Source organism: [Mycoplasma] falconis, assembly GCF_006385795.1.
GTDB classification, from domain to species: domain Bacteria; phylum Bacillota_I; class Bacilli_A; order Mycoplasmatales; family Metamycoplasmataceae; genus Metamycoplasma; species Metamycoplasma falconis.
Genome location: NZ_VFSS01000003.1, coordinates 1 through 57,671 on the forward strand (window position 1 = coordinate 1; position 57,671 = coordinate 57,671).

The following is a 57,671-nucleotide window of genomic DNA, read 5'->3' on the forward strand; positions in this document are numbered from 1 at the left end:
ACTAACTAATGTTCCGCACCCTCATCTCTTAGCGGAGCTTTAAAGGCTCCTTTCACAACGGAACCATGCGGTTCCATGCGTATCCGGCATTAGCAAATGTTTCCATTTGGTATTCCAATCTAAGAGGCAGATTAAGCACGTGTTACTCACCCATTCGCCGCTAGGTTCCCGAGGGAACCCCGCTCGACATGCATGTATTAGGCACACAGCCAGCGTTCATCCTGAGCCAGGATCAAACTCTTAAATAAAGTTGATTGGTTTTGTTATATTGTAATTATTAAAATTGACGTTATGGTATTCGTATCCAGTTTTCAAAGAACTATTTTTAGTGTCCCATCAGGGCACTTTTAGTATTATACATACTTTTAATTTTTTATTTGAAAAATTTTAGATTTTTTAAAATATTTATTTTTTCTAAAAAGTTTAAATAAAAAACGCCGTTTAAGGACGTTTATTATTATACACAATATTAATTAATACTAATAATTTTTACTTTATATTTTGTAGGAGCATCCACTTCGCAAATAGCATCAAGTTTTTGACCCATAATCGCTTTAGCTAATGGAGAAGCGTTTGAAACCTTATTATTAAAAGGATCGGCATCAAGTGAACCAACGATGGTAACTTCCATTTCTTGATTTTTAGCTAAATTTAATAATTTAACAATAGATCCGATTTTTACAGCATTAGTTGCACTTTTTTGAATAACTTCAGCGTTTTCTAAAATATGTTGAATTTCTAAAATTTCATTTTCGATGGCAGCTTGTTTATCACGGGCGGCATCGTATTCAGCATTTTCAGACAAGTCCCCTTGATTTCTAGCTTCTTTAATTTCTTCGATAACTTGTGGTCTTGCTACTTCTTGTAAATATGTTAATTTTTCTTGATATTGTTCATAACTCTCTTGGGTTAAGTAAATTTTTTCTTCTTTTTGCATATATACTCCTATTTTTATTCCTGATTATACTCTATTTTATCATTTAAGTTATTTTTTGCAATTAGTATTATATTCTTAAAACCAAATTTAGCAGTTTCATAACGAACGTTTTTTTCAAATAAATAATTTTTATCTTGCTTAAAACTTTTAATATGATCAAAAGAAATAATTAATATTCCGTTATCACTTAATAAAGGTAAAAATTTATCGATTTGATTTTTTATTGATAAATCCTCATTTAAAGAAACAATTAAATCAGAAGTTTGATTTGCCGGTTGATAAAAAACATTTTTAAAATCTAAATCAGGAAATTCTTTTAAAATTTCTTCCTTATTATTTCTAAATAAGGTTTGACTGTCTATTATAGTTTTACGATTAGCTAAATTAGCAAGTGAAATGCCAACATAATCATTATTATCGCTTACTAAAATAGATTCATAATTATTTAAATATATAGTATTAACCAAATAAGCGATCATGTGGTCATTAACAGTTTTTTTATAATATTTTTTAATGCCGTCTAAAACTACACCATAGTTAGGGTTTTTTTCTCTTAATTTAGAAAGTTCAATTTGTTCATCTTTGCTAACTATTTTTTTACTATATTTATTTTTTAAAACAAAAGTAACAATTAGCATAATAATTGCGAAAGTTAAAACAACCGCTAAGCTAATTCATAAACCTTTTCTTGTCTCATCACTTAATTTACTAGTTCCGGTTCTAATATTTAAATTAGCAACAAAATTATTAATCTTGTTCATTTCCCATTAACCGATCCATTAAGTTACTTTTATTATCGCGATCTAAAACAAAATTCTCTTCGGCAAATTGTTCAACAAGATCAATTAAAATATCAATTTCTCCTTCATCGGTCATTTCAATTAATCTTCCGTTTTCTTCTTTAACAAAAATAAAAGCTTCATCGTTAACTAAAACCATAAATCTTTCACCATTTTCGTAAAGGTCGAATAAAACATAGACTTTTTCGCCATCGTTTAAAGTTATTTCATTTTCAGGACTAAAAACTTTATATATTTTCTTTTCCATGTTGTCTCCTTAAATAATCTTCGAGAATAATTTGTGCTGCTAGAGAATCTTTTTTAGTTTTGCGTCTAGTTTTATTAAAACCAGCCTGAGCTAATATATCTTCTGCAAATTTTGTTGATTGTCTTTCGTCTTGAAAAACAATTGGTAAATTAATATGTTCTTTTAATCTTTGTGCAAACTTTTCCACCATTATAGTTCTTGGTGATTTGGATAAATCCATTCGCAAAGGATAACCTAAAACTATTGTGTCAATTTCATTATTATATTGTTCAATATATTCTTTGGTTTTTCTTATAGCTTTAATAAAATGTCATTCTTCAAACATGAAGTTTTCTAAACCGGTTGCAATAATTCCGTTAATATCACTAATCGCAAAACCACAAGATTTAGAACCTAAATCCAAAGCAAGTTTACGCATTTTTTAATTCTTCTTTAATATCACTTATTAATTGTGATAAAGGTTTTTCACCATTTATACTACCTTGACAAACTAAATTGTTTCCGCCGCCTTTGCCATTAAATTTATTAGTTAAATTTTTAAAGTATTTATTAGACTCATATTTTTTGCTACTTACCATTAAATAAAATGAATTAGTTTTTGTTTCACTTAAACCGATAACAAGGGCTTCTGGGTTAGCTTCTCTTAAACTAATAACAGCTTTTCTTAATAAATTACCATCATTATTGCTAATAACAAAAGTAGAAATTTCGTTAATTAGTTCTGATTTATATTCTGAAATATCAACAGTTTCGTTTTGTTTTTCTTTTAGAAATTTTTTATAATCTTCTCTAATATTATTTTCATCAATATCATATTGATCTAATAAACCTTCTTTAGCAAAAGTTCGTTCTGGGATATTTAATTCAAATCTATAATCGTAATCTGGTTTAAATTGTTGATTATTTTTAATTAAGGTTTTTAATAATTCTTGTTTTTCTTTAATTTCTTCTAATAAATATTGTTCGACATATTTAAATGAGGTAACAACTCTTAGACGATAAATCCCGGTACCTTTTGAATCAACACCGACAATTTTAAAATCTTCAATTATAGAAGAATTATCGACGTGAGTTCCTCCACATAAATCCTTAGTAATGTTTTCAAATTCAACTACACGAACTTCATTGGCATCATGATATTCTGATTCCTCAATTGTCATATAAGCCCCTAGTTCTTGAGCTTTTTTAACTGAAGTAATAATGTAATTACGGTTTGCGTTCATAGCGATGTAATCACGCATAGTTTTTTCGATTAATCTAATTTCTTCTTTGGTTGGACGATGATCTAAACCAAAGTCAAATGTAAAGTGATCTGGATTTATATTAGAACCTAATTGTTCGATTACTTCGTGAGGATATGTTTTTCTTAAAGCATGAAACATGATGTGAGTTGAAGAGTGGTTTCTTGCAAAGCCAATTCTAGCTTCTTCGTCGACAAAACATTCAACTGGTTTGTTTTTATCAATAATACCTTTAACAACGTGAACTGGATTTCAATATTTATCTTTAAAAACATCTAGAACTTCAATTTTATTACCATCTTGTAGCATATATCCAAAATCGTGGTTTTGACCACCAGAAGTTGCATAAAATGGAGTTTTATCTAAAATTAAATAACTAATAGTTTCTTTATCATTAGTTTTTTCAATTTCTTTTTCTTCGTTTAATAAATATAAAATATTTGCTTTTCCTCTAGTTGTTTCATAACCAGTAAATGTTGATACTTTATCTGGAATTAAAGATAAAGAATTAATAACTTTTTGCATACCAACTTCAACGTTAGCACGAGATTTTTCTTGGTGGGCTTTTAAAAACTCAGCAAATTCTTGCATATTAAGTTCAATGCCTTTTTCTTTTAGAATTTCTGATGTTAATTCAATTGGGAAACCATAAGTATCAAACATTTTAAAAGCAACTTTAACATCGACAGTGCCGTTTTTTTCTAATTCTTGTTCTAAAAGTTTTTCACCATCTTTAATGGTTTTAGCAAATAACTCTTCTTCGTTTTTAATAATTTCAGACACTTTTTCAACGTCAATGTCATAAATTAATGAATCTTTAACAATTGGTACTAATTTGTATAAAAATGATTTTTCATTAATACCTAAAGATAAACCTGACCGATAAGCTCTTCTAATTAATCTTCTAATAATATAGCCACGACCTACGTTTGAAGGACTAACGCCATCATTAATAGCATTCACAGAAGCTCTAATATGGTCTGCAATAACTTTGAAATAAGTATTAATCTTAGTTTGATCTTTATCTTTGGTGAAATAGTTGTTAATATCGTAATGATAATCAGTTAGTTTTTCTACTTCTTTAATAATTGGTAAAAATAAGTCGGTATCAAAGTTAGTTGGAGCATCTTGCATAATTGAAACAATTCTTTCGAGTCCAGCTCCGGTATCAATATTTTTTGTTGCTAAATCGGTGTAATTATTTTCACCATCATTGTTAAATTGAGAAAAAACAATATTTCAAATTTCTATATAACGATCATTTTCGATATCTTCTTTTAAAAGTTCAATACCTCTTTTGTCGTACTTTTCTCCACGGTCGTAAAAAATTTCGGTATCTGGTCCACAAGGTCCTTGACCAACATCTCAAAAGTTAGTGTCTCTTGTTCCTTTAATTAAATGCGAAGCTTCGACACCATTTTCGATTCAGTAATTATATGTATCAGTGTCTTCTTCAAAATAAGTAATATAAATTTTTTCTTTTTCTAGTTTTAAAACATCAAAAATAAATTCATAGCCAAAAGCGATAGCTTCTTTTTTGAAATAATCCCCAATTGAAAAGTTTCCTAACATTTCAAAAAAAGTATGATGTCTTGCAGTAACTCCTACATTTTCAATGTCGTTAGTACGAATTGATTTTTGTGAGTTAGTTAATCTTTTTGCAGGTGGTACTTTTTTACCACTAAAATAATCTTTTAAAGTTGCAACTCCTGAGTTAATCCAAAGTAATGAAGGGTCATTTTGAGGAATCAATGATTTTGAAGGAACAACTAAATGACCTTTTGAAGCAAAAAAGTCAAGTCACATTTGTCTTATTTGTTTTGAGCTTAACATATATAAATCTCCTATAAGTAAGTTTTTAATTCGTTTTTGTAATAAATTTTATCAATAATAGCTCCACCGACAACTTTCATACCATCATAAATGACAACCTGTTGTCCTGGCGTAACAGCTTCGGTTTCTGGGTAATAAACAATTAATTTATCGTCTTTAAATTCAATTTGGCAAGGAATATCTTGTTGACGATATCTAAATTTTGCCGTTAAATTATCTTTGTTAAATTCTTTGGCTATTTGATTAAAATCAATAGCTTCTAATTGGTCTGATAATAAATATTCTTTATGATCTTCATTAGCAACATAGATTTCTTTTTTATTTAAATTGTGCCCGACAACGAAATAAGGTTTGGCATATCCACCTAAATTTAAACCTTTTCTTTGGCCAATTGTATAATACATCGCGCCAATGTGTTTACCAACCACTTCACTAGTAGCAATATCAACAATATTACCAGGTTGAGCAGGAATATAATTTTCAAGAAATTTAGTAAATCTTCTTTCACCAATAAAACAAATACCGGTTGAATCTTTTTTAGTGGCTGTTGCTAAGTTATATTTAGCTGCTATCGCCCGTATTTCTGGTTTTTCTAATTTTTCAAGTGGAAAAATCGCTTTTTCTAGTTGTTTATTAGACACCTGAGCCAGGAAATATGATTGATCTTTGTTAGTATCTATTCCCCGATATAATTCGCCGTTATGAGATCCAGCATAATGCCCCATCGCAATATAATCAGCATTAAGTTTGTTAAAAGCATAATCGGCAAAAGATTTAAATTTAATATATTTGTTACAAAAAATATCAGGATTAGGTGTTCTTCCGTTTTTATATTCTTCAATTAAGTAAGAAAAAACATTATTTCAATATTCAGCAACAAAATCAGCACGGTGTAATTTAATGCCTAATTGATTAGCTACTGCTTTAGCGTCTAAATAATCTTGCTCTTGTGGGCAAACGTCTTGATTAATATCTTCATTGCCTAAAAAATCATTGTTAGCAAAAGAATCTCAGTTACGCATAAAAAGTCCTTCAACTTCATAACCTTGTTGTTGAAGTAAAATAGCACAAACACTAGAGTCAACGCCGCCACTCATTCCTAAAATAACTTTTTTAGCCACAAAAGCCTCCTAATTAATAATTTAAATTTTATATTTTTTATTAAAAAATATTTAAAGAACAATAAGACATATATTAAAAATATAGTTTTATCAAAATTTTATTTTTTAAAAATAAGACAAATTAAAGAAAAACCAACACATAGTGTTGGAAAAATTATTTAAATAATTTAACTTGTTTTTTAATTTCTTCTAATTTAGTATTAACAACTTCTTCTGGTGTTAATTTGTTTAAAAGTTCTACTTTAGTACCTGCTAAAACGATTGGGTCTAAAACACTAGCCCCTAAAAATTTTCATATGTTTACTAAATAATTAGTATGACTTGCTCATTGGTATCAACCTTCTGGTGCACCTTGGGTTGTTAAGACTTGAACAGTTAAATTATCTAATAAACCTACTGATGTTCCTTTACCGTTGTATTTATAAGAAAAGGTTTTTCCTGGTACGCAAATACGATCAATAAAGTTTTTTAAAGTTGCAGGAATTGCAAAATTAATCATTGGTGCAGAAATTAAAAGTTTATCTGCTTGTTTTAATTTTTCGATGTATTGATTAGATTTTTCTTCACTTCAAAAAGACATGAAATTTTCTGAGTTCATTGGTTCGTTAGCCATATCTAATAAATTTAAATCTAAAATTTCGATTTCGTCATTAGGAAATTCTAATTTATATTCTTCTAAAAATTTGTTTAATAGTCCGTCAGAAATTGAATTTTTTAAACCCATTGGTGAACTATATAAACCTAATAGTTTTGCCATATTGTTTTACTCCTTTGTAAATAAAAAGAGCTTAAAAGCTCTTATTAATTGTTCTAAGTAATTAGTAATTAGCTAATAACTTACATATGGTGCGGATGAAGGGAATCGGACCCTCGTATGCAGATTGGCAACCTGCTGTTCTACCATTGAACTACATCCGCAATGGTGCAAGTGATGGGAATCGAACCCACGTATTCAGCTTGGAAGGCTGATGTTCTACCATTAAACTACACTCGCTTTTAGCTTAATTATTATATAAGAAAAAAATATATTTCTTATTAATTTTTTAAAAAATAAATTAAGCTAAAAAAGATTAGAAAAACACGGGATAAACCGTGTTTCTAAATAAATAAATTACATTTTGTCAGGAATATCTAAATCCATTAATCTTAATCCGTTAGCCAAAACAGTTTTAGTTGCTTTAACTAAAGCTAAATAGCTTTCTTCGTTTGGATCACCCATAACTTTGCAATTTGAATAGAATGAATTAAATGCACCAGCAAGTTTTAATAGATATGGTGGTAATAAGTTAACTTTATAAGTTTTTGCCATAGTTGCAATTAAATCTGGGTATTCTTTTAATTCATTGACAAGTTTTTGGGCATATTCGTTTTGAATAGTGCTTGCTTGTGGATTTTCTATACCAGCTTTGTCTAGTAATTGCACACAACGAGCGTGAGCATATTTAATAATAAACATTGGGTTTGATTCATCTGATTTTGTAACTTTATTAATATCAAAATCGATTTTTGAATTATATGATCTTTCAATTAAGAAAAATCTTAATGCATCTTTTCCTACTAAATCTAAAAGCTCTCTTAATGTTAAAGAAGTTCCTAAACGTTTAGACATTTTAACTTCTTTGCCATCTTTAACAACTCTTAATAATTGAAATAATAAGATTTCTAATTGATCACGACGATATCCTAAATCTTCAAATGAGAATTTTACCCGTTCAACATAACCTGAGTGATCTGCTCCTCAAACGTCAATAATAACTCCGTTTTCTTTATCGTTTAATTGATTAAATTTTCATTCATGATAAGCGATATCAGCACATAAATAAGTTGAATCACCGTTTGATTTAATAATAACACGGTCTTTGTCGTCTTTACCACCGCTAGTTGTAGCTAATCAAGTAGCTCCATCTTTTTCGTAAGTGGTTTTTAATCTTCTAATTGAAGGTCAAACTAAATCTTTTTTATATTGTTCGGTTTCAGAGGTATAAAGGTCAAATCAAACACCAAATCTTTTTAAATCTTTTTCAATGTTTTCTAAAGCGTAATTACGTCCAAAATCTCTGAAAAATTGACGAATTTCATCGGTGTATTCTACGCCTTTGTATTTATCGCCATATTTTTGATAAAAAGCATCAGCGAATTCAATAATATCTCCACCACGATAACATTGTTCTGGCATTGGAAAATCTTTATTAAAAATTTGTTGATAACGGCTATAAACTGAAGCAGCTAAATTATTCATTTGATTTCCGTAATCGTTAACCAAATATTCACGCACAACACGATGTCCTGCTTTTTCTAAAATATTAGACAAGGTTGCTCCGATAGCAGCATTCCTTGCATGACCGATGTGTAAATATCCTGTAGGGTTAGCTGACACAAACTCAACGTTGCAAGCTCCTTTGGTTCCGGTGATATCACCATAGTGTTCACCTAATTTGTTGATGTTATTTACAGTATCGGCTAAAACAGAATCAGATACTCAAAAATTAATAAAACCAGGTTCAGCGACTTGAATTTCACTAATTTCTTTATATTTGTTTAAATCAATATTTTTAACAATTTCATGAGCTATTTCTATTGCTTTTTTACCTAAATCTTTTTGTAAGGTTAATGCAATATTGGTTGAATAATCACCATAGCTTTTTGATTCGGTTAAAATTACTGGTTTATTAATGTTTAATTTTTGTAATGCTTCATTAATTGAAGCAATAATAATATCTTTTGTTGTACTCATAGTTTCAATTATATTATATTTGCAGCATTTATTTAACTTATTATGTATATAATAATTGCTATGAAAAGATATTATTTATGTGGTCCAACTGTCTATAATTACCCTCATATTGGTAATTTAAGACCGACCGTTACTTTTGATTTAATGATAAGAGCTCAAAGATATTTAGGAGAAGAAGTTTTTTATTTACATAATATTACTGACATCGATGACAAAATTATTAACAAAGCTTTTGAAGAAAATAAAACAGAAAAAGAAATTAGTGAATTTTATGAAAAATATTATTTAGATTTATTTACTAAATTCAATTTAGTTTTACCTAACAAAGTTATAAGAGTAACCGATTCTTTAAACGATATGTACCAATACATTCAAGAAATGATTAATAAGGGTTCAGCCTATCAAGTTGGAGGCAACGTCTTTTTTGATATCCAAAAACATAAAGATGTTTATGGATCGATTAGCAACCAAAAAATTGATGAATTAAATAGCGAAGACGATGGTGTTTTAGGTAAAAAACATAAAACTGATTTTACCCTTTGAAAATCAACAACTAACGGAATTAAATTTGAAAGTCCTTTTGGTTTGGGACGTCCTGGATGACATACGGAATGTAGCTGTTTTATTGCTAAATATTTTAACGGAGAACAACTAGACGCTCATGGCGGAGGAATTGATTTAATTTTCCCTCATCACGAAAATGAAAACATTCAACATTTTTCAATCTATGGTCAACCAATTGCCAAAGATTGAATTCACTTTGGAACTTTAAATTATAAAAATCAAAAAATGTCTAAATCACTAGGAAATATTATTTATCCACATGATTTTTTAGAAACATATTCACCAGATACATATAAAATTTTAATTCTAACTACTAATTATTCAAAACCAATTAATATAACTGATGAATTATTAGAAACTAATCAAAATCAAGTTAACAAATTTAGATTAGCTAAAAATAAAATTGTTTTAGAAAACATCCATTATGAAGTGGATGAAGAACAAGTAAAAGCAATTATTGAAGATATTGCTAGGTTAGATTTTACTCAGGGTTATGCCAAATTAATTAAACTATTTAAAAATCAAGCAGATTTAGGTTCATTTTTTAAAGTTTTATACATTTTAGGTTTTAATCTTGTTAATTCTGAAATAACTGAAAAAGATAAACAACTTTATTTAAAATGAAAAAAACTTGTAGGAGAAAAAAACTTTGAAGAAGCAGATAAAATCAGAGAATATCTAAAAGAAAGAAGAATAATTTAATGAAAAAAATCATTTATGGTCGTAACTCAGTTTTAGAAGCTTTAGAAAATAAATATCCAATTAGTAAAATTTATTTACAAAAGGGTTTAACTAACAAAAATTTAAAGTTTAACAATATAACTTTTTTAGATTTAACTCAGATGAATAAAATGACTAATAATGGTAATCATCAAGGTTATATTGCTGAAATTGAAGAATATAAATATTATGATTTAGGATCTATTTTTAAAGATAAAGCCAACAAAGTTTTAATGCTAGATCATGTACAAGACCCACAAAACTTTGGAGCAATTATTAGATCAGCTAACGTTTTTGGCATTAAACATATTATTATTCCTAAAAATCGAGCTGTTGATGTAACACCAGTTGTTTTAAAGACTTCCTCAGGAGGATTTAACAACGTTAAGATTATTAAGGTTGCTTCATTATTTGATTGCATAGCAGAGTTAAAAAAACAAGGTTTTTGAATTTACGCTTCGGCATTAAATCAATCAGCTAAAAAAATGCAAAATATTAAATTTGCTGACCCAACATGTATAGTTGTTGGTAACGAAGGAAGTGGTGTTTCTAATACAATTATTAAACACGCCGATGAAGTTGTTTATATCGAACAAAATGAAGGTTCAGTGCAATCGTTAAATGTTTCAGCAGCAACAGCTATCTTACTTTACGAATTAGATAAACAAGTTAAATAAATCACAGCAAAAATAATAAGCTGTGATTTTTTAATAATAAAAATGACTAACAAAACTGTTAGCCATTATTTATATAGAAATTCTTATTGTAATGTAACTTTAGTACCGATTTTTTCAGCAATAATGTCTTCTAAGTCGCTTAAGTCACCGATAAATGCTGCTTTACCGCCTTCTTCAACGAATTTAATAGCTGCTTGTACCTTAGGAAGCATACTTCCTGGTGCGAATTGATTTTCAGCAATGTATTGTTCTAATTCGGCTTTTGTTACGTGTTTTAAATCTTGTTGATTTGGTTTTCCGTAGTTAACTTTTACATAGTCAACTGCTGTTAAAACGATAAAGTAATCTGCTTTTGTAAGTGCAGCCATTTTTGCTAATGCAAAGTCTTTGTCGATAACACCATCAACTCCATTAATGAAACCATTTTCGTCTTTAACGGTAGGAATTCCTCCACCACCTCCAACGATAACAGTTGCTCCTGAGTTAATAGCTTTTTCGATTTGTTCAATACTTACAAAATTTAAAGGTTTTGGTGAAGCAACAACTTTTCTGTAACCACGTCCAGCATCTTCAACGATTGTGCTGTTTGGGTTTGCAGCTTCTGCTGCTTCTCTTGTTTGATAAAATGGTCCAATTGGTTTAGTTGGTTTTTCAAAAGCAGGGTCTTTAGGGTCAACTAATGTTTGAGTTAAAATGTATAAAACTTCGTTGTTAGTTAAACCTTCAGCTGTAAAAGCGTTGGTAATAGCTGTTGTCATGTGGTAACCAATGTATCCTTGGCTCATTGCACCAGCTTCTGGTAATGGAACTAATGGTGATTTTTCATTTACTTCGTGAGCTGAAGCAAAACCATTAAAAATCATACCAACTTGTGGTCCGTTACCGTGACCAACGATAACTTCGTGTCCTGCTTTAACTAATTCAGCAATTTTTTTAGCTGGGATTTTAACTAATTCTTTTTGTTCTTCAGGGTTGTTTCCTAAAGCGTTTCCACCTAAGGCAATAACAATTCTACTCATAATTAGTATCCTAATGTAGCTAAAATAATAGCTTTAATTGTGTGCATACGGTTTCCAGCTTGTTGAATTGATTTGTTGTATTTTGATTTGAATACTTCGTCAGTAACTTCCATAGCACCGGTAGCTACAACTGGGTATTTAGCACCAAATTGTTGTTTAATTTCAGCTGAGAAAATAGTTTGGTCATCGTGGAATGCTGGTAAGCAGTGTAGGAAGATAACATCTTCTTTAGCAGCTTTCATCATAGCCATGTCAACTTGGAATGCACCTAATTCTTGAATACGTGGTTCAAATAGTGAGAAGTCTTCTCCTAATGATACTCAAACGTCGGTGTAAATAGCATCTGCATCTTTAGCAGCTTCTAATTTGTTGTCTGAGAATGATACTGATCCACCATTACGTTCAAATAATTTTTGAACTGCGTCGTAAACTGGTTTGTGTTCTGGTCCATTTTTAACAATGTCTCATTGTGCTTTAGGTCCACATAGAACAATGTGAACTCCAAAGAAAGCAGCACCGATCATTAATGAACGAGCAACGTTGTTTTTGATATCTCCAGCAAAAACAAGTTTTTTACCTCTTAAGTCACCTTTGAATTCTTTCATTGTCATGTAGTCGGCGAACATTTGGGTTGGGTGTTCTGCATCGGTTAAACCGTTTCAAACTGGAACACCTGAGTATTTAACTAAAGCGTCAACGTCTGATTGTTTAAATCCACGGAATTCGATACCATCGTAGATTTGTCCTAGAACCATAGCTGTATCTTCAACTGATTCTTTTTTACCAAAGTTTGATCCTGATGGTCCGATGTATGTACAACTTGCACCTAAGTCAGCAGCAGCTACTTCGAATGAACAACGTGTCCTAGTTGAGTCTTTTTGGAACATGATAACAATGTTTTTTCCAACTAATGGACGGTTGTTTGTGTGTAGACCTTGTTGTTTTGATCTTTTTAGATCCATTGATAAATCTAAAATGTAATTTACTTCGTCTGTGGTTAAGTTTAGAGCTGTATCTAAACTACGACCTTTTAAATTCATTGGCATATTCATTTCTCCTTATATTTTGATAATTTCTGAATATATTATTTTTGTTAGACAATTATTACTGTGTTTTATTAAAACACATAAAAATTATATTCTATTTTTAAAAATAGGTTTGTTTTAATTATTAAATAATTAAAAATAAGCTTAAAGAATAAAAAAATAACATAGCTAAAGCTATGTTTTAATTTCAAATAATTTTTATTTTTTACTTGCAGTTTTGCTTGTAGTCTTACGCGCAGGTGCAGCTTTTTTAGCTGATAATAATTCGTTTAATTTACGTAATTCAGCTAACATTAGTTCTTCGTTAGTTGGCAATACTACTTCTGGTTTTGGTTCTTCGATTGGTTGTTTTTTAGCTTTTCTGTAGTCGATTGAGTTTTTAATTGTGTAAGCAATTAATAAACCAAAGAAAATAAAGCCGGCTACGATTACAAATTGTAATAAAGCTCCTAAAAATTTACCGATAAAGATACCTGATTGTGGAACTCCGTTAGCATCTAATGCACCAGGTCAAACAACTCAGGTGTTAAATGATACATTTTCTCCCATTGCTCTGGTAATAGCTGACATAATAATGTCATTTGCTAATGAAGAAACTAGAGCACCGAAAGAAGTACCAATTAGAAGACCAATAGCCAACATAATCATGTTGCCACGTAGAACTGCTTTTTTAGCATCTACATATGCGTTTTTGACAACGTGTCTTTTTTGTTCTAATTCTGTTCTTGTCATGAAGAAAATTTTACCAAAATATATTTTTTTATACTAAAAAAGTGGATTTTCAGCCTATTTTAAGCATTAATTTACAAAAACTGCATTTTTAAATTATTTAAAAATAACTAAATTTACCCTATTTTTCTATATACTTTTAATTGTTTTAATACATGCAATTACTATTAATAATTAATTAAATGTGGAGGGTATATGAAACCAACTAAAATTTTTGGTCTAGGCGGAATGCAAGAAATTGGAAAAAGTACACTTGTAATCGAATATGATCAACATATTTTTATCATCGACACCGGAATTAAATTCTGTGATACATACGTAACCGGAGTTAATGGATCTATTCCTGATTTTACTCATTTACAAGAAAATCAACATAAAATCGAAGGCTTATTTATTACACACGGTCATGAAGATCACATTGGTGGAGTGCCTTATTTAGTACAACAAGTTGATATTAAAAGAATTTATGCACCAAGAATTGCTATTCAATATTTAAAATTGAAGTTTGATGATTTAAAAATTCACCGTAAAATTGAATTTATCGAAACCGAAAAAGATGCTGTTCATACTTTTGGCGATTGTCAAGTTGATTTTTGAACAGCTCAACATTCAATTCCTGATGCCTTTGGAGTTAGAATTAAAACTCCTAACGGTTCATTAATGATGACGGGTGATTTTAGATTTGACTATACACCAATCGGAAATATGACTGATTTTTCTAAATTAGAAAAAATTGGTGAAGAAGGATTAGATGTTTTATTTTCTGATTCAACAAATGCAATGCGTCCTAACCATTCTCCTTCTGAAACAGATATTTTAAAAGATATAAGAAAATACATGGAAGAAGCAGAAAAAAAAGTTATAGTTACTGCTTTTGCTTCTAATTTAACTAGAATTAAAGCAATTATTGAATTAGCAGCTCAATTAAATAAAAAAGTTGTTGCTTTTGGAAGATCAATGGTCGACAACATTGATATTGGGCGTCGTTTAGGTTATATTGAAGCACCAGATGAAGTATTTATTGATAAGAAAAATATTAATAAATATGATGACAATGAACTACTTATTTTAACAACAGGATCTCAAGGAGAAGAACTAGCCGGTTTGGCTAAAATGTCTTACGGCAAACACCCTCATGTGACTATTAAACCAAAAGATACTATCATCTTTTCTTCTAGTCCTATTCCTGGTAATAGATCTAAAATCGAACTTTTAGTTAACAGACTTTATAAATTAGGAGCAATAATTAGAGAAAACGGAGTAGATGGTTATTTACATACTTCTGGTCATGCTTATAAAGATGAACATAGAAAGATTTTTGCTTTAACAAAACCTAAATATTTTATGCCTTATCACGGTGAATATCGGATGAGTGTAGTTCACGGTTATACCGCAGTTGAAAGTGGTGTTAATCCTGATAATGTTGTTATTGCTAAATTAGGTGATGTTTATTATTTAGAAGATCACAAAATTAGATTATCTGATGAAAAAGTATATTTTGGACCGGTTTTTATTGACGGAAGCATTCTTTCAAAAACTAATAGTGAAATTATGAAAGAAAGAATGGAACTAGGTCAAAATGGTTTTATGCACGTTATTGTTGCAATTAACAAAGAAAAGAATTTAATTTTAGGTAAACCAAGAATAGTTTCACGGGGAGCTTTCTTTGTTAAAAATTCTTTACATTTAATTGAAGAAGCTAAAAGATTAGTCCATGGGGCTATCTTATATACAATTAAAAATAACCCTGATTGATCAGTGCCACAGCTAAAACAATTAATGATTGATCGTTTAGCTCCGTTCTTTTATAAACATAAACGTCGTAATGTTGTTATTATTCCAACTATTTTATTTACTAAACACACAAATGCTAAGATTGAAGATAACTTAGAACTTCACGAATTTGCAGACGTTGAAAAAGCTAGTTTAAAAGATAGAAAAAATAAAGTTAGAAATGATAATAAAAAAACTAATAAAAACATAAAAGTACAAAAGAAAAATAATCACATTATTATTAAGAAAAAAGAGCCTAAAAATCCAGCAGTTAAAGTTAAAAAATAATTAAAAAGTAGCTTTTTGATAAGCTACTTTTTTACTCCAGTTTTGGTTCTTCTTCAACTACTTTGTCAGTTTTTAAAGCTTCTTTAAATTGGAATTTTAAATCCTTAGTTAATTGGGCTCTTTGTTCTTCAATAATTTTATCTACTTCTTCAACTTCTAAATTTTGACTTAATAATCTATTTCTTTCTTTAGATAATAATGAATTAATAAAGCTGTTTAATTTATCTAATAAAACGCCTTCAACTTGGTTGCCATTGCTATTATCAATTCAATCTAAATTAATCTGAGAGTTTGATGAAGGTAAACCTTCTCAATTATTCATTAAATTAACAGTTGCTTCTAGGGCAATCCTATTAGTTAATTCCTTAAATTTTTTAGATCCTAGTTTGGTATAAACTTGGTATGGATTTTTTTGTGAATATTGAACTAAATTAGAACTTCTTCTTAATTTATCCATAATATTAATATGATCTTGTCAAGCTCTGTCAAACACTTTTAGAATAATATTTCTTTCAATATTAGTTAAACCACTTAACCCATATTTTTCAATCATATTACCACGCATTTTATCGTATTCGTGTTTTCAAACTTCAATGATATGAGCTATTAAATCTTCTTTATCTAGCTTTTTAATCTCTTCTACTTTAAATAATCGAGAAGTTACACCCATAAAATTGCTGTTAATGTAATCACAAAAACCATAAATATCAAGGGTATTATTTTTCTTAATAAAATATGGATTATTTACCACTTGATCAGCAGCTACTTGTAGCATTTTACTAATAATGCTACCCATGTCGTCTCTTGCTAAAATTAAATCTCTTTGCTCATATATTAGATCTCTTTGTTGTCTAATAACGTCATCAAAGTTTAAAACACTTTTACGGTTATCAAAGTTAAACCCTTCAATTTTCTTTTGGGCAGCTAAAAAAGCTTTTCTTATTGCTTCACCAGCAATTGGATTTTGTCCGTATGATTTAAACATTTCTTTTCATTTATCTTGTAAAGCAAAACGTAAAATAAGTTGGTCGTCTAATGATAAATAAAACTTAGTATAACCCACATCTCCTTGACGTCCAGAACGACCTTTTAATTGGTTATCAATTCTTCTTGATTCGGCTTTTTCAGTTCCTAAAACATAAAGTCCACCTAATTTAATTGCTTCAGGTGAAGGCTTAATATCAGTTCCCCGTCCTGCCATGTTTGTAGCAATTGTAACCGCTCCAACTTGTCCAGCTTGCGAAATAATATCAGCTTCAGAAGCATCTTGTTTAGCGTTTAAAACCGTATGGGGAATTCCTTCTTGTAATAAATATTCATGTAAAACTTCAGAGTCTTCAACTTGAGCTGTTCCAATTAAAATTGGTTGTCCCTTACGATGAATACGTCTTACTTCTCTGGCGACTGCTTTTCATTTCGAATGCATATCAACATAAATTTCGTCTTTATCATCTTTTCTAATAACAGGTTTGTTAGTTGGAACGACATTGACTCTCATGTTATAGATTTCAATAAATTCTTTTTCTTCGGTTTTTGCAGTACCAGTCATCCCGCTTAGTTTTTTAAATAAACGGAAAAAGTTTTGATAAGTAATGGTTGCTAGGGTTTTAGTTTCAGATTCAATTTCAACTCTTTCTTTAGCTTGAATTGCTTGTTGAAGACCTTCTGAATATGCCCGACCTTCCATAATCCGACCAGTAAAAGAATCGACTAATTCGATTTTATTATTTCTAACAATGTATTCAACATTAAGTTTCATAACTTTATGAGCTCTTAATGCATTTTGAATTCTATGCACTAATTCTGAATTTTGAATATCGTATAAATTATCAAAATTAAAATATTTATTGGCCTTTTCAATTCCTTTATCTGTTAAATAAACTGATTTAGTTTCTTCGTCAATAAAGTAATCATCTTGGCTTAAAGTTCTCACAAATAAATCTGCGGTTGAATATAAATTACTTTGGTCGCTATCGCCACCAGAAATAATTAAAGGGGTTTTGGCTTCATCGATTAATATTGAGTCAACCTCATCTAGCAGGATGTAATTTAATCCCCTTTGTACCTTTTCTTCTTTGGCCATAACCATGTTATCTCTTAAATAATCAAAACCTAATTCTGAGTGAACTGAATAAACGACATCACAGGCATAAGCTTGACGTTTCATATCAGTTGACATTTGAGCTTTATTAATACCAACAGATAAACCTAAAAAGTGAAATACTTGCCCCATTTCTTCGGCATCACGTTGAGCTAGATATTCGTTAACAGTTGAAACGATAACGCTATTGCCATCTAATGAATTTAAATAAACCGGAGCAATAGAAGTAATAGTTTTACCTTCCCCAGTTTTCATTTCAGCGACAGATCCCATATCAAGAATTAAACCACCGATCATTTGCACATCATAAGGTCTTTTGCCCAATACTCTTTTGGTCGCTTCTCGTGATACAGCAAAAACCTCTGCTCGAATATCTTCAAGGCTTTCTCCCATTTTTAAACGTTCTCTAAATTCATTAGTTTTATTTTTAAGCTCTTGATCTGTTAAATTAACAACAGATGATTCTAAATTATTAATCTTTTTTAAAGTAGCCTCAGCTAATCTCATTTCTGCAGATTTAAAATTAAATAACTTCATGTTAATAATTTTATATTAAATTATTAACTTAGACTTAAAAAGCGTTAGGCGAAAAATTAAAAACGACTTCATTTTAGAAATCGTTTTAATAAGATTATTGTAAATTATTTAGTTTCTTCAGCTGTTTTAGCAGCTTCTGCTTCTCTTAATTTTTCGGCTGCTTCTCTTTTTCTTTTAGCTTCAGCAATAATTTCTGCTTGTTGTTTATCTTCGTAAGCTTTAACTTCTGCTTTTTTAGCAGCAAATTTTTCGTAATCAGCTTTATCGTTTCATTCCATTAATGAATTGTGAATTTGTTCGTTAATGTATTTTTGCTCAACAGTTTCAAATCTTACAAAGTTTTTAACAGCTTCATTAGTTAAGCTATACATATCAGCGATTTTATTTACTTCTTCTTCGTATTGAGCTTCGGTCAATTTAAAGTTATTTTCTTTGGCAATTTGACCTAAGACAAAAATTCTTTTTAGATTTTGAATAGCATTTTGTTCGTAAATTTTTAAAATGTCTTCTTTTGAACTCTTAGAAAATTCTAAGTATTCTTTTTCTGAAATTTGTTGTTGTTTTAAGGTATTTAAAAAATTTTGGTAGTATTTGTCGCTTTCTTCTTTTATCAAGGTTGCAGGAACATTAACTTTGGTACCTTCAATAATTTTGTTTAAAGCTTCTTCAATAAATTTGTTTTCTACTTCAACTAATTTTGATTTTAAAGCTATAACTTCTAGGTATTGTTTGTATTCTTCCACTGTGTTAATTAAAGGTAAATGCATTTCTTTTACAAATTGTTCGTTTAATTCAGGGGTTGAAGCTGATTTAATTGAATGAATTTTAATTTTAAAAGTAGCATCTTTGCCAGCTAAATGTTTAGCGTGATAATCGCTTGGGAAAGTAACTTTAATTTCTTTTTCTTCTTCTTTATTCATGCCAACCATTTGGTCTTCAAAACCAGGAATAAATTGACCTGAACCAACTTTTAAATCAAAGTTTTCAGCATCTCCACCCTCAAATGCTTCACCATCAACAAATCCGGCAAAATCAAAGGTAACTTGGTCACCTTTTTTAACTGGAAGTTCTGATTCCATCATTACAGCATAATCTTTTAATACTGATTCTTGACTTGCTTCTAAATCTTGTGCTGTAACTTCAAAACTACCTAATTTTAAGCCTAATTTTTTATAATCTGGCAATGTAACTTCTGGGAAGATAGCTCATGAAAATTCAAGAGTAACTGATTTAGGACTTACGTCTAAAACTTCTAGGCTTCCTTTGCTAATAACTTCTTCATCTTTAACTTGATCTTTAATATGTTTTTCAAAAACAGCGTCTACTGAAGCATTGATAGCTTTGTCAAATACTTTAACCATGTCAACATGTTTAATAGCTTCTTTAGCTGGTACATGTCCTTTTCTAAAACCTTTAACTTGTACGTTTTTCATTTCAGATTGTTGAGCTTTTTCAATCGCTTTTTGTCATTCTTCACCTTCTAAGGTGTAAGAAACTTTTAATAATGAGTTTTCTTTATCTATTACTTTTGACATAATTTCTCCTTTAAAATATATCGTATTAAATTATATTAAAGTTATTTAAAAACTTCATATAACTTTTGGGCTTTTTCGCTTAAACCTTCTGGTTTTTGTTCGCCATAAAGCACTTTAACAACATTTATAATATTTTCGTAATCTTCATTAGTTTTATTTAATAAAATGTCGATTCAATTTTGAAATAAATAAGCTGCAAAAACTTGTCTAGCAATTTTATTTTTAGCAACATCGTCATAAAAGCTATTAATAATTTCATTTTGCATTTTTAAAATGTCTTGATTTTTTAAAAATGAACCTAATTTAGATGGATTAATGGTTTTGCCTTGAATTTTATATTCTCAATCAATGTTAGCTTCGCTAAGTAGATCGTAAATTAATGTTTGAAAGCCCGAAGCGTCAAAACCTTCTTCATTAAAGAAATATTGAAATTCAGAAGCATATTTAGCTAAATCTTCCCTTGCTTTTAACTCGTTATAAATTAACATAAAGGCATAATCCATTTTTTTGTTTTTTAATGAATTAATCAAAGATAAAGTATCTAAGCTGGTTTGAGTTTTTAGATTTTTTTTCTTAATTTCAATTAGTACCAATTCTCTTAAAGTATCTAAATCTTGTTGTTCGTTTTTAGCTGCAAATTGTTTTTTAGCCTCATCAATAACATAAATAGCTTTTAATGGGTCGCTATATCTTAATTTTTCAATTTCACTAATTTTTAAATCGAATTCTTTTTCGTTATTTTCTAAATTTGACATATTAAAATTTTACTTTAAAAATAAAAAATGGCACTCTTTTTATTAATTTGCCAATTTATTTTGGCTTGCTTTTGCTTTTTGTGAATTTACAAAAGATTATAATTATTAATGTAATGATTTTAATCATTTTTGTTTAAGGAGACAAAATGTCAAAAATTACTAAAATTTATGCCTATGAAGTCTTAGACAGTAGAGGAAATCCAACTGTTAAAGTTGAATTAAATACTGAAAAATCTTACGCTGAAGCTTTAGTTCCTTCGGGCGCTTCAACCGGTTCCAAAGAAGCCTTAGAATTAAGAGATAAAGGAACTAAATATGAAAATAATTGATACGGTGGTAAGGGCGTCCAAACTGCTTGTGATAATGTAAATGAAATTATTGCTAAAAATCTAGAAAGCAAGGAAGTATTTAATCAATTCGAATTAGATCAACTAATGATTGATTTAGATGGAACTTCAACTAAATCAAAACTAGGAGCTAATGCTATTTTAGCTGTTTCGTTAGCAATTGCAAAAGCGGCAGCTAAAGAAAAAGACTTGCCGTTATATGCATATCTAGCTAGCTTAGATCAAAGAGTTGCTTATAAAATGCCAGTACCTATGTTAAACGTTATTAACGGCGGCGAACACGCTTCAAATACGATTGATTTTCAAGAATTTATGATTATGCCATTAGGAGCCAAAACTTTTAAAGAGGCGATGCAAATTGCAAATCACGTTTTCCATACATTAGCTAAATTACTTAAAAAAGCCGGACACGGAACCCAAGTTGGTGACGAAGGAGGATTTGCTCCTAATTTAAGAACTCACGAAGAAGCCTTAGAATTTTTAGTTGAAGCTATTAAAGAAGCCGGATTTAATCCTGCTACTTCAGGAGAAAAAGCAGTAGCTATTTGTTTAGACGCTGCTAGTTCAGAATTATATGACGCAGATAAAAACTTATACGTGTTTAAAAAATTCAAAAAAGCCTTAGATGAAAAAAGAGAAGGTTTTGAACAATATCAAAATATGAAATATGAATTTACAACTGAAGAATTTGTTGATTATTACGGTCATTTAATTAATAAATTCCCAATTATTTCAATTGAAGATTCACACGATGAAAATGATTGAAAAGGTTTTGAATTAATGAACCAAAAATACGGTAAAAAAGTTCAATTAGTTGGTGATGATTTAATTGTCACGAACCCTAAATATATTAAAATGGCAATAGAAAAGCACGCTATTAATGCTTCATTAATTAAAATTAACCAAATTGGTTCTTTAAAAGAAACTATTGAAGCCATTAAACTTTCTCAAGCAGCAAATTTTGTTCCAGTTATTTCGCACCGTTCAGGTGAAACAGAAGATACTTTTATTGCAGATTTAGCAGTAGCATTTAATACCGGTGAAATTAAAACTGGTTCAATGTCAAGAACAGATAGAATTGCAAAATACAACCGTTTATTAAAAATCGAAGACGAATTAGGCAACAAAGCTAAATACGAAGGCAGAAATAGCTTTACAAATTTAAAATAAATATAACTCAAAAAAATTTAAAACAGCTCCGTTATTAAGCGGGGCTGTTTTCATTAACTAATATAAATAAACAGGGACATAAAATAAAGATATTACAAAATAAAGTAAATATGCATCTTTTAAAATGTTGTCTATTGTTTTATTAATTAAATTTTCGGGACTTTTTATTTTCTTAGGTAATTTTATTTTTAAAAAATTTAAAGAAGAAATAAAAGAAATTGTAATTACATCATCTACGGCAGTAAAATAAATATTTTTTTCATTTAAATTATTTAATTTAAGATTTTCGTTATACAAGGTCAAAAGATTTTCTTGAACCAATGGTGTAAAAATCATATTCATTTTTAATTCATCGTTAGAAACAACATTAAAAACTTTATTAAATTCTTTATTTTCTAATGAGATTGGCTTATATGCAAATTGTGAAATTGTTTTAAACAAATTAAAATCAGTTCGTTTGTTTTTCTGTAAATTACTTATGTCAATTTGCATTAAAGTAGCGTGTCAAATTTTATTTCCCTTAGAAGATAAAGAATCACTAACTATACTTTTAATAAGCGGTTCGTATTCATAAGTTACGTTAGAAAAATAAATTGGATATTTATCATCTACTATCATTGTTTCCAAAGATGATCGATAGTTTAAAATAGGAGATTCTGCAATTTCTTTTGGTTTATAAAATAAATAAGCGTTGTCATAGAAACGGAAATTGTTAAAATCAAAACTAATATTAGTATTTGTTGGAGTATGTCATTTTCCTAAAAAATCTCATTTTTTATTTAAACACTTAATAGTCGGTTCAAAAATATGTATATCTTCTAAAATTTTTTTAATATTATCGCTTAAATTGTATATTTTTGATTTTTTTAAGTTATTAAATTTATTCGCTAAAACCGATGTAGTAATTCCTCCTATTAAAAATAGTATTGTTAAACTTAAAAGAAAATATTTTAAATAAGAAGAATTTTTCCATAGTTTAAAATTAATAAACAAAATAGATAAGATTATCATACTTAAAAAGAATAATAAGCTGCCTAATATCAACATTCAAAATTTAAATTGATATTTTTTACATAATTCTCACTCTTTATTTTGCAAATTATTTTTTATATTTTTTTGTATCTCTGGTAAAACATTGTCGTTAAAACGTTGTTTAAATTCCTTAAAAGTAATTACGTCTTCTGCTCTTTTCATAATATCTATTTAAATTTTATCTTGCTATTAAAAATAAAATATTACATTTTTAAATAAAAAGCCAGAAAATTAAACTAGGACAAAATTAGTGGACACATATATGTGTTCACTTTTTATATATTAAGGAGTAATTATGAAACAATTAAAACAAGAAGAATGATTAGAAATTTTGATTCTTTATGAAGATTTCATAAATTGCAAAATAAGCAAATCAGAACTAAGAATTTTATTATTTAATAAGTTTTCTAAAAATTGAGACAACAAGTACATTAGAAATTGGATAAAGCATAAATATAGACAGTATAATAAGGGCATGACTAATTTAATATCAAAGACTGGTAAAACTTCTAAAAAGGTATAAAAGGAGTCGGAAGACCTAAAAAGAAAGTTGAAATTTCGAAAGAAGAATACGATAAGCTATCTAAAGAACAATTAATAGAAATTATCGAATATTTAAGAGATATAGTTAAGGATACATCGGCAAATACAAAACTTAAGAAAATTTATTTATTGAAAAATTCATCTATTTCTAAAAGACTTTTTGCAAAAGTTTTAAATATATCAAAAAGTCTTTTATATAGAAAAATAGTGTCTAAAAGAATTAAACCTAAAACCCAAGAATTAAACGAGATAGAAAACCTTGTTTTAAAAGCTTTTAATGAAACAAAAGCAATTTTTGGAAGAGAAAGATTATCTATTTATATTTACAATAAACATAAAATGTTTATAAATTCCAGAACATTAGGAAGAATTATGAATAAATTATGTTTAAAATGTTTAATTCGTAGAAAAAGAAAATCAAAAGAAATCAAAAATACAAATGTTAAATATGTTGATTTAGTAAAAAGAGATTACAATGCTAAAAATAACGAAATAATTATTGCAACCGATGTTTCTTACATATCTGCTCCGAAAGATGTTGACAATAATTTTGTTTATTTTTCAGCTTGCATAGACCACAAAACAAAGAAAATATTAAATTGAAACTTATCAACTCGAAATGATATTGAATTAGTTTTAGAATATGTAAAAAATATTAAATATGACAAAAAATGGATTATTCATTCTGATCATGGCTTTCAATATTCTTCAAAGGATTACATTGATATAATCAAACAAAATAACGGTTTAATTTCTATGAGCCGAATCGGTAATTCATTAGATAATAGAGAAATCGAATATTTATTTTCAATAATTAAAAGTGAACATTTATATAATCTTGAAATTAAAAGAATGACTTTTGTAGAACTAAAAGAATCAATTAAATCTTATATAGATTGATATAACAACGAAAGATTACAATCAAATTTAAATTGAAAAACACCCCAACAATGTTGAGATGTTTATTCATATTTATAAACTGTCCACAAAAAGTGTCCAAGTTTAAAATCTGGCTTTAATAAATTTAATATAAATAAACAGGAATATAAACTAAAGCTAATAATCAATAAAAGCTATAAAAATCTTTTAAAACATCATTATAAATAAAATTAGTTACAGTTGTTTCGTTTTTAAATTTATTAGGAATATCAATATTCATATATTCTGGTGGAGACATAAAAGAATAGATAATAACATCGTTATTAGCATAAAATCTTAAATGATTAATATGAGTATATCTCATAAATTCTTTATAAAGTCTTATTAAATTTTCTTGTACGAAAGGAGTAAAGTACATATACATTTTTAACTCATCATTAGAATAAACTTTAAAAAGTTTATTAAAGATTTTATTTTCCAATTGAACTTTTTTATGACCTAAAAATTCTTGTGAAAAATAGCTAAATGAAGCTCTTTTATCAATATCTAAACCACTAGCGTTTACTTTCATTAAAGTTGAATTATAATGGCGTTTTTGATATGAAACATTACCCTTAGTGTCAACATGTTTAACAATATCCTCTCATAAAATATTTGAAAAATGAACTGGATATTTACCATCCACCATCACTGTTTGACAAGGAGTTGTATTTAAAATATATGCACTAGATGGTATAAAGTCTGGTCTATTGTTTATATACTCTGTTTTTGAAAATCTTCTAGTATTTGCATTGTAAGACAATCTTTCGTTAACAGGTATATATTTATTTGTTATTAATTCTCATCTCTTATCCAATAATTTAGTTGCTTTTTCGTAAATTTTTTTAGATTGTAAAGAATCCAATAAAAAAGATTTAACAATAATCTGTTTTTCGTTTCTGATTTTTTTATAAACCAAATATAAGATAAAAAATGTTGTTAAAGCTAAACCTAATACTATTAAAATACCAAATAAAGCATTTCTAATTTGATTATTAATTTCGCTTGTATAAAGAAACATAAAAACTAAAAATGAAAAGAAACCGATAAATAATATTCCTAAACTTAAACCTAAAAATATGTTGGTTAGCTTTCTGGCTTTTTTATATTGTTTAAGTTCAGGTTTTTTAAAACAGTCGTCAACTGATTCTTTAATATTTGTTAATATTTCTCGATCTGTTTTATTTTTAAATTCTTCAAATGAAACAAGATTTTCTGCTGTTTTCATAAATTATATAAACCTATAAATTTGACATGTCAACATCTTGACGAGCTTTTGAATCTGAAACAAATAAAGGCATTGTTTCTAATTTCATGTTAGAAGCAACAACATTAGTTGGATAAACAAATAATTGTTCGTTAAAATCGTTAGCAACTTTGTTATATAGTCTTCTTGAGGCTTCTAATTCTCTTTCTAAATAAGTCGATTCAGACATTAGTTCTTCATATAATCTGCTTGCTTTTAAATCAGGATATGATTCTGAAACGGCGATTAAACGACCAAAAACAGATCTATTTAGATTTTCAATTTCTGCTGAATTTTCGATTGAATTTTTTGCACCAGCGTTAGTTAAATTTCTTAATCTAGCAATTTCTTGTTGAGTAGATTTTTCTAATTCTTTATATGATTTAACTTGAGCTGCTAATTTATTTAAAGTATCAAAACGTTTTTGTAATTGTACATCAATGTTTGATGATTGTTTATTAACTTCGTTTTGCATTCTATTTAATTTGTTTTTTCTTAAAACATATCAAATAATTGGAAAAATAAAAATAAATGTAAAGTATAAAAATATTTTTCCAAATGTTGAGCTTTTAGCTTTTTTAGGGCTATTATCTGCAACAGGTTGAAATCCTTTTGGTTCAGGTGTATTTGCATTGTTAAATAAGTTTGACATTTTTTCTCCTAAAATTAAATAATTTAATCTTTTATTGATTATTTAATAATTATATTTTCTTTTACTTAAATTTATTTCCTAATCTTTAAAGATATATGTCTGAATCTATTTTTTAATTAAATTAAAACTAACCGGTTAAGGTTAGTTTCATTATAATTAGTCGATTTTAACTTTAACAGAAGCACCCATTGAGGTAGAAACAGTAATGTTTAAAACGTATGTTCCTTTAACTGTTTGTGGTTTTAATCTTTTTACAGTTTGAATTAAGGTTTCAGCATTTTCTGCTAATGCTTTTGATTCCATTGATTTTTTACCAACAGAAGCATGGATAATTCCACCTTTGTCCGCACGATAGTTTGCTTTACCTTTTTTAAGTTCTTCAACTGCTTTAGCTACATTTGGAGTAACTGTACCAGTTTTAGGGTTAGGCATTAATCCTTTAGGACCTAATTTTTTACCGTATTTACCTAATACTAACATCATTTTAGGGTCAGCAACAATAACATCAAATTCATATTTATCTTGGTTTAAAACTTCTGGTAATTCTGAACCTGAGTAAACAAAGTCAGCTCCTGCTTCAACAGCTTGTTTTTGAGCATTAACATCGTCAGTAGCAACTAAAACTTTAACTGTTTTTCCTGTTCCGTTTGGTAGTAAAACAGCTCCACGTAATTGTTGGTCTGATTTTCTTGTGTCTAGGTTTAATTTAATAGCGATATCTAATGATTCATCGAATTTAGCGTATGATGCTTTTTTAGCTAATTCAATAGCATCTAATAAAGGTAAAACTTCGTTTTTATTAACTAAAGTTTTAACCGCTTTTAAGTTTTTAGAAATTTTTCTAGCCATTAGTTAGCACCGCCTTTTAATCATTCTTCATAACCTTCGACAACAACACCCATGTTTTTAGCTGTTCCAGCAACTTGTTTCATTGCACTTTCAATAGTTGTTGCATTTAAGTCTGGCATTTTGTATTCAGCAATTTCTTTTAATTGTTCTAAAGAAATTTTTCCAACTTTGTCTTTGTTTGGTTTGCTTGAACCTTTTTGAATTTTAGCTGCTTGTGCTATTTTGTATGATGTAGGTGATGTAAATAATTTAAAATCAAATGATTTGTCTTTGTAAACTGTAATTAAAACTGGAACTGGTTCTGAACCTCTTTCTCTAGTTTTATCGTTGAATGCTTTTGTAAATTCTGGCATGTTAATACCAACACCAGCAAGAGCGGGTCCTGGTTTAGCTTGGCCAGCAGCAAATTGTAATTTCGCTTTTTTAACGATTTCTTTAGCCATTGTAAAATCCTTTCGATTGTGTGGTGCAAATGAATATTTGTTCTTATTAAGACAAAATTCTCCCACTTGCTTAGAGGCAATAAAGTAATTGCATAGCAATTATACCAAAATTGAATTTAATATAGGTTATTTTATTTATATTTATCAAATATAAAAACACACCCGAATCAAGGGGGTGTTTAAGCTAATTTTTATTCAAATTTATATTGAAATAATATAGTTGGAGAAAATATAGGTTTATATTTAAATTGATCGTTTTTATCTAACTCAAAAGTTTGACTTATTACTTTAAAATTATTATTTGAATTACTATTTGTATTTATTTCTAAACAATATTTTTCAAATCTATTATCAAATGTTTTAACATTAAAAGAAACATTTATTTGGAAATCATTTTTTTCAAGATTAATATTTTTTGTTTCATAATTAAAACCATTAATAGGAACTATAAAATCTTCAATATCATCAAACGGTTTAACAAAATTTTTATCAATAAAAGTTTTATCGTTTAACAAATAATTTTCATTATAACCTTTTAAAAAATAAGAGAAAAAATTTGTAGGTACATAAATAAACATTTTATCTGGTTCTTCATTTATTTTTTGTATTGTCTTTGCCTTTAAATCTTTTGAATTTAAATTATCAAAATTATCGATAGAAATTAATGCTAATCTATAATATCCATCTATTTTTTGATTTTCCTTTGAAGTTAAGAATTGATAAAACTGATTGTTATTGTTGATATTTGTAGAATTTTTAAGTCTTAATAATTTTATTGGATATTGAAAATCATTAGTGTAATAAGCATCTTTATCGTTTACTAATTTAAGATTTTGTGGATTTTGTATCAAGTACTTTGCTTTGTTATTTTTAGTGTTAATTTGATTAATAATCAAAGGCGTAGAAACTCCTAATCCTAGAACCCCTATTGAAACAAATGTTGACAATAAAATTACATTTTTTTTATTCATTATTTAATTAAACCTCATTCATCTTTTAATGTTTTTGTAAAGCTTTTTCCATCCACAAAATTAACCCCGTTTCAAAAATAATTATTTAGTTTATTATTAGATTTATTTTCTATTACATAATTCTCTTTTATGAAATATGGATCGATTATAACTTGATTATATTGTTGACCTCAATTATAATTAACTAGCAATCTTCAATCATTATACAAACCATAAGCAATATATGAATGATAAGATTTTGAAAAATTACTAAATGCTGAATAGTCTGTTCTCACCTTAGAAACTAACTCAATTGGTTGTTTTAATTTTGCTAAATAATATCAATAATTTTTTCTAGAATTATCAAACACATAACTTGAATAATTTAATTTTCCTAATTTTTTGTTATCTTCAAGAAAAACGTCCGATAATTCAACCGTAGAATTGTAAGGTGTACCAGGATATTTTTTATATTTATCCATGATATCAGAAATAAAATTATTATTGATATGTGGAAGCATTAAATTAGTTAAATAATATTGTTTTTCTAATAAACTTAGGCTTTCAAAAAAGTTTTTTACTTGTTGAATTTTATTCGATTTTTTTAAGTCAAAATTAATTAAAAAGTTTTTTTGTTTTGTAATATATTTAAAATCTTCTTTAAGCAAATAATTTGAACTTTTAAAAAATTCATTATAAAAAATCAATCTAGCAAAAGTGTTATAGCCACATATTCCTTGTAAGCTTAATGCAGGATTTAAGAAAGCTTCTTCTGGTTTATATAAAGCAAAATCATTTTTTGTTAAATCTTTTTCATTAGCTACCTTAAAAAATCAAGAAGAATCTACTTCGTTGTCCGCGTAAATTAAGCCTAATTTTTCGTTTCTAACCTTAAATATACTTTTATTTTTTTTAGCTTTTAAATCCTTTAAATGAATATGGAAAAAATGTTGATAACTGTCTACATCTTCTGAGTAAGATGTTTTTTTATAATAATTTTTCCATTTTTGATCTGGATGTGAAGGATGTCAAGGTGAAACTTTGTGATCGCCTCCAATCGGTCTGCCACGTAAAGTAGTATCTAAAAATTTAAATTCCCCTTTGTCATCTCTCATTAAAGAAATTTTATTAGATTTGTATAATTCTTTATTTCTTTCATTTTGATAAACCACATTATAAATTCATGAATAATCATAGTTAGGATTCACTTCAATCACTTTTCTTTTTTCTTTTCAAAATATAGAATAACCAATATTTTCGTTATCTTTATTCTTATAAAATACAATGTAATTGACTTGTTCTTTGTTGTCTTTATCTTTAAGATAACAATCTAAAATTAAATTTATTTCTGTGTCATATCTACCTGTTAACTTTATGAAATCGAACAAGCTATATTCACTAGCCATTATTCTTTCCATTTTGGTTTTTTCAACATTATCTTCTTGCTTTGCTGAAACTACAAAAGCCGGAACTATAAATAAAGGTGTAACATTTAAAGCTCCTAAAATAATATTTTTATTAGTCATTTAACTCCTTTTATTTAACTTTAAATTTCATTATTATATTTACATATAATAACTTCAATATACTACAAATTATTTTTTTATTTTAATTTAGATGAATTTAGAGCCTAAAAAAGATTAAAAAAGTACAAAAAACGCATTTTAAAATGAAAAACGCACTTTTGGGTGCGTTTTCAAATTTATATAAGATTAATTATTATTTTCCCATTTGTTCAGCCACTTCGGCTGCGAAGTCAACAACTTTTTTTTCGATACCTTCTCCAACTTCATAACGGGTTGCATTTAACAATTCTAAACCATTGTCAGCTAAATATTGTTTTACTAATTTAGATTCTTCCATAACAAATGGTTGATACATTAAAACACCTTTTTCGTTGAATTCTTTCTTTAAAAGACCAGCTTTAATTGATACTTGGATTTTTTCTGGTTTGTTTTGAATTGCAGGGTTAGCTTCTACTCTTTCATGAATTTCTTTTAATTCTGCTTCTGGTAAGCAAGTTTCAAATAAATGAGCTGGGTTTAAAGCAGCAATATGCATTGCTAAATGTCTTAATTCTTCTGCTTTATCTCCTTTAGCTTTTACAATAACCGCAATTCTGTTGTTAGCATGAGTATATCCGGCTACAACTTCACCTTCATTAGCTTCGTATCTAATTGCTCTTCTTAAAGTAATTTTTTCTCCGATTTTAGCAGTTAATTGAGTTGTTAATTCTTCAATTGTTGAGCCATCAATTTTGTGTGATGATAAATCTTCTAAGGTATTAAATGGAGTTTTTAATAATTCAGATGTTAATAAGTTTGCAAAATCTAAAAACATTTGGTTTTTAGCAACGAAATCTGTTTCTGAGTTTAATTCAAATAAAACAGCAACATTTCCTTCAACAGCTGCTCTAACAATACCGTCTGCAGCAATTCTTCCGGCTTTTTTAGCAGCTTTAACAATACCTTTTTCTTGTAATCATTCGATTGCTTTTTCAATATCATTTCCTGTTGCTTCTAAAGCGTTTTTACAATCTAAGAATCCTGAGTTTGTTCTTTCTCTTAATTCTTTTAATTTGCTTAAATCTACAGCCATTTTATTTCTCCTTATTTGGTTTCTTCTGTTCTAACTTTTTTGAAAGTTCTTACTGGTCTAGTTTCAGTTCTTTCTAATTTTGGTTCTTCAGGTAAAATAACTTCTTCACTTGGTTTGAAAGCAAATACTTGTTTTTCGCCTCTAGCTGCGGCAATGGCATCAGCTAAAATAGTTGCAATTAAAGTAATTGATTTAACTGAGTCATCATTTGCCGGAATAACAAAGTCTACTAAATCTGGATCTGAGTTACTATCTTGGATAGCAAAGATTTTTAATCCTTTTTTCTTAGCTTCTCTAATAGCGATTTCATCATCAATTGGAGATGCTGAGATCATAACTTGTGGCATAACTGCTTTACCTGCTAATTTTCTAATACCACCTAAGTTTTTTTGTAATTTAGCGATCTTTTTATCCATTAAAAGACCTTCTTTTTTAGTGTAACCCTTATAACCGTCAGCTTGTAAAGCTTCTAATCTTTCTAATTCTTTTACACTTTTGAAAATTGTTTGTGAGTTAGTTAAAGTTCCACCTAATCATCTTTCATTTACATATACTGAATTTGTTCTGTTTGCAGCTTCTTCAATAGCAGCTTTAGCTTGTTTTTTAGTACCTACTCAAATAAATGAAATTGGTTTTTGAGCCATTTTGTTTAATAATTTGTAAGCATATTCTAAGGTTTTTTGAGTTTTAGCAATGTCAATGATGTGAATTCCTTTTCTTTTTCCTCAAATGTATTGTTTCATTTTTGGATTTCATTGGCTAACTCTATGTCCAAAGTATGTTCCAGCTTCTAATAATTTTTCACGTGAAACAACTTGATTTTCGTTATTTTTTAATTCTTTTGGTTGTTGTTTTTTTAGTTCTTCTGACATAATATTTCCTTTTTTTAGTTTGTTATACTTCCTATTATTTCTAACAGCCTCCATCATTAAATGACACTAGGAGCTGAATCCGTAATAGTGTTTGATAAATTAATTAAAAGTGAATAATTTACCACGTACTTATGTACTTTAAAAATTCTAACAGAAAGTTAAGTTTTTTATTGTTTTTAACATTAAAAACATTAAATAATTGATATATAAAATGTATGTTGAAAATTAAGCTAAATTGGCTGATTTATTGAAAATTAAAAAGATAATTAAAAAATAAATATAATAATTAAACATTACGTTGTTTAGATATGCTAATTAAGGAGAAATTATGAAATACAAAATTATTGTTGATTCCTCTTCCGGTTTAAACGAAAGCCAAGCTAAGGAATTAGGTTGAGACTTATTACCTATTAGATGTGAAGTTGACAATAAAGAATATCAAATTGGTGTTGATATTGATATTGATAAATATGCTGAAATGTGAAGGGCTAATAAAAAAATAAATGCTTTAACTTTCGCTACTCCTCCAGGAGTTGCTCAACTTTTAGTAGAACAATATCAAGATGAATACGACAAAATTATTATTTATACTATTTCAAACAAACTTTCATCTCAAAACAAAAACTTGCAGGCTCAATTTAAAGATAATGAAAAAGTTTTTGTTCCTGAATCAAATAAAATTTCTTACTTAATAGTTAGAGATTTATTAATGTTTGAAAAGAAAATCAAAGAAGGTAAAAGTTTTGAAGAAGCAGTAAAACATTTTCAAGATAATAATGAAAAGCTTTTATTAGTTCCTCAATTTAACGACGCCTTAGTAAAAGGTGGCAGACTTTCAAAAGGTGCAGCAGTTATAGCTAAACTATTAAAAATAGTACCAATTATTAGATTTGATAACGGATCTCTAGAAAAAGAAGATATTGGACGTGTATTTAATAAGACTTTAGAAAAAAAAGTTAGAGAGCTTTACGAAAAAACACCTACGAATAAAGAAAATATTTATTTAGTTGTAGCACATGCTGACAATGAAGACATTGCAAAACATATTGAAAAATTTAAAGAAGTAGCAAATAATTATACAAATGTTGTCTCATTTAAATTACCAGCTGACGTTTCAATTCATACTGGTGTAGGTGCAGTTTGTGTTTCATTTGCTTATATTGATCCAGCTATCAAAGAAGATTACTTTAAAACGGCTAAAATTTGATAATTTAAAAAAGGAAAGATTTTAACTCTTCCTTTTTTATTTAACTATTTTTTAGTTTTTTAAATCGTATTCTAAAGCTACAACTTTAGCTAGAGCTTCTAGTGGTAAAGCTCCATTTTCTAAATATAGATTTAAAAGCTTTTTAATATTTGCTTTTTCAACACCTTTTATTGATTGGTTAACAAATTCTTCTCTTGATAACCCTAATTTATTTCTTACAGCATCATATAAATCAAGCATTTTAGCTTTTCCTGAATTATATGAAACAGCTTGACCTGGTAAATTAAAGTAACGTTTTGATTCAGAAGTAATATCTCCAATACCTAAAGCAGAATTATTTTTCATAAATTCACGAGCTTGGTTAATTGAAGCTCCGGTAGGTAAATCTTCTTGCCCTACAACTTCTGGGCTATGATAAATAGTGTCAATTGCTAAACGCATATTACGTAATTGAGCTTCATTTAAAGCCCCAAAGTAATTTAACATATTAGCTAGTTGAACTGCTGCAAGAGCATGTTCTTTATCATCTTCATAATTTTTAACAGAAGCAACTTCTTTTCAATATGAACCGGTATGAAGTTCTTTAATTTGTTGAATTTCTGATTCAGTTACGTCAGCAACTTGTCTTGCTTTAAAGAATGAAGTAATACCTTTACCATTTAGAAAATCAACTGGCATTGAATAATAATCATTACTGTTATAATCTGGTGATCCATATCATCCTGATTCGATAGCAAATCATTCCATAAATAAAGCTCAACCTTCAACATAAGCAGTGTAATCAAAAACATTACCCAAGTTTTCTTCGTTAATTTTAGCTAAATATTTAGCAGCGTATTGAATTTGATTATGGTGTCCCATAACAGTTTCGTGGTTTGCAAAAGAAGTTAAAGATCATTTTGGTAAGCCATAATATGGATCTGAATTAAATTGGAATTTCATAACAGAACCATTATATGACCCAACACCAGAAGAATCTCTTTTTGAATATGGATATGTTTCCATTTCGTAAACAGGGACATCTTTAGGGAAGAAACTTTCGCCATATTCAAAAGTTTTTGCTCTAAATTGAACGTAGTTTTTAAATGCTTCTAAAGCTCCATAGTAAAATTGTTCGTTTGTAATAGAACCATATTTTTTATCTTTAACAGCTTCTGATAATAAAACATCGTATCCTTTAGCTTTTAAATCTTCAACTGCAAAAGTAAGATCTGGTGCGGTTGTTAATGATTGTTTAACTTCAGGGGTGTAATATGAAGCATCTTCACGCCCAAAGAAAAATTCTTCTTGGGTTAATCATTTATTAAATTCACTTAAATTAATTTCGCCGTTTTCATTTCTAATATTTAAAACAACATTTTCAGCTGGGTTTGGTCCAACACCATCGCCGTCATATCTTACAGTAGGATTTCAAGCTCCGGTAGGTCCAGCGATTAATTCAGCCACTTTAGCAGCAATTGCTTTCATATTAGCTGCGGCTTTTTTAGTTTCACTATAACCTTTATCGTAAACTTGTTGAGCGGTATAGTTTGAAGTTGTATTTAATTTTAATAATTGGTTATAAACGGTTTTACCATTAATAATTTCATTACCTGGTACATAACCAATACCTATATTTCTTTGATTTAAATCGGCCGCGGTTAAACCTAAACCATAAACTTCAAAGATTTTTAGAATAGCATTGCCTTTTTCGTCTTTTTTGCCAGATGGTCCTTTAACTTCAATAGTATTTTCCAATTCCTTAGCAGCATCACCTTCGGCTTTAGGAGTTTTATATAAAGTTAAAACTTCTTCATTTTGACCAAATCCATAAGTTGATTTTGCATAATAATTCGTTGCATATTCGGTATAAAATGCGTCAATAGCGTCTTGATCTGTTCAACTTTCTTGTGGTTTAGTTGTATCAAAACCAATTAGCTTAGCGACAGTAATAGTTTCATCATTTGATTGTATAAATTTTAATAATTTATCTTCATATAAGTTTTGTAAAACAAATCTTAAATTATTTTTAATAAATATTTTTGAAGGAACAAAGTTTAATTCTTGACTAGCTTTTTTAATAGTTGCTAATCATTCTATAGCTTGTTCTTTATTGTCAACTGCTATTGATTCATAAAATGAATTAGCTGGATAAGGATAATTAGGTCCTCAATTAAAACTTGGAATTAAATTTTTAACTCCACTTGTGTAATTTCCTTTAATAATTTCTCAGTCATATTTAATTCCTTCATTTCAAGCTAATGAAGTAGTAATTAAATTTTCTTTAACTATTTTGTTTAATTTTTCAGTACCTTCGTTGATAATAGCTTCAATTTTTTGTTCTTCTTCAACAGTAGGAGATAATTTATAAATATAATCTTGAAGTTGAGATTTATATTTTTTATATACACTTAAAATATAATCAGCAGTAATATTATATCTAGATTGAGTATTTCCTTCGGGCGAAGAAACAACAGCTTCTTCTGAAACTAATTTAGCTTCTAAAGCGTCTTTAGCTGTTTTTTCTAAAGTTTTTAATTCTTCTTTTTTGCTTGCGATTAAAGCGGTTAGCTCAGTAATTTTTGCTTGATCTTCATCGGTTTTTTCAGTTTTATTATTTAATTCTTTTAAGTCACTTTCTAACTTATTTAAAGCTGTTTCAGCGGTTTGTAAATTACTTTCAGCTTGTTTTGAAGCTTCAATTGCTTCTTCTGCTTTAAACATTTCAGGTGTTTTAGGTTCTTGGATAGCAGTAATACCAAATCCAATACCTAATCCTAATGATAAAGCTCCAACAAATGTAGCTGCACCAGTTAAAAATATGGCAGCTTTTTTGTTAATTTTGGTTTTCATTTTGTTTGTTTTTTACCTTTCATTTAAAAAATAAAAATTAGGAACAGTTATATAAATAACTACTTATATTATATTCTTTATAAATTGTGATTAAAATAAATCAAAAACTTACATATTTTTTGTTGACTTTTTCTTATATAAAAACATATTTTTTAATCAGAATATAATTAAAAATATGAAAACGTTTAAATCATTATTTATTTTATCGATGGCATTCGCCCCTGCGATAACTTGTGTTAGTTGTCAAGAACCTAATAATCCTAATAACAATTCTAACTCGCAAGGTTTTTCTAAAAGGGTAAGCGGAATTTTAAACTCAAGTCAACTTTCTAATATTAAAGATCAATTTAGTTTTCAATTAACTGATTTAGGTCGTCAAAATTACCAAAAAGCAATTGAAATTTTTGACCAAATTTACAATCAGAAATATATTTCTTCCCATTCAATAAACAATGTTTTAAATGACCCCGAATTTAAAAAATATTTTATTGTTTCTATTTATCCTAAAAATATAATTTATGGCCACCCTATTACTATTAAACTTGAAAAAAAAGGAGAAAATAAGCCTTTACCTTGCATTAGTTATGAAGTAAGATGTCCTGACCGTATTCAAAACGGTAAAATGGCTTTAGATTCTTACGAAGAAATATATTTAGATATTTAATAATAAAAAAGAAAGGGGCAATCCTTTCTTTTCTTATATAAATTATTCGTCTTCTTGAGTATCGTCGTATTCTTCTGCTGCGTAAACTTCGTCTTCGCTTAATTCTTCATCATCTTCAACTAATAATTCTTCGTCATCAACTTTATAATCTTCATTAAAAGCATCAATTAAAGGTTCAATATTAATTGGGTCTCCTAAAATAGAAGCGTCTTCTTGTTCAGAAGCAAAGTAATTAATTGATGGTTTAATATCGTATTTAGAGTGTGATTCAAAAGGATATAAAGCTGTTCCTGATGGAATTTTCTTACCAACGATTATGTTTTCTTTTAGTCCAGTTAAATTATCTGAACGAGAAGAAATAGCGGCATGAACTAAGATTTTTGAAGTTTCTTGATATGAAGCGGCAGCTAAGAATGAATCTGATAATAAAGGAACTTGTTTTGCACCTTTAATTACTACCTTACCATAAGCAGGTCTTAAACCTTTGGTTAGTAATTGTGCATTTTCTTCTTGGTAGTCAAAAATGTCAACAATAGCACCAGCAAAGAATTTAGAATCGCCAGGTTCTGAAATAATAATCTTAGACATCATTTGACGAATGATAATTTCGATATATTTATCAGAAATTGCAATACCTTGAATTCTGTAAATTCTTTGAATTTCTTTTAGTAAGTAGTTTTGAGCAGTAATTGTATCAGTTAAATTTAGAAGCTCTTTTAGTATGATTGGACCTTCTGAAAGTTTTTGACCAATTCTTACTTCATCGCCAACTTTAACTCTTAATTTTTTAGTTGTGTTTACTGGTACTTTTCTTACAACTTTTTCACCGTTTTTAGTTTGAATTTCGATTGAAACTAAATAGTTAGTATTATCTCTTTCATCGTTTTCGATTTCAGTAATAAACCCTTTATAAGGTGAAATAACTGCTGGACGTCCTCATGGTTGTTCGTGGGCATCGATTAATTCAATTAATCTGGTAAAACCACCGGTAATATCTTCGACCCCAGCAACCCCTCCGGTATGGAAGGTACGCATGGTTAGCTGTGTACCAGGTTCACCGATTGATTGAGCAGCAATAATACCAACTGCTTCACCAATATTAACAACTCTGTTAGTTGCTAAGTCTTTACCAAAACACATTTTACATACACCATTACGGGTGTTGCAACCTAAGATAGATCTAATTTCAACTTCTTTAATTCCGGCTTCGATAATTCTTTGAGCAATTTTTTCGTCGATTAAAACGTTTCTGCCGCAAATTTCAATACCTTCACTTGAATAAATAGGTTTATTAGTAAATCTACCAATAATTCTTTCTTTTAAAGAAACAATAATTTGTTTGGTTTTAGTATCAACAATATCTCTTGCTGTATATCCATAATCAGATCCACAGTTATCTTGTCTTACGACAATATTTTGGGCAACGTCAACTAAACGACGAGTTAAATAACCTGACTTAGCGGTGTTTAAGGCAGTATCGGTTAGACCCTTTCTAGCCCCGTGAGTAGATGAGTAAAACTCGAATGCAGTTAGACCTTCAATAAATGAAGATTTAACAGGAACTTCAACTGTTGATCTAACCACCCTGTCATTTTTAGCATCGGCTTTGGTGGTTTTGGTGTTGTTAGCCATTAATCCCCGCATACCAGCTAATTGAACGAAGTTAGAAATGTTACCACGAGCCCCTGAGTTAATCATAGTAATAACTGGGTTTTGTGGGTTTTCCTTAATTATTTTTTGTAAATCACTTTGAATTTCATCTTTAACTTCGGCTCATTTTTTAATGGTTAATGAATATCTATCATCATCAGTGATTAAACCTTCGTTGTAGTATTGTTTTAATTGTGCGATGTATTCATCACCATCAGCAATGTATTCGGCTTTTTTATCGGTTTCTAAAATATCAGAGAATGAAATAGAAATACCTGATTTAGTTGAATAATCAAAACCTAGTTGTTTTACTTTATCCAAAATAGAAGCGACAAAGTTTGTATATTCAAATCAAACACCATCAAGAATTTTTGCTTTTTCAGCAGCTGATAAAGGAACATTTCCGCCACTTGTTCTTTCTAGATTTTGTGAGTTAACTAATTCTTTAACTTCTTCAGTAAATTTAGAAAGTAGTTGTGCATGTTCGTAATCTAATTTCTTGTTGTCATATGTTTTTAAAGCTAGATATTTAACAATAATATCGCCCGCTGTTTCAAATACTTCAATTTCATTAATTACGTTAGCAATGTCTGAAATAGAAACTTTCGCTACGTAATTGTCAAAAGCATAACGAACAATTCTTGCAATATTTTTCTTGTTAAATGCTTCTAAGATAGGTAATTCGTTTTTAATGTATTCACGAATATTTGTTCCTCTTAGGACTAAATATTTAGCATTAAAACCTTTAGCATATTCTTCTAATGAAGTGGCTTTATTTACATTGTTATCATAAATAAATACAAAAGTTTTAGGGAATACTCTGTTAAAGATAAATTTACCAACTGTTGAAATAATGTAATGTTCTCCCATTTCGTTCATGGTTAATTTTTGATCTTTAACTTCTTTAGCAGGTAAAGCTACTCTTGCGTGTAAACTAATTTTACCAGCTTCATATGCTCTCATCATATGATCGTAATCATCAAATACTCTACCTTCACCTAAGGCGTTTTTTTCTTCAATAGTTAAGTAGTATAAACCTAAAATCATATCCTGTGAAGGGTTGATAATAGGTTCACCATCTTTAGGACCTAGAATGTTTTTATTAGCAAGCATTAATTCACGGCTTTCTAATAAAGCTTGTTCAGAAATAGGAACGTGAACAGCCATTTGGTCACCGTCGAAGTCAGCGTTAAATGGGGTACATACTAATGGGTGCAATCTAATAGCCTTACCACGAACTAAAACAGGTTCAAACGCTTGAATTGATAAACGGTGTAATGTTGGTGCACGGTTTAAAAGAACTAGTCTTCCTTTAATAGCTTCGGCAACATGTGGTCAAATAATTGGATTTTGATCTTCAATTATTTTTTTAGCATTTTTAACAGTTGTTGCGACTTCTTTTTCGATTAATCTATTAATAATTCATGGTTCGAATAATTTTGCAGCCATTTCACGTGGAATACCACATTGATGCATTTTTAATTCAGGACCAACAACGATAACACTACGTCCTGAGTAGTCAACACGTTTACCTAATAAGTTTTGTCTAAATCTACCTTTTTTACCGGTTAAAGCATCACTTATTGATTTAAATGGACGGTTGTCTTTTGATAAAACTGGATTTGGTGTTCTTCTTTGGTTATCAATTAAAGCATCAACAGCTTCTTGAATCATTCGTAATTCGTTTTGAATAACTAAAATCGGAGCATCTTTCTTTTGTCATTCTTTTAGACGGTTATTTCTAATAATTACCCGACGGTATAATTCGTTAATATCACTAGTTGAGTGACGTCCACCATCTAATTGAATTAAAGGTCTTAAATCAGCCGGAATAACTGGTAAGTTGTAAATTAACATGCTAGTTGGATCTTGTTTAGATTCAATAAAAGCATTAATTACTTGTAAACGTTTGTAAAGTTTTTCACGGTGTTGTTTTGCGGTTAAAGCAAATTTTTCTGGGTTAGCAATTTCATCAGCGTTTAATTTATCAATTTCACCTTGAACATAAGCTTTTTCAGCTTTTAAGTCTAAGTTTTTTAATAAATATTCTATTGCTAGAGCACCGGTGCCAATTTTTGCGTCAGAATAGTGTTCGATAACTTCGTTTAATTCATAAAAGTCAATACCATATTCTTGACCAATTTTTGAGGTAGCTTTTTCAACAAGATTATCTAAAGTTTCTTTTATATCTTCGTAATCTTCTGTTCCTTCTTCAAATCTACCTAAAAGTTCTTCTAAAGCGGCTTTATAAATAATGGCTGCTTCATTAATTTCAATAATTTGATTTTTAGGTAGAGATTTTAAACCACCTGATTCTAAAACGATGTGATTTTTGTAGTAAATTAGATTTTCTAATTCTTCACGTTTAACAGTATCAGACCCTCTTGAAGATCTTAAACCTAATAATTTAAAGATGATTGAATGGTCAACCTTAAAGTATCAGAAGTGAACCACAGGGCTACATAGTTTGATATGACCCATGTGATTTCTACGTGCCATTTTAGGTAAAATTTGTACTTTTTCTTGCACACAAAGTGGTGTTCTAGTACAGTATGTGCCTTCGTTGATTTTTTTGTATTTAAAACCACAAACAGGACAACGATAATCAATCATTGGACCGAAAATGATTTCATCAAATAAACCACCACGTTCTGGTTTGTAAGATTTATAGTTGATAGTTTCCGGTTTGGTTACTTCACCGTGTGATCAACTTTGAACATCTTCAGGAGTTGCTAGCGCTAATGAAATTTTAGAAATTTTTTCTTCGTTTAATGAATTATATTCTGATCTCTTTTTCATTATTCTCCTCCTTCAAATTCTTGGTAGTATTTGGTATCAATTCTTTGTTCATCTTCAAAGTCATTATCATTTTCTTTTTCGTGAGCTTCAAGTTTAATACCTAGACCTCTTAATTCATAAGCTAAAACGTTAAATGATTCTGGCATACCAGGTTTTGGTAAGTGAGCGTTTCTTGCTAATGAGTTATATAGTTGATTACGTCCAATAATGTTGTCTGATTTGTAAGTTAAAAGTTCTTGTAGAACATTTGATGCACCATATGATTCAATAGCTCAGGTTTCCATTTCTCCAAATCTTTGTCCACCATTTTGAGATTTACCTCCAAGTGGTTGTTGCGTAATAAGTGAGTATGGACCAACGCTACGGGCGTGCATTTTGTCATCAACCATGTGGTAAAGTTTTAGATAGTACATGATACCTACTGAAATAGGTTTATCAAATGGTTCTCCGGTTCTACCATCATAGATTTTCATTTTTCCTGAAGGATCAATATCTGCTTCTTCAAGAATTTCTTTAATTTGATTATGAGTAATTCCATCAAAAATTGGAGTTACGAATTTAGTATTTAGTTTTTTAGCAGCTAAACCTAAGTGAAGCTCTAAAACTTGTCCAATGTTCATCCGAGAAGGAACACCTTGTGGATTTAAACAGATGTCAAGTGGTGTACCGTCTTCTAAATATGGCATTTCTTCAACTGGTAATACGATTGAAACAACCCCTTTATTACCATGACGTCCAGCCATCTTGTCCCCAACTTTGATTTTACGTTTTTGAGCGATTGAAACTTTAACAATCTTTTCAATTCCGTCTTCTAGTTGGTCGCCGTTTTCTCTCGAAAGCACTTCTACAGCAACAACAGTACCGTTATGTCCGTGTTTTACTTTTAAAGAAGTGTCTTTACAGTTGGCTGTTTTTTGACCGAAAATTGCAGCCATTAATTTTTCTTCAGGAGTTGGGTTTTCTTCACCTTTTGGAGAAGTTCTACCAACAAGAATATCTCCGGCTGAAACTTCAGATCCAATTCTTACAATTCCTCTTTCATCTAAGAAACGTTTTGAAAAGTTTGAAGCATTTGGAATTTCAGCAGTTAATTCATCGTCTCCCGCTTTTGAATGTCTAAATTGAATAGTTTGTTCTTCTATGTGAATTGAAGTATAAACATCGTCTTTAACTAATCTTTCAGATAAAACAACAGCATCTTCGTAGTTATAACCATGTCAAGTAGTAAATCCAACTAACACGTTTTTACCTAATGCCATTTCACCATTTTTCATTGAAGGACCATCTACTAATAAATCTCCGGCTTCAATTCTTTGTCCAACTTTTACAATTGGAACTTGATGAATAACGGTGCCTTGGTTTGATCTTTCGAAAGTTCTTAAGTTGTAAACATCAACTTTTTTACCTTCTTCAGGTTTGATTTTAATCATTTCTGCATCAACATAAACAACTTCTCCGGCACGGTTTGCTCTTAAGTTGGTTGATGAATATTTAGCAATGTCTGCTTCAACACCAGTAGCTACTAATGGAGCTTCTGGGAATAAAACAGGAACAGCTTGACGTTGCATGTTAGAACCCATCAAGGCACGGTTAGCATCGTCATTTTCTAGAAATGGAATTGCAGAAGCAGCGATAGAAGTCATTTGACGGTTTGAAACCCCGATAAAATCAACTTCTTCAGCTTTAACTTCAACAAATTCGTTATTACGTCTAACCATAACGTAATCATCAACGATCATATCATCTTTAATATGACAAGTTGATTGAGCAAAAGCATAATCAGCTTCTTCGATTGCTGTTAAATAAACAGGTTCTGAAAAATCAACTTTACGGTTTTTTACTCTAAAGTATGGTGATTGAATAAAACCGTATTTGTCAATATGGGCAAATGATGCTAAGTTTAAGATAAGTCCGATGTTTGGACCTTCAGGAGTTTCAATTGGACAAATTCTACCAAAGTGAGTAGGGTGAACGTCCCGAACCTCGAATTGAGCGGTATCACGGTTAAGACCTCTTGGACCTAATGAAGTGATACGACGTTTGTTTGAAATTTCAGCAAGTGGATTACATTGATCCATGAATTGTGAAAGTTTTGATGTGTTGAAAAATGATTTAAATTGATTAAAAATAGGTTTATTGTTTGTTACATTTTTAGGTGTAATTTTATCAATATCTTTAGTTGAAATTCTTTCACGAGTATTTTTTTCTAGTTTAATTAAACCAACTCTAAATTGATTTTGTAAAAGTTCACCGATAGTAACAATTCTCTTATTAACAAGTGAATCGGGATCATCATCCGCTCCAACTTTTGATAATAAGTTAAAGTAATATGATATTGTTGCGACAATATCAGGAATTAATAGAAAGTTTTCGTTTGAGGTAGGATCGTTTCCTAATACTAATACCTTTTTGTCATGGTTCATATCAGCTTCGGTTGGATAAATTCAAATTTGTGGAACATATAGACGTTTGTAAAGCTCGCTATTACGTGAATCATCTAATTGATTACCATAAACACTTTCATCGATGTCAGGTAATTGTCACATCGGAATAATACCAGCTTTAATTTCTTCATGAATTTTTAAAGCAGTTTCATAATCGATAAAATCACCTTTTTTGTATAATAACTCACCAGTTTCTTGTGAAAAAATGCTTTCAGCTAAATATGAATTAGTAATTCTTTCGATAATGTTTAATTTACGATTTAATGTGAAACGACCTGTTTCGGTTAAGTTATATCTTTTTTCGTTAAATAGAATTGATGGGATTAAATTACGTGCTGATTCAGCAGTCATTCTGTCCCCTTTTCTAATTAAACGGTAAATAGTTTCTTGGGCTTCACGTGTAACAGCTTCTTTAACATCTCCAACAATTTTATCTTTTTTAAATGTTTCCTCTAGTTCAGGAACATAACCAAACATTTTTCTAATTCCTTTTTCAGTAAAACCTAAAGCTTTAAGGAAAACGGTTAGTAAAAATGATTTATTTTTATCGATATGAATTTTGACACTATCAGGGTTAGCTGATGTAACTTTGTGATAAATTTCTACTCATGAACCCACTTGTGGAATTATTTCAACTTTGTTAAATAAGTCATTAGCTTGTTTATTTCTAACGTTAATTCCAAAGTAAGCACCGGTAGAACGGATTAGTTGAGAAACAATAACTTTTTCAGATCCGTTAATAATAAATGATCCTCCATAAGTCATAATTGGAATTTCAGCAAACACAACTTCAGCATCTTCAACCTCACCAGTTTCGATGTTAGTTTGTCTTAATTTTGCTTTTAGCTTTCCTTGGTAAGAAGAACCCTTTTGTTTAGCTTCTTTAATGCATTCAAATTCAGTTTTTTTAGGATATTCAAAACGAGCAGAATTATGAATATAATCGATTTTAACTTTACCAGCTGCTTCGATTGGATAAATGTTTCTTAATTCTTCTTCGATTCCTTTTTCAATAAATTCCTTAACTGAATTTCTTTGCATTTCCAAATAGTCAGGGGTTTCAAATTTCTTTTGACTTATTGAATAATCACGTCTTTCGGTTATTGGACCAAACTTTCTGATTTCATAATTAGATTTGTTTGCCATATCTTACCTCATTTGTTTTATTTAGATAATTTTAATTTTTTGTAAAAATATTTAGTTTTTGTAATATAACGCGTATACACGCGCATTTTTATATAAAAACACAAAAAAGGCTATAAAGCCTAGTTTGTGTGTATAAATTATTAGTCTAAAGTAACTTCAGCTTTAACTTCGGTTAATTTAGCTTTGATTGATTCAGCTTCTTCTTTTGAAACATTTTCTTTTAGAACAGCTGGAGCTGATTCTACTAATTTTTTAGCGTCCATTAATCCTAGACCTAATAAATCTTTAACTGCTTTAATAACAGCTAATTTGTTTCCACCATCTGATTTTAAAGTTACGTTGAATGATGATTTTTCTTCAGCAGCTTCAGCAGCAGCAGGAGCAGCAGCAGCTACAACAGCGGTTGGGTCAATTCCAAATTCTTCTTTTAGACCTTCAACAAGTTCCATAACTTCTTTAATGTTCATTTCTTTTAATGCTGAAACAAATTCTTCTTTTGTTAATTTTGCCATAATTAAATTCTCCTTAATATATTATTCAGATACTTTTCCTTGTTTAACTAACTCATTTAATCCAATAGCTAAATTTCTGATTGGTGATAGTAATGAGTTTCCAAGAATCATAAGTGATTCTTCATATGAAGGAAGTTTTGAAATTTCGCTTAAAGCGGTTGCGTCTACTACTTGGTTTTCGTAGATACCAGCTACTAATTCTAAAGCTGGAAATTGTTTTTTAAAGTTTACTAAAGTTTTTAGTGAGCTTAGATCGTCTGCTTTTGCAAAAGCATAAATGTTTTGACCTAATAATAGATCATTGATTGCTTCGTAGCCAAATTTTGGTGTAGCTTGTTTAACAAGTCTGTTTTTATAAACTTTTAATAAAACACCAGCTTTAGCTAATTCATTACGAATGGTTTGTAATGAAACAACATCAAGAGTTTTATAGTTAACAACATAAACAGCTTTAGATTCTTCGATGTTTTTAGCGATTTCGTCAACTACTAAAACTTTAGCATCTCTTAAAGCACTCATTTTTCCTCCTATTATATTTTTGCAATATCTAAACTAGTACACATACTCGGTAACCTTATTAAGCTTACGCCGTTACTGTCTTAATATATTGCACCGGTAATTATAACACAAAGGCTAAAATTTAAACCTTAACATTTTATAAATTTTATTTATAAGATTTTTTTAGTTAAAAATAAATAAAAAAATAACTATTTGCATAGTTACTTTATTCTGATAATAAAAATTAAATTCGAGAGTTTACAACTTTGGCCGCTACGGTACCGTCGTTGGTAGCAGTTGTAATTTGTCTTACATCTTTTTTAATAACATCTCCAACCGCAAAAATATTTTTTATTTTAGTTTCCATACTTTCATCAACTAAAATAAAACCTTTTTCATCAAGAATTTCTTTCTGAGAAATAAAGTTAGTTGAAGGTTTAAAACCAATATAAGGAAACACGGCTTTAATATCCATATTTTTAATTTCTCCGTTAACATTAGCTTTAATTGATGAAACTTTATCTTCACCTAATAGTTCTAAAATAACCGAATTTTCATGAATAAAAATATTTGCATGTTTTTTGGCGTCTTCTACCAATCTTTTCTCTGCAATAATTCCATCACGAACAAAAATATGTACTTCGGAAGCTATGCTTGCTAAATAAGAACTTTCTTCAAAGGCAGAATTACCCCCTCCGATAATAGCCGCTGGTAAACCTTTATACATAGCACCGTCACATAAAACACAATATGAAACACCTTTACCATTAAATTTATCGATATTAATAACTTCTTTAGGCACTAAGTTTTTCATACCGGTTGCAATAATTACTGCCTTAGATAAATATTGATCTCCGTTAGCTAATGTAACTATCTTTTCGTTATCGCTTAAAGATTCGATTTTTTCAACAAAGCCGAAAATCATTTTAGCGCCGTTTAATTTAGCTTGATTAAACATTTTTTTAGATAGCTCAGGACCTGAAACAAAATCAAAACCTGGGTAATTTTCAATTTTTGATTGTTCTGCCATTTTGCCGCCTGGATACATACCTTCAATAAAAGCAACTTTAACATCGTTTCTAGCTAAATATAAAGCCGCGGTAAGACCGGCAGGACCTGCTCCAATTATTAATACATCAAAATCTTTGTTCATTTTGTCTCCTTATGATAAATGCTGCTTATTTAGCAGCATTTACTTGTTGATTATTTTCAATTTGATAAATATCTTTTACTTCTTCACGTTGTTTTTTAGTTAATGGTTTATTTTTAACTTTTGGTTCGTAAACTATAAAGTAAAAATATTTATGGGTTTTAGGATTTTTAAAGTTAGGTATCTTATAAACATTGTAGTTAAGTTTGATAATAAATTCAAAGAATATAGTTAGTAAAACTCCGACGATAATATATAAGGCAGAAATTACTTTATAAATACCGTAGCTGCCTTCTCTTAAAGGTTCCATTCCAAAACGAATGATTCCGTAGTAAAGAATATACATGGCTCCTGTTGTACCTGGACGTAATCAATTTCATTTATTTAAAACTCAAACTAATAAAATATAAGCCACTAAGTTCGCACATGATTCGTATAAGAACAGAGGATAATGATATTGACCATTAATATACATGTGTTGACGAATAATGTCAGGAAGAATTTTATAAGCGGTTGAATCAGTTGACATCACACCTCCGTAAACCTCGTGGTTAGCAAAGTTTCCTCAACGTCCAATAGCTTGACCAATTAAAACTGCTGGTAAGATAATACTAAAAGCTACTTTAAGATCAATTTTTTTCGGATTTTTAGAAAAGACTATGTATAAAACAACACAAATCGTTGCCGTTATAACCCCTCCGTGAATTGATAAACCACCTTCTCAAATAAAGAAGACATGATATCAAGCTCCGTTGGTTCAGCCTTTATGCTCGATTAATTGCTGAATAACAAAAACAGTTCTAGCTCCAATAATAGCTGTTGGTAATGCAATAATGATAATTATGCCAAACTGATCTAAAGTATATTTTTCTCTTTTTCAAAAATAAAATACTGTCAATATGGCTGCTAGCATCCCTAGCATCATTGTTAGAGAATAAACATTAACCACACCTAATTTAAGGCTAACGCCCGCTCAATCTTTAGGTTGCATTATTCTCCTTTCTTCTAACTTTAAATTTATATTTAATAATTATAAAATAATAAGTTTAAATTATTTTCTTAATATTCTATTTAAATATTGACCAGTATATGAAATTTCTTTTTTAGCGATTTCTTCTGGCGTTCCTGTAGCTATAATTCTTCCGCCACCAGTTCCACCGTCTGGACCTAAATCAATAATATAATCCGCCGTTTTAATAACATCTAGGTTATGTTCAATTACGATTACTGTATTACCTGCATCAACAATTCTATTTAATACATTTAATAAATTTTGAATATCGTATGGGTGTAATCCTGTAGTTGGTTCATCTAAAACAAATAAAGTTTTACCGGTATTTCTTTTTTGTAAATAAGTAGCTAGTTTTACCCGTTGAGCTTCTCCCCCACTTAAAGTTGTAGCGTTTTGACCTAGTTTAATATAACCCAAACCTACATCTACCAAATGTTGTAATTTATTTCTTAAATTCGGTTTATTAACAAAGAAAGCATAAGCTTCATCAACAGTCATTTCTAAAACATCATTAATATCTTTACCATGATATTTAATTTCAAGAGTTTCTCGTTTATATCTTTTACCATCGCAGTGATCACAAGTTACATAAACATCAGGTAAAAAGTGCATTTCAATTTTAATAACTCCGTCGCCTTCACATTTATCACAACGACCACCAGGCACGTTAAATGAAAAACGAGACATCGTATATCCTCTTATCTTACTTTCTTCAACTGAAGCATATATTTCTCTAATATCAGTAAAAAGATTAGTATAAGTAGCAGGGTTAGATCTTGGGGTTCTTCCAATTGGGTTTTGATCGATTTCTACTAATTTATCAATATTCCCCACACCTTGAATTTTAGATCTATTTTTATTATCACCAAATTTATTAATTGAAGTAACTAATTCATCGTGCATCAAACTAGACTTACCAGATCCACTAACTCCGGTAATAGCTACAAATTTACCTAGTGGAAAAGACACTTTGGAAATATTTAAATTATTAGTTTTTAAATCAAAAAGTTTAATTTCTTGCCCATTACCAGCTCTTCTAATTTTAGGTATTTCAATTTGTTTTTCGCCACTTAAATATTGACCTGTTAAAGAATCTTTGGCTTTTTTAATATCTTCAAGGGTACCGGCAGCGACAATTTTTCCACCTTTTTCTCCAGCATAAGGTCCGATATCAACAATATAATCGGCTTCATAAATAGTATCTTCGTCATGTTCTACAACAATTAAACTATTGCCGATGTCAACCATTTTACGAAGAGAAGCTAAAAGACGATCATTATCTTTTTGGTGAAGTCCGATAGAAGGTTCATCTAAAACATATAAAACACCAGTTAAATTAGAACCTATTTGAGTAGCTAATCTAATTCTTTGGGCTTCTCCTCCACTTAGAGTTTCAGCTTTACGATTTAAAGTTAAATATTGTAACCCTACATTAATTAAAAACTCAGTTCTATGTAAAAGTTCTGCTGTAATTAAAGAACTGATTTCTTTTTCAATTTCACTTAATTGTAAATTACTAATAATTTCATGTAATTCATCAATTGACTTATTACACATTTCATAAATATCTAAATTAGCAACTTTAACTGCTAAGGCAAACTCGTTTAATCTTTTACCTTTACAAGTCTTACATTTAATATCACTTAAATATTTAGCGTAATATTTTCTTCATTCTTCCGAATTTGTTTCATGATATTTTCTTTGTAATTTATCGACTAAACCTTCGACTTTTTTAACTTTTTCATACTTAATACCATTAGCTGAAACAAGAGTAAAAGCAATTTCTTCAAAAGAACCATATTTAATAACTTCAATTTGCTCGTCGCTTAAATCATCAATTGGACGATCTAAACTTATTTGGTAATAATCAAGCATTTTTTTAAATTCTTGTCATTCTAAGTTTGGAGTATTAATCATATTTTTAAAATAAGTTATTGCCCCATTATTAATAGTTAAAGTTTTATCAGGGACAATCAAATCAAAATCTGCTTGTTGTAAAACACCTAATCCTTTACAAGTTTCGCACATCCCAGCAGGAGCATTAAAAGAAAACAATCTCGGTTCTATTTTAGGCATTTCAAAATCACCATGTTCACAGCTATGATAAATTGAATAAGTTGTTGTTTTATTTAGCTCCGGACAATCAATAGTTACCAAACCTTTAGCTTCTTTAATTGCCATATCAACAGCTTCAGCTACCCGTGATTCCATTTCCTTATTTCAAGTTAAACGGTCAATAACTAAATCAATGTTATAAAACTTATTCTTATCAAGTTCAATATCTTCGTCTAGTGAAACTATTTCATCATTAATTTTTACTCTTAAAAAGCCATCCCTTTTTAGTTTGGCAAATAAATTTTGATGAGAACCTTTTTTCTTTTGAACCAAAGGTGCTAAAACGTATAACTTGGTACCTTCTTCCAATTTAAAAATGTTGTTTAAAATATCTCTGGTTTTTTGAGCGGTTATTTCTTGTTTATGATTAGGGCAAAATGGTTTCCCAATACGAGCAAATAAAAGTCTTAAATAATCATAAATTTCGGTAACTGTTCCTACAATGCTCCGCGGATTATTATGTACTGTTTTTTGCTCGATTGAAATAGCAGGACTTAACCCTTCAATACTATCGACAGCTGGTTTTTTAACTCCGCCTAAAAATTGACGTGCATAATTAGACAAGCTATCTACATATCTACGTCTACCTTCTTCATAAATAGTGTTAAAAGCCAGTGAAGATTTTCCCGAACCACTAACCCCACTAAAAACCACAAATTTGTTTCTAGGAATGATTAAATCAACATTTTTTAAATTATTTTCTTTGGCACCTTTAATGATAATTTCGTTTTTCATAAAACAAATTATATAAAAAGTTATATGACATGCATATAACTTATCATATATATTTATTATTAATTTACATCTCCATCGAAGTCTTCTTCATCTTCTTCAATTTCTGCGGTCGGAGAAGTAATTTGGGTTTGTTTAGTTTGTTTGTTAATTTCTTGATTATCTTTTTCTTTGTTTTTATTATTAATATATTCTTTTAAAGAACTTAAAGCCATTTCTTTAAATTGTTGGTAATAAGTATCATTAAAACCTAATTGATCTTTAAAAGCATCTATTGTATTTTCAATGTAATTAATAATTTCATCATCCGGAACCCCCATTACTTTAGCTGAATTGAAGGTATCTTCCATCATTTTATCAAAGCTAAATAATGAAGACATATTACCTAATTTTGAAAAATCAAACATGTTAGCTGCGGGATTAGGTGTTGCAGGTTTTTGCTCAACTTTTGTTTCAATTGGTTTTTGAGCTGCTTTTTCTTCTTCAATGTGTTTTTTATAAGTTGGGTCTCATGTGATTTTATATTCTGAAATTTCTTCATCAGAAACGTTAAATTCAACTGGATATTTAATAATGTTTTTGTTGATCTTAGCATTCTTAGATAAAAATTCTAATAATGAAGCATAGTTTTCTTTTAAATCGTTTGAAATCATTTCAGGACTAAAATCTTCATAGTTTAAAGTTGGATCTTCTTCAACACCAAGTTCAATTAATTTCATAATAATTTCTTTATTATGTTTAATGGTTTCAGATATTGAATAAGTACTTAATTCTAATAGCTTTTTATTTTCAATTGGAGATAAAAAGTTATCTTCAACCTGATTAACAATAACATCAAATGAAAAAGCCGCACCATTAACACACATAGCAGTAAAAGTAATTTCTAACTCTTTTGAAGTAGCAAAAGAAAAATCTTGATCCATTGCATTATTTAAAGATAACATTGTTCCATCTAAAACTCTTTCGAAGTTCAAAATATCTTCAAAAGAACTATGATAAGTAATAGTTTTGCCGTTAGCTAAATAAGTAACGTCAAATCACATATCACTATAAATAGGAACCAATCCTAATAAAAAAACAATATAGTTACCAAAATCTTCGTGAGTTTGGTTGTTTGTAGCATAAAACCTAAAGTTATCCATATTAACTTTAACGGTTTTAAATTCCTTATTTAAAAACGGAAAAGTGGTTGTTGGTTTTGGTTTTAATTGGATTTCGTAATTTTCTCCAAATCTTAATAAATTCATATTTTCTCCTTAATCCTCAAATTCAAAGTTTTCATTAGGATCAATTCATTCCTCTGTATGAAAATCATGTAATAAATATTTTTTAACATAATTTTTATAACGATATAAATAATCAAAAACAGCTTCGCCTAATCCATTTTGCTCTACAGCCGAAGTGAAAAAAGTTGCAGAATTTAAAACATTTTTACAAGCATTAGCCATTGCATATGAATAATGAGTAATTTTTATCATTGGTAAATCGTTATTACTATCGCCAATAGTCATAACATCATTCAAAGTTAAAGCATCGTATTTTTCGGTAGATTGATTATAAATATTTTCAATCATTCATTTTATAGCGGAACCTTTATCAACATTTAAAGGCGAGATCTCAATATTACAATCAGTTGGAATCATAGTTACATTATCAAAATGTTTAACATGTTCAAACATTTCTAAGGCTCCGGCTTCGGTTTCTGGATTTGTTAAAGAATAAAATTCAATCTTGACAGGTTCTATAAATTGACCGGCGTATTTTTCACCTACTTCATTTAAACGGTCTAACTGCGTAAAATGATATTCACCAATACTTTCCACACTAGCTTTATCATCAATTAAATAATAATATTTTTCATTGTCCCAGAAAATAACTTGAAAGTTATTAATCTTAGCTACTTCTAAAATCTTTTTAGTTGTTTCAAAATCAATGTGTCAAGATTTAATAATTTCTTTGTTTTTAACATCATAAATTTGAGCCCCAGAAGATCCGATTAAATATCTAGCTTTTAGAGTTTCAACTAATTCTAACATACGGTCTTTAACTGGATTACCGGTACAGATGTTAAAATGGCTTTTAGCTTTAATAACGGCATGTAAAACATCTTGTTTGGTGCTTTCTAATAATTTAAAATGACGATAAATTGTTCCATCAACATCTGAAAAAATAACCGGTCTTTTTCGTGTAAATTCTTTAATATTTATATTCATATCTACCTTTCAAAATAATTATTATTATTTTACTATAATTCCTAAAAAAATCCTAGATAGAGAAAAATAAGCGATTATTGTGTGTACAATATTTATATTATTAGAAATGGAGATGAAATTATGGAAATTGTAATTTTAATTATTGGAATTTTAGCTTTATTATCTTCAATAGTTGTTTTAGTTTTTGTTCTTTTAAGTTCTAGAAAAAACAAAAATAATAATTTAACTAAAAAAGAAGTTGAAGACATTTTTAATCAAGGTAATTTAGAGATAAAAAATCAACTTAAAAATGATTTTGAAATAGCTTTAATTAAAAATTTAAATAGTGAAGTTAACAACTTAAAAGAAGTATTTGTTTCTAATTTGAATCAAATTAAAGAAAATATTAATAATTCTTTTGCTGAAATGCAAAAAAATCAATTAGAAAACAAAATTGATTTAAACAATACTTTAAATAATAATAGGGAAATTGTTAGCAGGGTTTTAAATGATCAAAAAGAAAATCAATCTAATAATTTAAATGCTATAAAAGAACAAACCGTCGCTAAAATTGCTTCTGATTTTAAAGATTTAAGAGCTGAAATTGATAAAAAAATGGAAAACATGATTAGTGAATCTAAAAAATCTTTAGAAACTATATCAACTAATAATAAAGAAGTCTTAAATCAACTTAAAAACGAAATTGATGAATACTTCCAAAGTAAATTACAAAAAAGATTAAATGAGCACTTTGGCTCAATTAACGAACAAATGACAAGTTTAACTAGTCATTTAACTCAATTTGAAACAGTTCAAAATACAATTACTGAAATTAGCAAAACAATGACTAATAACAAAACCAGAGGAGTTTACGGCGAAGTTATTTTAGAAAATATTTTATACGAAACTTTCGGTGAAAGCAAATACTGTCTACGTCAGGTAGATTTACAAAAATTATCAGGCAAGAAAAAAAGTTCTAGATCAGAAGAATATAAAGTTGATTTTGCTATACAAATTCCAATTAAAGGCGGCATTCAATATTTACCAATCGATGCCAAATTCCCAACTGCTTCATTTTTAAGATATTTAGAAGCTGATGAACAAGGTGATATTAATTTAAGAGAAAAAGCAGAAAAAGATATCAAAGCCGACGTTAAAGAAGAAGTTACAAAAATAAGTTCTAAATACATTATTGAAGGTTTTACCACCGATGAAGCAATTATGTTTATTCCAAGCGAGGCTTTATTTGCCTTTATTGTTTCTAAGGTTAACCTTAAAGACATTTATGAAAAATATAAAATCATTATTGCCGGTCCAACAACTATCTTATTTTTAATTGATAATATTAAAAGAACATGAGCAACTAGAAGTATTGGGGATAATTTAAACCAAATTAGAAATGTCTTAATTAAAGTTCAAAAAGATTATGACGAAGCTGTTATAAAAATGGAAGAAGCAAGAAATAACGCAGAAAAAACTGTTAGATCAATTGACAAAACCAAAGATAAAATTCAAAATACCCAAAATAATATTAAAAGCTTGAATTTTAATATCGCAGATCAAAGCGAAGAAGATAATAAATTATTAAATATTGAAAATACAAATAATTAAAATTTTTAAATAATTAATAAAACAAAAAACTAAGGGTCTGCCTTAGTTTTTTCATATGGTACATCCTGTGGGGCTCGAACCCACGACCCAGGGATTAAGAGTCCCTTGCTCTGCCAACTGAGCTAAGGATGCGTGTTTTGCTTAAATATTATAAATAAAAAGTTTGTAATTTAGTAAAAAACCGTTTTTATAAATAATTAATATAAATAGTATAAATAATTATTTCTCCTTATTTAAAGTCATTAAACTATCGACAAAATTTCATTAAATACTTTAAAAATCAAAAAATTAAATTTTTAGCACTCTTTTTTGATAAGTGCTAAATTTTATGATACAATGTTAAATGTAAAAAGCGAAATTAACGAATTTTACTAATGTATTTATGTAAAACTAAAAGGAGAAAAACATGGCAAAAGAAATTATTTTAGGTATCGATTTAGGTACAACTAACTCTGTTGTATCAGTGATCGAAAATGGAAATCCAAAAGTTTTAGAAAATCCTAATGGAAAAAGGACAACCCCATCTGTAGTTGCTTTTAAAAACGGTGAAATTATCGTTGGAGAAGCTGCTAAAAGACAATTAGAAACTAACCCAGATTCAGTTGCTTCTATTAAAAGATTAATGGGAACTACTGAAACTGTTAAATTAAATGGTAAGGATTACAAACCAGAAGAAATTAGTGCAATGATCCTTTCATACATGAAAGATTATGCTGATAAAAAATTAGGTCAACCAGTTAAAAAAGCTGTTATTACTGTTCCTGCTTACTTTGATAATGCACAACGTGAAGCTACAAAAAACGCGGGAAAAATCGCTGGTTTAGATGTAGTTAGAATTATTAATGAACCTACAGCTGCAGCCTTAGCTTTTGGTGTTGATAAAGATAAAGATCAAAACCACAAAATCTTAGTATTCGACTTAGGTGGAGGCACATTTGACGTTTCTATTCTAGAAATGGAAAGTGGAACATTTGAAGTTCTATCAACTTCTGGAGATAACCACTTAGGAGGGGATGACTGAGACCACAAAATCGTTGAATGAATGATCAAAGAAATTAAAGCCAAATATAACTATGATCCAAGCAACGATAAAATGGCAATGGCTAGATTAAAAGAAGAAGCTGAAAGAGCTAAAATTACTTTATCTGAATCAATGTTAGCTAACATTTCATTACCATTTTTAGCAATGAACGCCGAAGGACCTGTTAACGTTGAGCTAGAACTTAAACGTTCAGAATTTGAAGCTATGACTTCAGATTTACTACAAAGAGTTAAAAAACCTTTAGAAGATGCTTTAAGTGAAGCTAAATTAAGTTGAAACGAAATTAACGAAGTTTTATTGGTTGGTGGTTCAACCAGAATGCCAGCTGTACAAAAACTTGTATCAGAAATTACTGGTAAAAAACCTAACAATTCAATTAACCCAGACGAAGTAGTCAGCGTTGGTGCTGCTATTCAAGGTGCTATTTTAGCTGGTGAAATTAAAGACGTTTTATTACTAGACGTTACTCCATTAACCCTAGGTATTGTTGTTGAAGGTGATTTAGTAGCCCCTTTAATACCAAGAAATACTACTATTCCAGTTACAAAAAGTCAAGTATTCTCAACTGCTGCCGATAATCAAACTGCTGTAACTATTGTTGTTACTCAAGGTGAAAGACAAATGGCAAGAGATAACAAAATCTTAGGTCAATTTAACTTAGAAGGTATCGAACCAGCACCTAGAGGCGTTCCTCAAATCGAAGTAAGTTTCTCAATCGATGTTAATGGTATTACCAAAGTTACTGCTAAAGATAAAAAGACAAATAAAGAACAAACTATTACTATTCAAAACACTTCATCTTTAAGTCCAGAAGAAGTAGATAAGATGGTTAAAGAAGCCGAAGAAAACCGTGAAGCAGATAAGAAAAAACGTCATGAAGTAGAAGTTATCGTCAAAGCAGAACAACTAATTAATGACATGGAAAAAAGTTTAAACACTGATGAAGCTAAAAAAGTTCCAGAAGCACAACTTTCAGAAGTTAAAAAAGAAATTGAAGAGCTAAAACAATTAAAAGATAAAAAAGATATTGAAAACCTTGAAAAGAAAATAACTGAATTCGAACAAAAAATGGCTCAAGCAATGGAAATGATGAAAAAAATGCAAGAAAACCAACAAAAACCAGACGAAGGCAAATCAGAAAACTAATTCAATTATTAAACCGCTAAATAATAAAGCGGTTTTTTATTGCTTTTACTATAATTAATTACATTAAATATATAAGGAGGAAAATATGACTAAAGCTCGTGGAAGAGTACCGGCAATTGTTGCATTTAGTTTTTTAATTATTGCTTTTATTTTATTTTTAGCCGGTGGAATTCTTATTGCTAAAAATTATGGTGAAATTTATAAAAGAGGTAGCAATGTAATTGATACCTTAGTTACCTTAATTAAAAACGGTAATAAAAACGCAATAAATGCTACAGACCTTAATACAATTGCGGATGCTTTTAAAGAAAATTTTGAAGAATTTAGAAAAGCTTTATTAGCTTTTTGAGAATACATGATTACTTTAAAAACAGCGTGAATTTTAATTGCTTCAGGTTTAGTTTTAGGTACCGTTGCTTGATTATTGTCATTTGTTGTTTTATTTATTACTAACGGTAAAAGATCAACAGTTGCTAAGGTGTTACTATTAATTAGCTTACCTTTACCATTATTAATGCCATTAGTTTGAATGATTGGATTAATATTTGCAATGACTGTAACTAAATGAAATGCAGCGATTAAAGCAAACGGTCAAATCGAATTTGCTTAAATAACTTAATAAAAGGAAATAAAATGAACTAT

The 57,671-nt window shown here is 29.0% G+C and carries 43 protein-coding genes, 3 tRNA genes, 1 rRNA gene and 1 pseudogene (1 of these 48 running past the window's edge); 11 read left to right on the forward strand and 37 right to left on the reverse strand.

Features of this window, described 5'->3' with window-relative positions; genetic code table 4:
• The 11 genes from FJO69_RS01160 to argS all read right to left on the reverse strand — a co-directional run.
• A 16S ribosomal RNA gene (locus FJO69_RS01160) occupies nt 1-248 on the reverse strand; the annotation flags it as partial.
• A 221-nt stretch (nt 249-469) separates the two neighbouring features.
• On the reverse strand, nt 470-937 hold the full coding sequence (gene greA / locus FJO69_RS01165; RefSeq protein WP_140781179.1) for a transcription elongation factor GreA: 468 nt from the start codon (nt 935-937) through the stop codon (nt 470-472).
• 14 nt (nt 938-951) lie between these two features.
• Nucleotides 952-1,698, reverse strand: a complete 747-nt coding sequence (locus FJO69_RS01170) for a BC85_0335 family putative methyltransferase (protein ID WP_140781180.1) — start codon at nt 1,696-1,698, stop codon at nt 952-954.
• Nucleotides 1,685-1,984, reverse strand: coding sequence for a hypothetical protein (locus FJO69_RS01175; protein ID WP_140781181.1), 300 nt, complete (start codon nt 1,982-1,984; stop codon nt 1,685-1,687). Before FJO69_RS01175 ends, FJO69_RS01170 begins: the two co-directional genes overlap by 14 nt.
• Nucleotides 1,965-2,402, reverse strand: coding sequence for a Holliday junction resolvase RuvX (gene ruvX, locus FJO69_RS06820; protein WP_140781182.1), 438 nt, complete (start codon nt 2,400-2,402; stop codon nt 1,965-1,967). The genes FJO69_RS01175 and ruvX overlap by 20 nt, the downstream gene beginning before the upstream one ends.
• The gene (alaS, locus tag FJO69_RS06825) at nt 2,395-5,058 is read right to left on the reverse strand and encodes an alanine--tRNA ligase (RefSeq protein WP_140781183.1); all 2,664 of its coding nucleotides are present in this window, start codon (nt 5,056-5,058) and stop codon (nt 2,395-2,397) included. Before alaS ends, ruvX begins: the two co-directional genes overlap by 8 nt.
• A gap of 11 nt (nt 5,059-5,069) precedes the next feature.
• A complete protein-coding gene (gene mnmA, locus FJO69_RS01190; RefSeq protein ID WP_140781184.1) occupies nt 5,070-6,179 on the reverse strand; it encodes a tRNA 2-thiouridine(34) synthase MnmA in 1,110 nt (369 codons plus the stop codon).
• A 154-nt stretch (nt 6,180-6,333) separates the two neighbouring features.
• Nucleotides 6,334-6,936 (reverse strand): FMN-dependent NADH-azoreductase, encoded by a 603-nt coding sequence (locus tag FJO69_RS06830; RefSeq protein ID WP_140781185.1) that lies wholly within the window; start codon nt 6,934-6,936, stop codon nt 6,334-6,336.
• An 87-nt stretch (nt 6,937-7,023) separates the two neighbouring features.
• Nucleotides 7,024-7,097 (reverse strand) — tRNA-Gly (locus FJO69_RS01200).
• Nucleotides 7,098-7,099: 2 nt separating this feature from the next.
• A tRNA-Gly gene (locus FJO69_RS01205) sits at nt 7,100-7,173 on the reverse strand.
• 117 nt (nt 7,174-7,290) lie between these two features.
• The gene (gene argS / locus FJO69_RS06835) at nt 7,291-8,913 is read right to left on the reverse strand and encodes an arginine--tRNA ligase (protein WP_140781186.1); all 1,623 of its coding nucleotides are present in this window, start codon (nt 8,911-8,913) and stop codon (nt 7,291-7,293) included.
• 60 nt (nt 8,914-8,973) lie between these two features.
• Here argS and cysS point away from each other — a divergent pair, with 60 nt between their 5' ends.
• Together cysS and rlmB are read left to right on the forward strand one after the other, a co-directional pair.
• Nucleotides 8,974-10,179: a cysteine--tRNA ligase gene (gene cysS / locus FJO69_RS01215; RefSeq protein ID WP_140781187.1), complete on the forward strand. Its 1,206-nt coding sequence runs from the start codon at nt 8,974-8,976 to the stop codon at nt 10,177-10,179.
• A complete protein-coding gene (gene rlmB, locus FJO69_RS01220) occupies nt 10,179-10,874 on the forward strand; it encodes a 23S rRNA (guanosine(2251)-2'-O)-methyltransferase RlmB (RefSeq protein ID WP_140781188.1) in 696 nt (231 codons plus the stop codon). Before cysS ends, rlmB begins: the two co-directional genes overlap by 1 nt.
• Before the next feature lie 83 nt (nt 10,875-10,957).
• Here rlmB and arcC read toward each other — a convergent pair whose 3' ends face one another.
• The 3 genes from arcC to FJO69_RS06845 all read right to left on the reverse strand — a co-directional run bounded on the left by arcC (nt 10,958) and on the right by FJO69_RS06845 (nt 13,671).
• Nucleotides 10,958-11,893 carry a carbamate kinase gene (gene arcC / locus FJO69_RS01225; RefSeq protein WP_140781189.1) on the reverse strand — a complete coding sequence of 312 codons (936 nt, stop codon included), beginning with the start codon at nt 11,891-11,893 and terminating at the stop codon, nt 10,958-10,960.
• Nucleotides 11,894-11,895: 2 nt separating this feature from the next.
• Complete coding sequence (gene argF, locus FJO69_RS06840) at nt 11,896-12,939, reverse strand: ornithine carbamoyltransferase (RefSeq protein WP_140781190.1); 1,044 nt, start codon at nt 12,937-12,939, stop codon at nt 11,896-11,898.
• Between the two features lie 198 nt (nt 12,940-13,137).
• Nucleotides 13,138-13,671, reverse strand: coding sequence for a large conductance mechanosensitive channel protein MscL (locus tag FJO69_RS06845; protein ID WP_140781191.1), 534 nt, complete (start codon nt 13,669-13,671; stop codon nt 13,138-13,140).
• A gap of 192 nt (nt 13,672-13,863) precedes the next feature.
• Between FJO69_RS06845 and FJO69_RS06850 the strand changes: the two genes are divergently transcribed.
• Nucleotides 13,864-15,729 carry a ribonuclease J gene (locus FJO69_RS06850; RefSeq protein WP_140781192.1) on the forward strand — a complete coding sequence of 622 codons (1,866 nt, stop codon included), beginning with the start codon at nt 13,864-13,866 and terminating at the stop codon, nt 15,727-15,729.
• 31 nt (nt 15,730-15,760) lie between these two features.
• Here the strand turns inward: FJO69_RS06850 and secA are convergent, their stop codons facing one another.
• The 3 genes from secA to FJO69_RS06865 form a co-directional block, all read right to left on the reverse strand.
• On the reverse strand, nt 15,761-18,367 hold the full coding sequence (gene secA, locus FJO69_RS06855) for a preprotein translocase subunit SecA (protein ID WP_140781193.1): 2,607 nt from the start codon (nt 18,365-18,367) through the stop codon (nt 15,761-15,763).
• 104 nt (nt 18,368-18,471) lie between these two features.
• Entirely contained in the window at nt 18,472-19,902 is a 1,431-nt protein-coding gene (gene tig / locus FJO69_RS06860) for a trigger factor (protein ID WP_140781194.1), read from the reverse strand.
• A 41-nt stretch (nt 19,903-19,943) separates the two neighbouring features.
• Nucleotides 19,944-20,657 carry a hypothetical protein gene (locus tag FJO69_RS06865; RefSeq protein ID WP_140781195.1) on the reverse strand — a complete coding sequence of 238 codons (714 nt, stop codon included), beginning with the start codon at nt 20,655-20,657 and terminating at the stop codon, nt 19,944-19,946.
• A gap of 146 nt (nt 20,658-20,803) precedes the next feature.
• Here FJO69_RS06865 and eno point away from each other — a divergent pair, with 146 nt between their 5' ends.
• On the forward strand, nt 20,804-22,174 hold the full coding sequence (gene eno, locus FJO69_RS01260) for a phosphopyruvate hydratase (RefSeq protein WP_140781196.1): 1,371 nt from the start codon (nt 20,804-20,806) through the stop codon (nt 22,172-22,174).
• A gap of 57 nt (nt 22,175-22,231) precedes the next feature.
• Here the strand turns inward: eno and FJO69_RS06870 are convergent, their stop codons facing one another.
• A complete protein-coding gene (locus FJO69_RS06870) occupies nt 22,232-23,368 on the reverse strand; it encodes a DUF3137 domain-containing protein (RefSeq protein WP_140781197.1) in 1,137 nt (378 codons plus the stop codon).
• A 133-nt stretch (nt 23,369-23,501) separates the two neighbouring features.
• Here FJO69_RS06870 and FJO69_RS01270 point away from each other — a divergent pair.
• Nucleotides 23,502-24,727, forward strand: a pseudogene (locus FJO69_RS01270) (IS3 family transposase).
• 46 nt (nt 24,728-24,773) lie between these two features.
• Here the strand turns inward: FJO69_RS01270 and FJO69_RS06875 are convergent.
• From FJO69_RS06875 to rpsB, 8 genes are all read right to left on the reverse strand, one after another.
• The gene (locus tag FJO69_RS06875) at nt 24,774-25,895 is read right to left on the reverse strand and encodes a DUF3137 domain-containing protein (RefSeq protein WP_140781198.1); all 1,122 of its coding nucleotides are present in this window, start codon (nt 25,893-25,895) and stop codon (nt 24,774-24,776) included.
• Nucleotides 25,896-25,908: 13 nt separating this feature from the next.
• Complete coding sequence (locus FJO69_RS01280; RefSeq protein ID WP_140781199.1) at nt 25,909-26,565, reverse strand: LemA family protein; 657 nt, start codon at nt 26,563-26,565, stop codon at nt 25,909-25,911.
• 156 nt (nt 26,566-26,721) lie between these two features.
• Complete coding sequence (rplA, locus tag FJO69_RS01285) at nt 26,722-27,414, reverse strand: 50S ribosomal protein L1 (protein WP_140781200.1); 693 nt, start codon at nt 27,412-27,414, stop codon at nt 26,722-26,724.
• Nucleotides 27,414-27,857, reverse strand: a complete 444-nt coding sequence (rplK, locus tag FJO69_RS01290; RefSeq protein ID WP_140781201.1) for a 50S ribosomal protein L11 — start codon at nt 27,855-27,857, stop codon at nt 27,414-27,416. Before rplK ends, rplA begins: the two co-directional genes overlap by 1 nt.
• 191 nt (nt 27,858-28,048) lie before the next feature.
• Nucleotides 28,049-28,828 (reverse strand): hypothetical protein, encoded by a 780-nt coding sequence (locus FJO69_RS01295; protein WP_140781202.1) that lies wholly within the window; start codon nt 28,826-28,828, stop codon nt 28,049-28,051.
• The gene (locus FJO69_RS06880) at nt 28,828-30,333 is read right to left on the reverse strand and encodes a putative cysteine peptidase (RefSeq protein ID WP_140781203.1); all 1,506 of its coding nucleotides are present in this window, start codon (nt 30,331-30,333) and stop codon (nt 28,828-28,830) included. The genes FJO69_RS01295 and FJO69_RS06880 overlap by 1 nt, the downstream gene beginning before the upstream one ends.
• A gap of 193 nt (nt 30,334-30,526) precedes the next feature.
• Nucleotides 30,527-31,405, reverse strand: coding sequence for a translation elongation factor Ts (gene tsf / locus FJO69_RS01305; protein WP_140781204.1), 879 nt, complete (start codon nt 31,403-31,405; stop codon nt 30,527-30,529).
• An 11-nt stretch (nt 31,406-31,416) separates the two neighbouring features.
• Nucleotides 31,417-32,277, reverse strand: coding sequence for a 30S ribosomal protein S2 (gene rpsB, locus FJO69_RS06885; RefSeq protein WP_140781205.1), 861 nt, complete (start codon nt 32,275-32,277; stop codon nt 31,417-31,419).
• 328 nt (nt 32,278-32,605) lie between these two features.
• On the opposite strand from rpsB, the gene FJO69_RS01315 reads away from it, so the two are divergent.
• Entirely contained in the window at nt 32,606-33,487 is an 882-nt protein-coding gene (locus tag FJO69_RS01315; RefSeq protein ID WP_140781206.1) for a DegV family protein, read from the forward strand.
• A gap of 48 nt (nt 33,488-33,535) precedes the next feature.
• On the opposite strand, the gene FJO69_RS06890 is transcribed toward FJO69_RS01315, so the two are convergent.
• Entirely contained in the window at nt 33,536-36,316 is a 2,781-nt protein-coding gene (locus FJO69_RS06890) for a DUF885 family protein (protein WP_140781207.1), read from the reverse strand.
• 175 nt (nt 36,317-36,491) lie between these two features.
• Here FJO69_RS06890 and FJO69_RS01325 point away from each other — a divergent pair, with 175 nt between their 5' ends.
• Nucleotides 36,492-36,980, forward strand: a complete 489-nt coding sequence (locus tag FJO69_RS01325) for a hypothetical protein (protein WP_140781208.1) — start codon at nt 36,492-36,494, stop codon at nt 36,978-36,980.
• Between the two features lie 42 nt (nt 36,981-37,022).
• On the opposite strand, the gene rpoC is transcribed toward FJO69_RS01325, so the two are convergent.
• The 9 genes from rpoC to FJO69_RS06920 all read right to left on the reverse strand — a co-directional run bounded on the left by rpoC (nt 37,023) and on the right by FJO69_RS06920 (nt 53,251).
• Nucleotides 37,023-41,429 carry a DNA-directed RNA polymerase subunit beta' gene (gene rpoC / locus FJO69_RS06895; protein ID WP_140781209.1) on the reverse strand — a complete coding sequence of 1,469 codons (4,407 nt, stop codon included), beginning with the start codon at nt 41,427-41,429 and terminating at the stop codon, nt 37,023-37,025.
• Nucleotides 41,429-45,019: a DNA-directed RNA polymerase subunit beta gene (gene rpoB, locus FJO69_RS06900; RefSeq protein WP_140781210.1), complete on the reverse strand. Its 3,591-nt coding sequence runs from the start codon at nt 45,017-45,019 to the stop codon at nt 41,429-41,431. The genes rpoC and rpoB overlap by 1 nt, the downstream gene beginning before the upstream one ends.
• 140 nt (nt 45,020-45,159) lie before the next feature.
• Complete coding sequence (gene rplL / locus FJO69_RS01340; RefSeq protein WP_140781211.1) at nt 45,160-45,531, reverse strand: 50S ribosomal protein L7/L12; 372 nt, start codon at nt 45,529-45,531, stop codon at nt 45,160-45,162.
• A gap of 21 nt (nt 45,532-45,552) precedes the next feature.
• Nucleotides 45,553-46,050 (reverse strand): 50S ribosomal protein L10, encoded by a 498-nt coding sequence (gene rplJ / locus FJO69_RS01345; RefSeq protein ID WP_140781212.1) that lies wholly within the window; start codon nt 46,048-46,050, stop codon nt 45,553-45,555.
• A gap of 223 nt (nt 46,051-46,273) precedes the next feature.
• Nucleotides 46,274-47,182: an NAD(P)/FAD-dependent oxidoreductase gene (locus FJO69_RS01350; RefSeq protein WP_140781213.1), complete on the reverse strand. Its 909-nt coding sequence runs from the start codon at nt 47,180-47,182 to the stop codon at nt 46,274-46,276.
• A 25-nt stretch (nt 47,183-47,207) separates the two neighbouring features.
• Complete coding sequence (gene lgt / locus FJO69_RS06905; RefSeq protein WP_140781214.1) at nt 47,208-48,170, reverse strand: prolipoprotein diacylglyceryl transferase; 963 nt, start codon at nt 48,168-48,170, stop codon at nt 47,208-47,210.
• A gap of 60 nt (nt 48,171-48,230) precedes the next feature.
• Nucleotides 48,231-51,041 carry an excinuclease ABC subunit UvrA gene (gene uvrA, locus FJO69_RS06910; protein WP_140781215.1) on the reverse strand — a complete coding sequence of 937 codons (2,811 nt, stop codon included), beginning with the start codon at nt 51,039-51,041 and terminating at the stop codon, nt 48,231-48,233.
• 59 nt (nt 51,042-51,100) lie between these two features.
• Nucleotides 51,101-52,285 carry a hypothetical protein gene (locus tag FJO69_RS06915; RefSeq protein WP_140781216.1) on the reverse strand — a complete coding sequence of 395 codons (1,185 nt, stop codon included), beginning with the start codon at nt 52,283-52,285 and terminating at the stop codon, nt 51,101-51,103.
• Between the two features lie 9 nt (nt 52,286-52,294).
• Nucleotides 52,295-53,251, reverse strand: coding sequence for an HAD-IIB family hydrolase (locus FJO69_RS06920; RefSeq protein ID WP_140781217.1), 957 nt, complete (start codon nt 53,249-53,251; stop codon nt 52,295-52,297).
• Nucleotides 53,252-53,371: 120 nt separating this feature from the next.
• Between FJO69_RS06920 and rmuC the strand changes: the two genes are divergently transcribed.
• Nucleotides 53,372-54,841: a DNA recombination protein RmuC gene (gene rmuC, locus FJO69_RS01375; RefSeq protein WP_140781218.1), complete on the forward strand. Its 1,470-nt coding sequence runs from the start codon at nt 53,372-53,374 to the stop codon at nt 54,839-54,841.
• Between the two features lie 56 nt (nt 54,842-54,897).
• Here the strand turns inward: rmuC and FJO69_RS01380 are convergent.
• Nucleotides 54,898-54,973, reverse strand: a tRNA-Lys gene (locus tag FJO69_RS01380).
• Nucleotides 54,974-55,247: 274 nt separating this feature from the next.
• On the opposite strand from FJO69_RS01380, the gene dnaK reads away from it, so the two are divergent.
• The 3 genes from dnaK to FJO69_RS01395 form a co-directional block, all read left to right on the forward strand.
• The gene (gene dnaK, locus FJO69_RS01385; RefSeq protein WP_140781219.1) at nt 55,248-57,029 is read left to right on the forward strand and encodes a molecular chaperone DnaK; all 1,782 of its coding nucleotides are present in this window, start codon (nt 55,248-55,250) and stop codon (nt 57,027-57,029) included.
• Between the two features lie 85 nt (nt 57,030-57,114).
• Nucleotides 57,115-57,639 carry a hypothetical protein gene (locus tag FJO69_RS06925; RefSeq protein WP_140781220.1) on the forward strand — a complete coding sequence of 175 codons (525 nt, stop codon included), beginning with the start codon at nt 57,115-57,117 and terminating at the stop codon, nt 57,637-57,639.
• A 23-nt stretch (nt 57,640-57,662) separates the two neighbouring features.
• Nucleotides 57,663-57,671: the beginning of an aldehyde dehydrogenase family protein gene (locus FJO69_RS01395; protein ID WP_140781221.1), read on the forward strand. 1,272 nt of this gene lie beyond the right edge of the window; 9 of the gene's 1,281 nt are visible here — the first part of the coding sequence; it begins with the start codon at nt 57,663-57,665; its stop codon lies off the right edge, out of view.